The organism is Kitasatospora sp. NPDC048296 (genome assembly GCF_043201815.1).
Lineage (GTDB): Bacteria > Actinomycetota > Actinomycetes > Streptomycetales > Streptomycetaceae > Kitasatospora.
On sequence record NZ_JBICZB010000040.1, the window covers coordinates 1 to 56,165 of the forward strand.

Here is a 56,165-nt window from a genome sequence, read left to right on the forward strand (position 1 = left end):
ACCCCCAGCACGGGTGGGGGCCGCAGCCCCCCGGCGGGCGCAAAACCGGGCCCCGCGGGGGGCTCACCCCCCCCCGGGTGGGGGGGGGCTGCGCCCCGGTCCCGCGCTCCCCCCGGGGGGCGCGCAACGGCGGCTCTTTTCCTGTCCGTGCGGCTGTCACGGCTCTCGCCGCGTCAATTCGCGGTGGTGTCACAAGCCTTGTTGTACTACTTGTCAGTACCTAGAATGTGAGACCTGCTCACCTTTCCTGCACCTCTCTTGCTCCGCGCCGCTCGGCGCCCCGGCCGGGCGGTCCCCCCCACCCCCCGCAAGGAGTCGCGTGTGATCAGGTTCCGCATCCCAGCGGCGCGGCGAACGCGAACGGGCGCATCCCGGTCCGCGGCGCTGCTCGCCACCGGCGTCCTCGTCGCCGCCCTCGGCCTGGCCGGCGCCCCCGCCGCCCTCGCCGACACCACCCCGGCCCCGGCGCCCGACGCCGTCCGCCCGGCCGCGATCGTCGCCCTCGGCGACAGCGCCATCTCCGGGGAGGGCGCCGGCACCGACACCAACGACGGCTACTTCCCGGAGACCGACAGCCCCACCAACTACTGCCACCGCCATCCCCAGTCGGAGATCTTCACCACCGACATCCCCGGGGTCACCCCGATCGACCTCGCCTGCTCCGGCGCCCAGACCGGTGACCTGGTGAGCGACCCCGAACTGGCCAAGATCACCGGCCCGGGCTTCGGCGACTTCGGCGAGCCCAAGCAGGACGTCAAACTCGCCGACGTGGCGGGCAAGTACGACGTCAAGCTGGTCGTCGTCACGATCGGCGCCAACGACGACTTCGACTTCAGCGGCATCATGATGCACTGCCTCGCGCAGTACTTCCCGATCCCCAAGGACCAGGGCTGCCGGGACACCATCGGCAGCGACGAGATCCGCCGGCGGGCCAAGGCGGTCCAGCCCAAGGTCGTGGCCGCGCTGCAGAACATCCGGCAGACCATGCGCAAGGCAGGGTACGCCGACTCCTCGTACCAACTGGTCTACCAGTCGTACTTCAACCCGATCACCCCGGACATCCGGCGCAACGACTACCTGGGCAAGATCGCCGACGGCTGCCCGGCCTTCCCGGAGGACCTCGCCTGGGGCCACGACTGGGTGGTGCCGACGTTCAGCGACGCGCTCCGCGGGGCGGCCGAACAGGTGCCCGGCGTACGGTACTTGGACCAGCGGCGGGTCGCCTTCGGGCACGAGGTGTGCGCGGAGTGGACCAGCTCGCCGTACGAGTACAGCAACGGGGACGTCATCAACCTCTCCGAGTGGGCGCGCAACGGCTGCGACTCGCAGATCGGCATCCCCGGGCTGTGCATGAACATGGTCCGCCAGTCGTACCACCTGCGGGTGGCCGGCTACCGCGGTGAGGGCGTCTGCCTCGGCCAGTTCTTCGCCAAGCCCGACCAGCCGGAGGCGTACTGCACCCTCAACCAGCAGAACACCACGTCCATTCAGCCGCTCACCCCCGGCAAGCCCTTCGGCGACGTCCCCGAGGACGGCTCCTGGTACCAGCTCACCAACGCGGCCACCGGCAACGCCCTCGACCTCACCGGTGGCGGCACCTACGGCGACTCCACCAACGGCCGGGCCGCCATCAGCTACCCGGCTACCGGCGGGCTGAACCAGTCCTTCGTCCTGGAGGCCAAGGCCGCCGGCAGCTACGAGCTGGACTTCAGCGGCAACCGCGGCATGTGCCTGGACGCCAACGCCGCCTCCACCGCCGTCGGCACCCGGATCCAGCAGTGGGGCTGCAACGGCGGCGCCAACCAGCACTGGATCTTCAAGCCGGCCGGCAACGGCACCTACGAGATCGCCGACTCCGCCGACCCCACCAAGGTCCTCGCCACCGGCGCCGACCTCGACGCCAAGGGCAACCCCTACGTCGAACTCGCCCAGGAGACCGGCGCCTCGGCCCAGCTCTGGCAACTCACCAAGCTCGGCGTCGTCTACGTCCACAGCTGACGCGCCACGTGCCCGGTCCGCCGCCGCCCCGCCAGGGCGGCGGCGGATCCGTTCTCCGGTAAGGGAGCTACGGGTGCGCCGGGCCCGGCGGGGCGTGCCGTAGGCTCACGGGAAAATCGTTGCGCCGGAGCCGCGCGCACCTTGAGCGGGGCGGGGAGTACCCAGACCAGATGAGCACGGCATCGAGCACCGAGTCGTCCAGTACCGAGCCCGAGTCGCCGGTGGCGTCGGCCGAGGAGCGGACCGAGGAGCGGGCGGGCCGGGTGCCCGGTCGGTTCGGGGCGCTGGTGGACCGCTTCGCACCCGCGCTGGGCGCGTACGCGGTGGTCAAGGCGATCGGCCTGACCGTCTTCCTGGTGCTGCTGGAGCACACCGGGGACTACCTGAAGAAGCAGGTCGGCCGCGGCGGCGGCGCCCACGCGTGGGACGTGCTGGGCACCTGGGACGGCGTCTGGTACCAGCGGATCGCCGAGAACGGCTACGACCCGCAGCTGATCCCGCTGCACGGCTGGCCACTGGCCACCTACTACGAGAACTCGGCCGCCTTCTTCCCGCTCTACCCCTGGCTGATGCGGCTGGTGGGCGCGGTCACCGGGCTCGGCCCGTACGGCTCCGGGATCGTGGTCTCGGTGGTCGCCTCGCTGGTCGCCGCGGCCGGGATCTTCGCGATCGCCGAGCGGCTCGGCGGTTTCCGGGCGGGTGTCATCGCCGCGGTGATCTGGGGCCTGTTCCCGGGCTCGGGCGTGGAGTGGGCGATCTACTCGGACTCGCTGTTCGTGGCGCTGTCCGCCTGGGCCTGCTACTGCGTGATGACCCGCCGCTGGCTGGCCGCCGGCCTGCTCGCACTGGTGGCGGGCCTGAACCGGCCGACCGCCGCGGCGCTGATAGCGGCCGTGTCGATCGCCGCGCTGGTCGCGCTGATCCGCCGTACCGACGGGGTGGCCCGCCCGCTGACCGCGATGCTGATCACCCCGTGGGGCCTGATCGGCTACGTGGCCTGGGTCGGCTGGCGAATGGGCGACTGGGGCGGCTACTTCAAGCTCCAGCGCGGCGCCTGGAACCGCTACTTCGACTTCGGCGCCTCCACCCTCCGCACGATCATGGACGTGATCACCGGGCACTGGGACTTCTGGCAGTCCAACCCCGTCCCGGACCTGATCGCGATCGCCCTGCTGATCGCCCTGCCCGGTCTGCTGGTGCTGCTCTGGCGGGTCCGCCCGCCGCTGGTCCTGTGGGTGTACACCGCGATGACCATCTTCACCGCGCTGAGCAGCAACCAGATCTTCGGCAACATCTCCCGCTACCTGCTGCCCGCCTTCCCGCTGTTCATCGGCCTGGCGGTGGCGCTGCGCCGGGTGCGGACCCCCTCGTTGATCGGCCTGTTCGCGATGCCGGCCATCGCGGCGGGCTGGTACGCGGGGTATGCGCTGTTCGAGTTGGGTATCCCGTAAACCCGGTGTTGGTTGGCAACGGGATCATCCGGCAGCGGACGGGCCGTTGCTAATCTCGGACGTATGACGACGACCCCGCCCGTGCGCCAGATTCGCGACATCTCCGGCTTGATGGACCACGCGAGCCACGTGCTGGCGACCCGGATGGCGGCCGCCTTCACCGAGCTCGGCATCACGCCCCGCGCGTACTGCGTGCTGTTCCACGCGCAGGAGGCCGAGCGCACCCAGATCCAGCTGGCCGAGCTGGCGGACCTGGACAAGACCACCATGGTGGTCACCGTCGACGAGCTGGAGAAGGCGGGCCTGGCCGAGCGCCGCCCGTCCGCCACCGACCGCCGGGCCCGAATCATCTCGGTCACCGAGGAGGGTGCCCGCGCCGTGGTGAAGGGCACCGCGATCGCCGACCGGGTGCACCGCGAACTCCTGGAGTCGCTGCCGCAGCCCGAACAGGACGCCTTCGTCTCCGCCCTCACCCGCCTGGTGGACGGGCACCTCGCGGAGCCGGTCGAGAGCGACCGCACCGTTCGCCGCGCCCGCCGCCCCCGGGGGCAGTGATCCGGTACCGCACTCCCGGGATCTGCTCCCGAGATAGATAGTCTCGAACAAAACAATCTGATAGCGTCCTTCCCGGTACTCGACGAACCGGGAGACCCGCCATGACCACGCACGCCCCGGCCGCGCCCGACGCGGCGTCCGCGACCCCCGTCCGCTCCCGCGCACTGGCCCTCGCGGTGCTCTGCGCGGGGATGTTGATGATCATCCTGGACGGCTCGATCGTCACCGTGGCGCTGCCCGCGATCCAGAACGACCTGCACTTCTCGCCCGCCGACCTCACCTGGACGGTCAACGCCTACCTGATCGCCTTCGGCGGGCTGCTCCTGCTGGCCGGCCGGCTCGGCGACCTGATCGGCCGCAAGCGGGTCTTCGTCGCCGGACTCGCCCTCTTCACCGCGGCCTCGCTGCTCTGCGCCCTCGCCACCGGGCAGGGGATGCTGATCGCCGCCCGCTTCCTGCAGGGCGTCGGCGGCGCGATGGCCTCCTCGGTCAGCCTCGGGATGATCGTCACGCTCTTCCCCGAGCCGGGCGAACGCGGCCGCGCGATCGGCGCGTTCAGCTTCGTCGGCGCGGCCGGCGCCTCGATCGGCCAGGTCCTCGGCGGCGTGCTCACCCAGGCCCTCAGCTGGCACTGGATCTTCCTGATCAACCTGCCGCTCGGCCTCGCCGCCGCCCTGCTCGCCGTCCGGGTGCTGGAGTCCGAGCGCGGCCCGGGCCTGCGGGCCGGTGCCGACGCGCTGGGCGCCGCGCTGATCACCGCGGCCCTGATGCTCGGCATCTACACCATCGTCGGCACCGGCGCGCACGGCTGGGCCTGCGCCCGCACCCTGGGGCTCGGCGCGCTCTCGCTCGCCCTGCTGGCCGCCTTCCTGCTCCGCCAGGCCCGGGCCGCCCAGCCCCTGCTCCCGCTGCGGATGTTCCGCTCCCGCAGCGTCTCCGGGGCCAACGCCGTGCAGATCCTGACCATCTCCGGGATGTTCGCCTTCCAGATCCTGGTCGCCCTCTACATGCAGCAGGTCCTCGGTTACGGCGCGGCCGCCACCGGTCTGGCCATGCTGCCGGCCGCGGTCGCCATCGGTGCGGTGTCGCTGCTGCTCTCGGCCCGGCTGAGCGCCCGGTTCGGTGAGCGCGCGGTGCTGCTGGCGGGCCTGGCCGCGCTGGTGGTCGCGCTCGGCCTGCTGACCCGGCTGCCGCCCGACGCCGACTACGCCGCCCACCTGCTGCCGACCATGCTGCTGATCGGCGGTGGCGGGCTGGTGCTCTCGACGCTCGCCGTGCTCGGCATGTCGGGCGCCGGTCCGGAGGACGCGGGGACCGCCTCCGGCCTGTTCAACACCAGCCAGCAGGTCGGCGGCGCGCTCGGGGTGGCGGTGCTGACCACCCTCGCCGACGGCCGCACCGGCACCCTGCTCGCCGCCGGGCACTCCACGCCGGACGCGCTCACCGGCGGCTTCCGGCTCGCCTTCGCGGTGGCCGCCGGGCTGCTCGCGGTGGCGCTGGTGCTGGCGGCGGTGGTGCTCCGACCGACCGCCAGGAACTGACGGCAGGCAAGTGAGGTCTGACGGAACGTCAGTCGACGGAGCCCCGGCCCGCGTTCAGCGGGTCGGGGCTCGGCGCTACGGCCAGACCAGGCAGTACAGCTGGTGCCCGGCGTCGTGCAGCCGGTTGGCGAAGTCCTGCCACTCGTGCAGCATGCTGTAGATCACGAAGGCGTCGCGCGGCCCGCGCCGGTCCGGGACGGTGGACCAGATGAAGGCGGCCGCGCCGAGCTCGGTGACGTCGGCCTTGCGGAGCGGTTCGACCACGTTGTGCGGGAGCTGGACGACGGCGTAGTCGGGGTGGAGCACGACGAGTTCCAGCGGCGGGACCTGGTGCAGCGGGACGCCCTGGATTCCGGTGAGGACCATGGCGCTCATGGTCTCCGGCTTGATCTTGGTGGAGAGGTGGCCGGTGGGGGAGCCGCTGGTCTCCATCAGGTCGCCGAGCCGCCCCAGCGCACCGAGTTCGCCGGCGTCCAGGCCGAGGCCGCCCGGGCCGAGGGCGGTGGGGACTCTGGCGGCGGTGGCGCGGTCCGGTGCGCCGAAGTACTTGTACGTCACCCCCACGCGTCCCTCACCCCGCCTCTCGCCGCCGCGGCGACCACGACCCGTACCCGCTCCCGTACCCCCGCGTGCGGCTTCGGCGGGCCTGCGGGAGCCCCCCGCGGCCTCGTCGTAGCCGTCCTGCGCCTCGGACACTCGGACCATCCTCACCGGAATTCGCCGGAATCGACAGACCCCCGCACGCCCGGCGTCCCTCCGGACGTGCTCCTTACCCGTCATGCGCCGCCGTACCCACTCGCGGGCCCTACCCACTCGCGGCAGACAGCAGTCCTCTCCACACCCCTGCGCACAGCCGGAGCGCTCGCGCACTCTGTGTGCACAGTCTGACTGGTCCGTGCTCCGGGGCAGCCAGCGGCCCCGTCCGTACGGACAATCCGTCACGGACAACCCGTCACGGACAACCGTACAGACAATGGTGCCCGGATCATCGTTCCAGATGATCGGGCCGGACATGCAGAGCTCAAGGACACGATTTGAGACCATGTCTCCCGTGAGCTACCCCTACGAAGCCCCCCAGTCCCAGTCGCTCTTCGATCGCGCCTCCGTGGTCACGCCCGGCGGCGTCAACTCCCCGGTGCGCGCCTTCCGCGCGGTCGGCGGCACGCCGCGCTTCATGGTGTCCGGCACCGGCCCCTACCTCACCGACGCCGACGGCCGTGAGTACGTCGACCTGGTGTGCTCGTGGGGTCCGATGATCCTCGGCCACGCGAACCCCGCCGTGATCGACGCCGTCCAGCGGGCGGTCGCCAACGGCACCTCCTTCGGCACGCCCGGCCAGGGCGAGGTGGAGCTGGCCGAGGAGATCGTCTCCCGGGTCGCCCCGGTCGAGCAGGTCCGGCTGGTCTCCTCCGGCACCGAGGCCACCATGTCCGCGATCCGGCTCGCCCGCGGCTTCACCGGCCGGGCGAAGGTGGTCAAGTTCGCCGGCTGCTACCACGGTCACGTGGACGCGCTGCTGGCCGCCGCCGGTTCCGGTGTGGCCACCTTCGGCCTGCCGGACACCCCGGGTGTCACCGGTGCCCAGGCCGGCGACACCATCGTGCTGCCGTACAACGACCTGGCCGCCGTCGAGCAGGCCTTCGCCGCCCACCCGGGCGAGATCGCCTGTGTGATCACCGAGGCCTCGCCCGGCAACATGGGCGTCGTCCCGCCGCTGCCCGGCTTCAACGCGGGCCTGGCCCGGCTCTGCCGGGACAACGGCGCGCTGTTCGTCTCCGACGAGGTGATGACCGGCTTCCGCGTCTCCAAGGCCGGCTGGTACGGCCTGGAGGCGGCGAACGAGGGCTGGGCGCCGGACCTGCTGACCTTCGGCAAGGTCATGGGCGGCGGCTTCCCCGCCGCGGCCTTCGGCGGTCGCGCCGACGTGATGGCGCACCTGGCCCCGGCCGGCCCGGTCTACCAGGCGGGCACCCTGTCCGGGAACCCGGTCGCCACCGCGGCGGGCCTGGCCCAGCTGCGCGGCTGCACCGACGAGGTGTACGCGACGGTGGACAAGGTCGCCGCCGAGGTCTCCGGCCTGGTCTCCGAGGCGCTCACCAAGGAGGGCGTGGCGCACCGTCTGCAGACCGCCGGGAACATGTTCTCGGTGTTCTTCACCGAGGCCCCGGTCACCAACTACGACGAGGCCCGGACCCAGGAGGCGTACCGTTTCACCGCCTTCTTCCACGCGATGCTGGCCGAGGGCGTCTACCTGCCGCCGTCCGCCTTCGAGTCCTGGTTCGTCTCGGCGACCCACGACGCGCGGGCGATCGAGCGGATCGCCGCCGCCCTGCCGGCCGCCGCGCGCGCCGCTGCCGCCGCCACGGCCCAGCCCACCCCGAGCCCCAGGAGCAGTTGAGAAGTGAGCGCCAAAGAGATCACCGTCGTCCACCTGATGCGCCACGGCGAGGTGCACAACCCGGAGGGCGTCCTGTACGGGCGGCTGCCCGGCTACCACCTGTCCGAGCTGGGCCGGGAGATGGCCGAGCGGGTCGCCGAGGACCTGGCCGGCCGGGACATCACCCACGTGGTGGCCTCCCCGCTGGAGCGCGCCCAGGAGACCGCCGCGCCGATCGCCAAGTCGCACGGTCTGGACGTCGCGGTGGACGAGCGGCTGATCGAGGCGGAGAACGTCTTCGAGGGCAAGACCTTCGGCGTCGGCGACGGCTCGCTGCGCAACCCCGGTTACTGGAAGTACCTCACCAACCCGTTCAAGCCCTCCTGGGGCGAGCCGTACCTCGACCAGGTGGTGCGGATGATGGGCGCGCTCGGCGCGGCCCGGGACGCCGCCCGCGGGCACGAGGCGGTCTGCGTCAGCCACCAGCTGCCGGTCTGGATCGTCCGCTCCTTCGTGGAGCGCCGTCGGCTCTGGCACGACCCGCGCCGTCGGCAGTGCTCGCTGGCCTCGCTGACCAGCTTCACCTTCGAGGGCGACCGGATCGTCTCGGTCGGCTACCGCGAGCCGGCCCGCGACCTGCTGCCGGCGCACCTGGTCGGCAAGGGCGGCAAGGGCAAGCCGGTGGGCAAGAGCTTCGGAGCCTGAGCCCGCGGCACCTCCCGCACACCGGGGGAAGCTCAGGCGCGCGTAAGCCCTGGGTAAGTATGACTTCGGGCCACCCGGCAACCGCCGGGTGGCCCGGTTCCGTTGCAGGTCAGAGCGGGTACGGCGCGCAAGGCAGGACCCCGGCGAACCTGCCCGGAACTCCATGCGAAACTTTTCACATGTCTGCCATGGCGCGCCCCCGTCCCCGTGTCGCCGCAGCCGCTGCCACCGTGGCCGCCGCTGCGCTCGTCCTCACCGGCTGCTCCTCCTCGGGCTCGTCGAGCAGTGGCGAAGGCCAGGTGGGATTCGTCACCGTCAAGGGCACCAACCTGTCGAAGGCGGACGCCGGCAAGCGCGGGGACGCGCCGGACATCACCGGGGAGACCCTGGACGGCAACCAGGCCAAGCTCTCCGACTACCGCGGCAAGGTCGTGGTGCTGAACGTCTGGGGCTCCTGGTGCGGGCCGTGCCGCGGCGAGGCGAAGGACCTGCAGGCCGTCTCGGAGAAGTACAAGGACCAGGGCGTCCAGTTCCTCGGCATCAACACCCGGGACACCGACAGGACCAACGCCGTCCGCTTCGAGCAGGAGCAGGGCGTCACCTTCCCGAGCATCTTCGACCCGGCCGGGACCCAGCTGCTCAAGTTCCCCAAGGGCAGCCTCAACCCGCAGTCCATCCCGACCACCCTGATCGTCGACCGCGACGGCAAGCTGGCCGCCCGCGCCGTCGGCGGTACGACCGACGACGCGCTGGAGTCGATCCTCCAGCCGGTGGTCGCGGAGCAGAAGCAGTGACTGGGGCACTGCGGCTGGCCGGACTCCAGCTGGCCGACACCACCACGACCATGCAGAGCGGGGCGCTGCTGGTCGCGGCGCCGATCGCGCTCGCGGCCGGGCTGCTGTCGTTCTTCTCGCCCTGCGTGCTGCCGCTGGTGCCGGGCTACCTGTCGTACGTGACCGGCTTCTCCGCCGCCGACCTCGCGGACGCCCGCGGCTCGAAGCGCGGCCGGATGCTGCTCGGCGTGGTGCTGTTCATCCTCGGCTTCACCGCGGTCTTCGTCTCCACCGGCGCGCTGTTCGGCTTCTTCGGCCAGGAGCTGCAGGACTACAAGCGGCCGATCAGCATCGTGCTGGGCTCGCTCACCGTCGTGATGGGCCTGGCCTTCATGGGCCTGATCCCCGGCCTGAACATGCTGGAGGTGCGCTCGCACCGCCGCCCCGCCGTCGGCCTGCTCGGCGCCCCGATGCTGGGCGTGGTCTTCGGCGTCGGCTGGACCCCCTGCATGGGCCCGACCCTGACCGCGGTGCAGAACCTGGCCCTCAACCAGGCCGACGCCCAGCGCGGCGCGCTGCTGACGACCTTCTACTGCCTGGGCCTCGGCGTACCGTTCATCCTGGCCGCGATCGCGTTCCGCCGGGCGCTGGGCGCCTTCGGGTGGGTCAAGCGGCACTACCCGCTCGTCATGCGGATCGGCGGCGGCATGCTCGTCGCGGTCGGCGTGCTGCTCGTCACCGGGATCTGGGACTCGATGATGAGCGAACTGCAGTCCTGGACCTCCGACTTCCGGATCGGAATCTGACCGTGAGCAAGACCACGACCGAGACCGAGCTGCCCCCGGCGCCGGACGACACCGCCGCCGAGCGGCTCAGCACCGCGCCGGTCGAGTCCGAAGGACCCACCGGCATAGGGGTGTTCGGCTGGGCGCGCTGGATGTGGCGCCAGCTGACCTCGATGCGGGTCGCCCTGATCCTGCTGTTCCTGCTGTCGCTGGCCGCCATCCCGGGCTCGCTGATCCCGCAGAACGGCCAGAACCAGTTCAAGGTGCAGACCTGGAAGGCGCAGCACACCACGGTCGCGCCGATCTACGAGAAGCTCCAGCTGTTCGACGTCTACAGCTCGGTCTGGTTCTCCGCGATCTACATCCTGCTGTTCATCTCGCTGGCCGGCTGCATCGTCCCGCGCACCTGGCAGTTCGTCGGCGTGCTGCGGTCCCAGCCGCCGGCCGCGCCGCGCAACCTGACCCGGATGCCGGTCCACGCGGCCTGGCGCACCGAGGCGGACGCCGAGAAGGTGAACGCCGCCGCCCACCGGCTGCTGCGCAAGCGCGGCTTCCGGGCCAACCTGTCCGGCGGCGCGGTGGCGGCCGAGAAGGGCTACCTGCGCGAGGTCGGCAACCTGCTGTTCCACCTGTCGCTGTTCGCGCTGCTCGGCGGCTTCGCCTGGGCGAGCCTGGCCTCCGGCACCGGCGGCAAGCTGATGGTCGAGGGCCAGGGTTACTCCAACACCATCACCCAGCTCGACGACTTCACCGGCACGCGGTTCTACAACAACCAGGACCTCGACCCCTTCTACCTGAAGCTCGACGACTTCACCTCGAAGTTCCAGAACCAGGGTGACCAGATCGGCGCCGCCCGGCAGTTCACCGCGAACGTGGAGTACTACCAGGGCAGCGACGAGTCGAAGCTCAAGAAGGGCACGATCGAGGTCAACCACCCGCTGGAGATCGGCGGCAGCAAGGTCTACCTGATCGGCCACGGCTACGCCCCGGTCATCACCGTCCGCAACGGCAAGGGCGACGTGGTCTACCACGACGTCGTGCCGTTCCTGCCGCAGGACGCCAACCTGACCTCGACCGGTGTCGTGAAGGTCTCCGACTACGGCATCGGGCCGGACGGCAACAAGACCCAGCTGGGCTTCTCCGGCTTCTTCCTGCCGACGGCGCCGGTGAGCTTCGCGGGGACCGGCCCGGTCTCGCTGTTCCCCGGCGACGCCGAGCCCGAGCTGGTGCTGAACGCCTTCTCCGGCGACCTCGGCACCGACTCCGGCCTGCCGCAGAACATCTACCAGCTGAACACCCGCAACCTCACCCAGATGAAGCAGGACGACCAGCTGGCCAAGGCCCGGCTCAAGCCCGGCCAGGGCTGGACCCTGCCGGACGGCTACGGCAGCGTCACCTTCGAGGGCTACAAGCAGTGGGCGAGCTTCAACGTCTCGCACCGCCCGGGCAACGCGATCGCGCTGACCGGCGCCGTCCTGGCGATCCTCGGCCTGATCGGCTCGCTGTTCATCCAGCGCCGCCGGATCTGGGTGCGGGCGGTGGCCCTGCCGGGCGGCGGCACCCAGGTGGAGCTGGCCGGTCTGGGCCGCAGCGAGTCGGCGAAGATCGCCGAGGAGCTGGCCGAACTGGCGGTCGACCTCCAGGACGACGCCCCGGCATCCGAGGACGACGCCCCGGTGGCCGAGGGGGAGACCCCGGCGGCCGAGGACGAGAGCGGATCCGCCCCCGGGGAAGACGACCGGGCACCAGAAGATCACGCAGCAGAAGACCCCACAGCCCCTGCCGAGCAGAACTCCAAGGAGTAGACGGTGCATCTCGCCTCGGGGGTCGACCCACAGCTGGCCGACCTCTCCAACAAGCTGATCTATTCGGCGATGGCGGTCTACACGATCGCCATGTTCGCCCACATGTTCGAGTGGACGTTCGGTAGCAAGGGCGCGGTCGCCGTTCGCTCCAAGGAACAGTCGGGCAACCTGGCCGAGACCGTCGCCGCCGCGGAGCCCAAGGCCGCCAAGCAGGTGACCGTCACCGTGGCCGGGGCGAAGGGCGGCACCACCACGCTCACCCGCACCGTCCTGGCGGGCGAGGGCGCGACCGTTGTCACCGGCGGTCGCGGCGACGAGGACGTGGACGGTCCGGGCGCGGCCGGCACCAGCGAGAAGGCCGACCTGGCCGGCCGCATCGCGGTCTCGCTGACCGTCCTGGCGCTGCTGCTGCACGGCGGCGGCATCGTCGCCCGCGGCCTGTCGGTGTCCCGCTGGCCGTGGGGCAACATGTACGAGTTCTCCTGCGCCTTCGCCTTCTCGATGACGGCCGCGTACCTGGTCCTGCTGGCCGCGAGGAAGAACGTCCGCTGGCTCGGCCTGCCGGTCACCGTCGCGGTGCTGCTGACGCTCGGCATCGCGACGCAGGTGCTGTACACCGACTCCGAGCAGCTCGTCCCGGCGCTGCACTCGTACTGGCTGGCGATCCACGTCTCCACCGCGATCTTCTGCGGCGGCGCCTTCTACGCGGCGTTCATCGCCACGCTGCTGTACCTCGGCAAGGACTCCTTCGACCGGCGCATGGCGGCCGGCCTGACCACCGGCCCGCTGGGCACCTCGCCCTCGATCTGGCGCCGGCTGCCCGCCGCCTCCACCTTCGACAAGCTGTCCTACCGGATCAACGCCCTGGTCTTCCCGCTCTGGACGTTCACCATCATCGCGGGCGCGATCTGGGCCGAGGCGGCCTGGGGCAAGTACTGGGAGTGGGACCCGAAGGAGACCTGGTCGTTCATCACCTGGGTCGCCTACGCCTGCTACCTGCACGCCCGTGCGACGGCCGGCTGGAAGGGCCGCAAGGCCGCGTACCTGGCCCTGGCGGCCTTCGCCTGCTGGCTCTTCAACTACTACGGCGTGAACATCTTCGTCACCGGCAAGCACTCCTACGCGGGGATCTGACCGGGGGCACCCACCCACCGGCCCGGCTTTCCGCAGGAGGTAGCCGGGCCGAGGTGCAACAGGGGTAGTTCGTGCCGGCCGTCCGTGCCGGTACGGGGAGGAACGAGGAGGAAATCGCGCAATGGAGTGCGACGAGGTCATGCTGACCGTCCGAATCACCGCCGCCGAGCAACTGCTGCTCCGCCGGCTCGCCCAGGGACACCGAAGCGACGTCTCCGAAGTGGCGGCCGACGCTCTGCTGGACATCATCCCCACGCTCAGCGCGCCGGGGGACGCCTACCGACTGCTGAGCGCCATCGCCACGCCCGCGCCGTGCGCCCTGACGGTCTGGCTGCCGACCGCCCTGGCCGACCTGCTGGTACCCGGCGCGGCCCGGATCGCCCAGATCACCGACGTCCGGATCGAGTCGGCCAGCGCGGCACTGGGCGCGGCGCTGCGGCTCTGGCTGGCCCAGGACCCGGTCCGGCTGGCGGCCAACCTCAGCGTGATGCACGCCGGGCGGCGGCCGGCCGCGCTGGTGGCGGCGTAACGGGGGAGTGCCCGCCCGTCGGGCTTCGGCGGGCCCGGCAAGGACCCGAGGGGCAGGCCCTGGTCAACTCGCCAGCGGCAGCCGGGTGCTGCCGAGGCCCGGTCCGGCGGGGCGGCCGTCGAAGGCGTCCTGCCGGACCGGCACCCGCGGGCCGTCGACCGGTTCGGTGAGCAGTCGGCACTCGGCCGCCGTCCGCCCGTCCTGGACCAGCCGGACCAGTACGGGCGTGCGCCGGCCGTCCGGCGACTGCTCGCGCACCGCCCGGACGAAGCAGGGCCGGTCCAGCTCGATGTAGTGGTCGAAGGAGGTCACCAGCTCGACCGGTACCACCGGCTCGGGATGGTGCAGCCGTTGGGCGGCCTGCCGGGCGGCCTCCAGCACCAGCATCCCGGGGACGTGGTCCAGCTGGTGGTCGAACAGCACCGGGTGCCCGGTGTCGGCCCGCAGCAGCCAGGTGTCCGGCCGCAGGGTCGGGCTGAGCACCACGTCCGCAGGCTGGGCCCGGCCGACGAGTTCGGGCGCGGCGGGCTCCGGCGGCCGCGGCGGGATGACGGCCTGCCGCCCGGGCCCGCGCAGCCGCTCGTACGAGGCAGGGGTCATCACCCGCAGCTGACCGGAGCCGTGGCCGATCCGCAGGCCGTCCCGGGTGATCTCGGCGTGCACCCGCAGCGAGGCCAGCCGGCCGTGCCGCATCCGGACGTCCTCGCAGCCGACGGTCAGCATCAGCGAGGCCGGCCCGGCGGTGACGGCGAGGCCCGGCAGGCCCGCCTCGTCGAGCGCGTAGCCCAGCTCCTCCATGACGAAGTGGTGTCCGCGCGGCACCCCGAAGCCGGCGTGGCCGATCAGCAGTCCGGCCTGCCGGACGGTCTCGGCCACCAGCACCGGGTCGTGGTAGCGGTCCCCGGGCAGCCGGTAGAAGCCGTGCAGCCGGGGCCACTGGGCGCCGAGGAGGAAGTCGTACGGGCCGGTGGCCTGCCAGCCGGTGAGGAAGACCTCGGACACCGAGGCGCGGTGCACCAGGTGCCGGGAGACGGTCCGGTCGTGGAAGTCGTAACCCGGGTTGGGGAGGGCGGCGGAGCCGGGGTGGGCGTACGGGCCGTCGGCGTCCGGCTCTACGATCAATGGCATGACTGGCCCCGCTCCAGGGTGTCGGTCGAGCGGCCGCTACGGACGCCCCACAGCAAAACATACATACCACCCGGTTTGTGTTCTGTGGCCGGGGTCACCCCGGCCGCAACGCCCGGCCCGATCACGCTACCCGGCCTCTGGGCTGCGGGAATGCCCGAAACGGGGAGGGCAGACCTTGGACGGGGTGTGGTCCCCGCTGGACGGCGGGGTCGACAGGGGCGCTAGATTAGATACCAACCATGCGGTTTCGGCCGAGGTCGTCCGCATGCGAGGCGCCGCCCCCACCGAGGGCGCGCCGACAGCAGCCGGACGGGGCGGGGGAGCGCGTCCGGCCGAGTCCGGAGGGGCCAGTGGTCAAGCAGGAACGCGCGGGGCGGACCAGGCAGGCCGTCCTGCTCGCCGCGGCGGACGCCTTCGCCCGAGTCGGCTTCGAGGCCGCCGGCCTCGTCGACATCAGCCGCCGGGCCGGGGTGAGCAAGGGCGCCCTCTACTTCCACTTCGTCTCCAAGCAGGCCCTGGCCGACGGCGTACGGGCCGCCGCCGGGCGGGAGATCGGCTCGGCCGCGCTGCGCGCCCTGCGTGCGGAGGGCCCCGCCGTCCAGGGGCTGATCGACCTCTCGCACGAGCTGGCCCGACTGCTGCGCGAGAACGTCGTGGTCCGGGCGGGCGTCCGGCTCGGCCGCCCGGCCGGCGCCCCGGACGCCCAGCCCGCCGACGCCACCTGGCGCAGCCTCACCGCCGTCGTCCACCGACTGCTGGACCGCGCCGCCCAGGCCGGCGAACTGCGCCCGGGGGTGGACCGGCGGGCCTGCGCCGAACTGCTCAGCTCGGTGGTGGCGGGCCAGGTGCTGCTGGCCGCCGAGGAGCTCGGCCGGCCCACCCCGGAGGCCGTCCGCCGGCTCTGGACGGCCGCGCTGCCCGCCCTGGTGGCGGCGGAGCGCTGCCCGGGCTACCGGGTCTGATCCGCCGGACTCGGGCTCGCTCGGCCCTGCCGGGCCGGCCCCGGCGACGCTCAGGCGCGCTCGGCGACGCTCAGCCGGGCGAGCGCGTGCGGCTGCACCAGCCCCGGCAACAGCAGTGTCCACAGGTCGGCCATCCGCTGGATCAGGTCCCGTCGGTCGGCCAGCACCTGGGAGCTCAGCTGGATTCCGGTGACCGCCCCGGTGATCACCCCGGAGGCCGCCGCCAGGTCGACCCCCGGGTGGAGGTCCCCGGCGTCCCGGGCGCGCTCCAGCAGCTCGCGGACCAGGTCCATCCAGCCCTGGTAGGCGGCGATCTGCGGCTGGGTGAAGCTGCCGTGCTCGATCGTCAGCCGGATGCTCCCGCGCACCAGCGGATCCTCCTGGAGCGCGTGCGCGAAGGCGTACCCGAGGTCGATCAGGGTCTGCACCGGGTTGTCCGAGGAGGGCTCCCAGGAGGCGATCCAGGCGCCCTGGCCCTCGATCACGGCGAGCGCCAGCTCCTCCTTGGAGTGGAAGTGGAAGTACAGCGCGCCCTTGGTGACGCCGGCCCGGTCCAGGATCTCGGACATCGTGGCGGCGGCGTAGCCCCGTTCGTCGAACACCTCGGCGGCCGCGAGGAGTACCGCCTGGCGGGTCGCCAGCGCGCGGGCCTGCCTGGCCATCGCAGCCTCCCTGGAAAGTTCTCTACCTCGGCAGCGGCCGATCCTATGGGGGCCGACGGGGCGACGGGCGCATACCGTCCAGTAGGTATCCTACCGAGCCGCTTCGCACCCGACCGGCCGGGCGGTTACCGCTTGCGCACGGCCTCGCGCACGGCTCGGACATGCCCCGACGGCCGGCCACCCGGGTGGGGTGACCGGCCGTCGGAAGGGCTCCGGACCGTCAGGCGGCCTGCTGCCAGCTGACCGGCGAGTAGTAGGCCGGGCGGCGCTCCAGCCGCTGCCAGCTGGCGATCGGCTCGATCGGCGCGATGGCGGCGACCTGCTGCGCGGCGGCCGCGCGGGCCATCAGCACTGCGGTGAGGGCGGCGAGTTCCTCGTCGGAGAGGCTGCCGCGGACGATGTGGACGAGGGGTTCGGCGGAAGCGGTCATGTTCTGGTTTCTCCCCCGGTGAAAGTGGTGTGGTGTCGCTCGGAAGGCCTGCTGCGTGCTGCGTCGTACGGGTGGTACGTCGTGCAGGTGCTACATCGGCGGGTTGCCGTGCTTGCGGCTGGGCAGGTCGGCGTGCTTGGTGCGGAGCATCGCGAGGGCGGCGGCGATCACCTGGCGGGTCTCGGCCGGGTCGATGACGTCGTCCACGAGGCCGCGTTCGGCCGCGTAGTACGGGTGCATCAGCTCGTTCTTGTATTCCTTGATCTTCTGGGCGCGCATGGCGTCCGGGTCCTCGGCGCCGTTGATCTCGCGGCGGAAGATGACGTTGGCGGCGCCCTCGGCACCCATCACCGCGATCTCGTTGGTCGGCCAGGCGTAGGACAGGTCCGCACCGATGGAGCGGGAGTCCATGACGATGTAGGCGCCGCCGTAGGCCTTGCGCAGGATCAGCGAGATGCGCGGCACGGTGGCGTTGCAGTACGCGTACAGCAGCTTGGCGCCGTGCCGGATGATGCCGCCGTGCTCCTGGTCGACGCCGGGCAGGAAGCCGGGCACGTCCAGCAGGGTGAGCAGCGGGATGTTGAAGGCGTCGCACATCTGGACGAAGCGCGCGGCCTTCTCGCTGGCGTTGATGTCCAGCACGCCGGCCAGCGACTGCGGCTGGTTGGCGATGATGCCGGTCACGTGGCCGTCGACCCGGGCCAGCACGCACAGCACGTTGGTCGCCCAGCGCTCGTGGATCTCCAGGTACTCGCCGTGGTCGACGATCTCCTCGATCACCTTGCGCATGTCGTACGGCCGGTTGCCGTCGGCGGGCACCAGGTCCAGCAGGCTGTCGTTGCGCCGCTCGACCGGGTCCTCGGTCGCGACGGACGGCGGCATCTCGCGGTTGTTCTGCGGCAGCAGCGACAGGAGGTAGCGGACCTCCTCGATGCAGGACTGCTCGTCGTCGTAGACGAAGTGCGACACGCCCGAGACCCCGGCGTGCACGTCCGCGCCGCCCAGGCCGTTCTGGCTGATCTTCTCGCCGGTCACCGCCTGGACCACGTCCGGGCCGGTGATGAACATCTGCGAGGTCTCGCGGACCATGAAGACGAAGTCGGTCAGCGCCGGGGAGTACGCGGCGCCACCGGCGCACGGGCCCAGCATCACCGAGATCTGCGGGATGACGCCCGAGGCCTTGGTGTTGCGCTGGAAGATGCCGCCGTAGCCGGCCAGGGCGGTGACGCCCTCCTGGATGCGGGCGCCGGCGCCGTCGTTCAGCGACACCAGCGGGGCACCGGCCGCGATGGCCATGTCCATGATCTTGTGGATCTTCTGCGCGTGGGCCTCGCCCAGCGCGCCGCCGAAGATCCGGAAGTCGTGTGCGTAGGTGAACACGGTGCGCCCGTGCACGGTGCCCCAGCCGACGATCACACCGTCGGTGTGCGGCTTCTTGGCCTCCAGGCCGAAGCCCTGGGCGCGGTGCCGGCGCAGCGGCTCGACCTCGTGGAAGGAGCCCTCGTCCAGCAGCAGCTCGATGCGCTCGCGGGCGGTCAGCTTGCCCTTCGCGTGCTGGGCCTCGGTGGCCTTCTCGCTGGGGCCGCGCCGCACCTTCTCGCGGAGCTCGTGCAGCTCGGCGACCCGCCCGCGGGCGTCGGCCGGGACCTCGGGGACCTCGTCACCGACCGGCGCCTCATGCACAACCGTCATCTCGAACCACTCCAAGGGTGAGGGAACTGTCCGACAGCCGACGTCTGCTATGCCCCCAGCTGCGAATCACTTTCTTCACTTATGACTGTACGAGGGGCCGTGCGCTGGTTTCGGCGTCGATTCCGTACAAGGTCGAGTTCGTTTAGCTGTCAGGGCTGCACAGAAGCGGTCGGGTCGACGTCTCAGCGCTCGGTATCTGTTCGAATACTGGGAGTTGTCGGGCGGATGATGGTCCGATGATCTGAGCATGAAGAAAAGTGCAGGTCAGGGCCATCTCTCACCAATGTAGGGGCGGTATCTCGTGCGCCGGTCAAGCGCCGCTCAAGTCCGGCGTCCCGATGGGGCCGACTCGTGCTAGAGGGCCCGCAGTCGTAGGGAAGCGCCAAAAACGTCGAAGCCCACCCGAGAGGCCCCGGGTGGGCTGTCCGAGCGAATGCTCCAACCGCTCCGATCAGCTCTTTCGGCCGTCCTCCGGCTCGTCCTTGCCGCGCAGCTCCTCCTCGCGGCGGCGCAGATCGGCCTCCCACTGCTTGAGCATGTCCTCGTGCTCCTTGTCGCTCCCCTTCAAGGAGTCGCCCTTCGAGGAGTCGCCCTTCGGGGAGTCGACCCTTGTGGAGTCGCCGGGGGCGCTTTTCAGGGAGGCGAGGAACTCCGGGTCGTCGTCCGGTGCCGGCGGACGCCCGCGGCGCGCGGCGCCGGACGGCTGCCCCGGGTAGCCGCCGGGCGCGCCGGTCCGCAGGAACCCGCGCTGCTTGCCGGCCACCAGCCAGGCGATCGGGCCCAGCGGCGGGAAGAGCAGCACGATGATCAGCCAGATCGGCTTCGGCAGGTGCTTCACCTCGCCCTCGGGCGTGACCAGGCAGTCGATGAACGCCCACACCCACAGCGCGAGCGGAAGGACGATGGTCAGAAGAATCCTCAGCACGGCTGCGATCTCCCCCCGGCGACGGCGGTAGTGGTGGGCGCCTTCCCGGGGCCCTTGACGCAAGCCAGGCTATCGGGTGGCGGATACTGACAGGCATGGCATACGACGATCTCCGCTCGTTCCTCCGGGCCCTCGACCGCGAGGGCGACCTCAAGCGCATCAAGGCGGAGGTGGACCCCCACCTGGAGATCGGCGAGATCGTCGATCGCGTGCAGAAGGCCAAGGGTCCGGCGCTGTTGTTCGAGAACGTCAAGGGCTCGTCGATGCCGCTGGCGATGAACGTCTTCGGTACCGAACGCCGACTGGCGAAGGCGCTCGGCCTCAAGGGCCCGGACGACATCTCCGAGAAGATCGCCGGCCTGCTCAAGCCCGAGCTGCCGCAGGGCTTCACCGGCTTCCGGGACGCCTTCGGCAAGCTCGCCTCGATGGCGCACGTCCCGCCCCGGCACGTGAAGTCCGGTGACGCCCCGGTCCAGGAGGTCGTGCTCACCGGCGACGACGTCAACCTGGACGAGCTGCCCGCCCTCTTCACCTGGCCGCTGGACGGCGGCTCCTTCTTCAACCTGGGCCTCACCCACACCAAGGACCCGGACTCCGGCATCCGCAACCTCGGCCTCTACCGGCTCCAGCGGCACGACCGCCGGACCATCGGGATGCACTGGCAGATCCACAAGGACAGCCGCAACCACGCCGCCGTGGCGGCCAAGCGCGGTGAGCGCCTCCCGGTCGCGATCGCCTTCGGCTGCCCGCCCGCCGTCACCTACGCGGCCACCGCCCCGCTGCCCGGGGACATCGACGAGTACCTCTTCGCCGGCTTCGTCGCGGGCGAGCGGGTGCGGATGGTCGACTGCAAGACCGTCCCGCTCCAGGTCCCGGCCGACGCCGAAGTGGTGCTGGAGGGCTGGCTGGAGCCCGGGGAGATGCTCCCCGAGGGCCCGTTCGGCGACCACACCGGCTTCTACACCCCGCAGGAGCCCTTCCCGGCGCTCAAGATCGACTGCGTGACGATGCGCCGCCGTCCGATCCTGCAGTCGATCGTGGTCGGCCGGCCGCCGACGGAGGACGGTCCGCTCGGCAAGTTCACCGAGCGCTTCTTCCTGCCACTGCTGAAGATCATCATTCCGGACATCGTCGACTACGACCTGCCCGAGGCCGGTGGCTTCCACAACTGTGTGATCGTCTCGATCGACAAGAAGTACCCCAAGCACGCCCAGAAGACGATGCACGCCATCTGGGGCGCCCACATGATGTCGCTGACCAAGCTGATCATCGTGGTGGACGCCGACTGCGACGTGCACGACTACCAGGAAGTCGCCTGGCGGGCCTTCGGCAACGTCGACTACAGCCGGGACCTCACCGTCGTGGAGGGCCCGGTCGACCACCTCGACCACGCCTCCTACCAGCAGTTCTGGGGCGGCAAGGTGGGCATCGACGCAACCCGCAAGCTGCCCGAGGAGGGCTACACCCGGGACGGTGGCTGGCCGGAGATGGTCTCCTCGGACCCGGCGACGGCCGCGCTGGTTTCGCGCCGCTGGAAGGAGTACGGGCTGTGAGCACGGCCGCAGTCGAGACCCCGGGGCGCACGAAGGCGTTCCTTCGCCTGGTGATGATCGAGCACTCGGTCTTCGCCCTGCCCTTCGCCTACATCGCCGCGCTGACGGCCATGTTCCTCGCCGACAAGCGGGTGCACTGGGGCGAGCTGTTCGTCGTCACGGTGTGCATGGTCGGCCTGCGCACCTTCGCCATGGCGGCCAACCGGATCATCGACCGCGAGCTCGACGCCCGGAACCCGCGTACGGCGGGGCGCGAACTCGTCACCGGGGCCGTCTCGTTGAAGACGGCGTACGTCGGCTCGGCCCTGGCGCTGGTGGTGTTCCTCGGCGCGGCGGCGATGCTGAACCCGCTGTGCCTGGCGCTGGCGCCGGTCGCCGTGGTGCCGATGGTGGTCTACCCGTACGGCAAGCGGTTCACCAACTTCCCGCAGGCGATCCTGGGTGTCGCCCAGGCGATGGGCCCGGTGGGCGCCTGGCTCGCGGTGACGGGCAGCTGGTCCTGGGAGGCCGTGGTCCTGGGCGTGGCGGTCGGCATCTGGATCGGCGGCTTCGACCTCATCTACGCCTGCCAGGACGTCGAGTCCGACCGCGAGAACGGCGTCGGCTCGCCGCCGGCCCGCTTCGGCGTGCCGGCGGCGATCTGGGGCGCGCGGGTGTGCCACGTCCTGACGACGCTTCTGCTGGGCTGGTTCGCGGTGCTCACCGACGCCGGTGTGGCGTTCTGGACCGGCGTCGTGATCGTTGCGGGCGCTTTCGTGTACGAGCACACCATCGTGAAGCCGAACGACCTGTCGAAGCTCAACCGAGCGTTCTTCCAGACGAACAGCTTCGTCGGCGTTTCGCTGTTCTTCTTCGCGCTGGTGGACCTGGTCATTCGCGGCCTCGGAATCTGATTCCTACAAGGTCACTGTTTGTGTCGACTCCGTCGCCATGAGTGCTTATCGTCGATCCCGACAACGGTCTCGTTGAAGGGGAGTTGCACTCATGGCGAAGGCTCTCGACCCGACGGACGCGCCGCGCCGGTTCTACGGCGAGGAGCTGAAGCGGCTCCGCGAGGCGGCCGGGCTGACCCAGGAGGCGCTGGGGAAGCTGGTGTTCTGCTCGGCCGGCTACATCGGGCAGATCGAGGCGGCCATTCGCAATCCGCAGAAGGACATGTCGGAGTACCTGGACACGGTGCTCAAGACGGACGGGCACTTCCAGCGCATCTACGAGATGGTGCGTAAGGCTTCGCGCTACGAGGACTACTTCGTTGATGCGGCCGAACTTCAGGAGATTGCGGCGACGATCAGCGAGTTCTCGCCGCTTCTGGTGCCCGGCCTGATGCAGACGCCTGGCTACGCGCGCGCCCTGTTCGAGGCGACCCACCCGCTCCGGAAGCCTGCGGAGATCGAGCCGATGGTCGCGCTCCGAGTGAGCCGATCCGAACTGCTCGACAAGAGCACCCTGCAGTACTGGGCAGTTCTGGACGAGGCAGTCCTGCGGCGACCGGTCGGAGGGGGCTCCGTGATGTGTGGCCAGTTGGCACATCTGGCCGAGCTCATTCGCGGTCGCAGGGTGATCATCCAAGTGGTCCCGTTCTTCGCGGGCGGTCACCCGCTCATGAACGGGTCTCTCTGCCTCATGGCGTTCGAAGACGCGCCGCCGACGGCCTACTTCGAAGGGCCGAACACCGGCCGCCTGGTGGACGATCCGGCGCTGGTCGCCCGGTCCTCGCTGTCCTACGATCTGGTCAGGGCCGCCGCGTTGTCGCCGGAGGCGTCCCTGGCCCTGATCGAATCGGCGGCGGAGGACCACGCGAATGCACCGAGAGCAGTGGCGTAAGAGCAGCTACAGCGGCGGCAACAACGACAACTGCATCGAAGTTGACGACGCCAGCCCCGGTTCGGTCCGCGACTCCAAGGACCCCGAAGGCCCGCGTCTGCGCTTCGCCCCGGCGGCCTGGCAGTCCTTCGTCACCGCCGTCCGTGACGGCGAGTTCGGTTCGTGACGACCGACTGGCGGGCCGACCGCATCGGCACGGCACTGCGCGGTGAGAACCCCACCGTGCTGCGGCAGTTGGATGCCGGCTTCGCCGTCATCGGGGATGTCCAGTTCCTGCCCGGCTACTCGGTTCTGCTGACCGACACGCCGGGCGTGGAACGGCTCACCGACCTGCCCCGCCCGCGTCGCCTCGCGTACCTCTCCGACCTCGACCGTCTCGGCGAGGCCGTCGAACTGGCCTGCCGTGCCGCGGACCCGGCCTTCCGCCGGGTCAACATCGAGATCCTCGGCAACAAGGACCCGTTCCTGCACGTCCACATCTGGCCCCGCTTCGACTGGGAGCCCGAGCACTTGGTGGAGAAGCCCGTCTGGCTTTACCCGCCCACCAACTGGCAGGACCCCCAGCACGCCCTCGGCCCCGCCCACGACGCCCTCCGCGCCGCCATCACCGCCGAACTCGGTTTGCTGGTCCAGCCGTTCACTGCCGCGAAGGCGGACCGGTAGATCGCGGAGGCCCCAGTGGCGTGTTGACGGCACTCCTCGGCGGTAGCCGCGTGGTTGGCCAGGTAGTTCGTGTGGTGGTAGGCCCGTGCCGTGGTCAAGGTCAAGCCCGGTCCACCGAAATCTCGATGACACTCACCGCTTCCGACGCGTTACGTTCCGTCAAGCAATGGGGCAAAGAGAGTTGTTGGCCACGGTAGGTCATCGCGTCCCCCGAATGGGTGATGAGGCGAGCGATCGAACCTGGCGGGCGGTGGGGCGTGTGAGGGTTGGTGGTTGACGGGCTGTTGAGGGGAGGGCCGCAACCGTGGGCGGGCGCAGCGCGAAGAGGGGGGAGTTGCGGGCGATCGCTGCGCCTTTCACCGTGGCTGTGCCCGCTGGTGCGCGGATTCGGGATCGGCTGCGTGTCACGGCTGAGGAGGCCGCGGTGGTGCGGCTGGTCGGCCGCCATCTCGGTAGCCATCAGCGGGCCGATCTGGCTGAGCGGGTCGGGATCGGGCAGGTCGCGGCGAAGGACAATGGGCGGGCGGGCCGGAAGAAGCGGCTCACTGCTGTGTCCTCCTCCCGGTGGGCCGGGGCGATGACCCGCGTCAGCGAGGACCAGTACCAGCTCGGCTTGCGTTGCCTGTGTGACGAGCGGGCCGGTCTGCGTAGGGCGATTCGCGTGATCGAGAGCCGTCTGGCGGTGCCGTGTGGCAGGCGTGAGGGTGGGGTCCGCGGTTACGCCGGCCAGGATGAGCGGTTCCAGAAGCAGTGCCGGCTCCAACGGCTCACCGCCCGCCTCGCGGCCGTTCAGGAGCGCATCGACGCCGGACGGCCCTCGATCACAGCCGGCGGCCGTCGGCTGCTCAAGGCCCGGCACAACCTGGAGGCGGCCCAGCTCACACCCGAGCAGTGGCGCACCCGATGGGAAGCGGCCCGGCTGTTCCTGACCGCCGACGGCGAGTCCGGCGCCCCGCACGGGAACTACACCATCACCGTCGACCCTGCAACCGGCGAGGTCACCCTCGTGCTGCCCGAGCCGCTGCGTCACCTCGCGAATGCGCCCCGGGGACGGTACCGCCTCGCCCACGCTGTCGCGTTTTCGCACCGCCGCGACGAGTGGCTGGACCGTGTGAGCGCGAACCGGGCCGTGCGGTACGACATCGTCCACGACCCCGACCGCAACAGGTGGTACCTGGACGCCTCCTGGTCCACCTCTGCCGACCCCCTCCCGACCCCGGAGGAGGTCCGGGCACGGGGCCGGCGCCTGCTGGGGGTCGACCTGAACGCCGACCACCTCGCCGCCTACGTTCTCGACCCGCACGGCAACCCGACCGGCGAACCCATCACCGTCCCCCTCGACCTCACCGGACCAACCTCACAACGGGACGGCAGGCTGCGCGCCGCCATCAGCAACCTGATCCGCATCGCCGGCGAAAACCGCTGCGCCGGGATCGCGATCGAGAACCTGGGCTTCGACGACGCCCGCGCCACCGGCCGCGAGACGATGGGCCGAGGTCGGCGCGGCAAGACGTTCCGCAAGACGGTCGCGGGCATCCCGACTGCCCGCTTCCGGGAACGCCTGCGCGGCATGGCCTTCCATGCCGGTCTCCTCGTGATCGCCGTCGACCCGGCCTACACCTCCCGCTGGGGCGAGAAGTACTGGAAGGCCCCGCTCCAGCCCCAGACCGCCCCCCGCACGGTCACCCGGCACCACAGTGCCGCGGTGGCCATCGGACGACGCGCCCTCGGACACCGGATCCGGCGTCGGCCAGGTGTGACCCGCACACGACCGGAGGATCGTGTCGGGAGAGCTACCGGCCAGGCCCCATCCATCCCGAGAGCACGTGGGACCGCGAGCCCACCCAGGACAGCGAGCACACCCCGCCGGGGCGACAAGACTCGACCGCGCCACGGTGACCAACTCGCGCTGCTCCCCGACCTCGAAGACCGTTCGCGAGGTCACCGGGCCGTCACCGGCCCGGTTTGCGGCAGTTCGGCCAACACTGGCCAACAACGCTAAGAACGGTAGTGCCCGCTGCCGCCCCGAATGACGTCGGCGGTCAGGGCGAGGTCGTGCTCGCCGACGATCACCTTGACCGGGACGGGGTTCCCGCTGATCCGCTCCGACAGGTCGGCCGTCGTCCAGTCCCGGACGTAGCCGTCGAAGGCCTCGGTGGTCGACAGCCGCAGAGACTGGTCGACCATCCGGTCGAGCCAGACCCGGCCCGCCCGCTGGCCGGTGACCAGGTCGAGGATCGCGTAGCGCTTCTCCCGGTCCTCGGCGGCACCGTAGAACAGCGACTCGCCGGCCTCGTCCAGCGGGTACGACCCGGCCGGCACCGGGGCCAGGCCGACCAGCTTGCGCACCCGCAGCGGCGCCTCGGCGAGCACCTGCTGGACGGCCTTGCCGCCCATCGAGTGGCCGATCAAGGAGAAGCGCTCCCAACCGAGTTGGTCGGCGAGGGCGAGCGCGTCGGAGGCGATCTCGGCGAGCGTGTACGCGCCGGGGACGTCCTTGCGCTCGCCGTAGCCGCGATAGTCCAGGAAGGCGTAGCTGAAGGCGCTGCCGTCGAGGTAGTCGAGGAAGGGGCCCCAGCCCGCGCTGGTGCCGAACCAGTCGTGCAGGACCAGGACGTGGTGGTCGCCGGTGCCGGTCATGCGGTGGGGAATCGTCATGCCATCGGTCGTTCCCCGGAAGCCGCCCGTCCGAACGGCCGGTTCGTGGCCGGTGGCCCGCCCCTCAGGTTGGCCGTTCCTCAGGTGGCCAGTCCCTCAGGCGGCCGGCCGCCGGGCGAAGTCCGGCGCGTGCTCCGGCCGCGGCCCGAGCGCGATCAGCCGTGAGATGCCCAGCCGCACGGCCGGGACGTAGCGGGCGAGCAGGGCGAACTGGAGGGGCGGGCCGACCCGGCGCCCGCTGAGCACCGGGGTGAACATCAGGCCGTGCAGCATCCGCTGCATCCGCTGCATGATCACGGTCGGGCGTTGGCGCCGCCGCTGCACCCGGGCCAGCGCCGCGACGGTCGGCCGGCCGCGCCGCAGCGGCTCGGCGAGCAGGGTGGCGGCGGCGACGGCGTCCTGGATGGCGAGGTTGATGCCCACCCCGCCGGCCGGGGACATCGCGTGGGCGGCGTCGCCGATCAGCAGCAGTCCGTCGGTGTACCAGCGGTCCAGCCGGTTGAGCTTGACGTCGAGCAGGTGGGCGTCGTCCAGGCTCGCCAACTGGTCGACCCGGTCGGCGTACTGGGGCATCAGCCGGGCGATCCGGTCGCGGAAGCGCTCGATGCCCTCGGCGCGGCGCTGCGCGTCGGCCCCCTTGGGCAGGAAGTAGGCGATCTGGAAGTAGTCGTCGCGGGTCAGGCTGAGCGCCATCTCGCCGTGTCCGAAGCCGGGGACGAGGTTGGGCGGCGCGGCCTGCTCGTGGGCGTGCCGGGGCAGCCGGAACCACCAGACGTCGAAGGGCACCGGGTACTCCTCGGGTACCAGCCCGGCCTCCCGGCGCAGGGTGGAGTGCCGGCCGTCGGCGGCGACGGTGAGCTCGGCCCGGATCTCGCCCTCCTCGCCGTCCCGGGTGCGGTAGCGCACGCCGGCCACCCGGCCGCCCTCCCGGATCAGCCCGGTCGCCTCGGTGTTCATCCGGACGGTGAAGGTGGGTTCCCGTTCGGCCTGCGCCACCAGGAAGTCGAGCAGGTCCCACTGCGGGATCATCGCGATGTAGTTGTACGGCGCGGGCAGCTTGTCGAAGGCGCTCAGCGCGACCTGCCCGACGCCGGGCACCGGCACCACCAGGTTGCCGAGCCGGCTCTGCGGCAGTGCGGCGAACTCCCGGCCCAGGCCGAGTTCGTCCATCAGCCGCACGGTGGAGGCGTGGACGGTGTCGCCGCGGAAGTCGCGCAGGAAGTCGCCGTGCTTCTCCAGCACGGTCACTTCGACGCCGGCCCGGGCCAGCACCAGGCCCAGCACCATTCCGGCGGGCCCGCCCCCGGAGATGACGACGCTCATGGCTCTCTCCCCTCGATCCGTGAATCCCTGGTCCTCTTGCGGCCCCTGTGTGGAACTCGCATATACAGACTCTCTGGAACCGTCTCAGGTGTCAAGTAGTACGATGCTCCACATGAAGGATCTGGTGTCGGCCGCGCTCACGGCGGCGAAGGAGCGGGGCCAGGACGTCGCGGACGTCCCGCTGACGGCGATCGCGGCGGCGGCCGGCGTCTCGCGCAGCACCCTGCTGCGCCGGCTCGGCGGCTCCCGGGCGCCCCTGGACGAGGCGGTCCGGCGGACCGGCGTCGACCCGGGCGGACGGCCGCCGGTACGGGAGCGCGCGATCGCGGCGGCGGCCCACCTGGTGGCCGAACGCGGCCTCGGCGGGGTCACCCTGGACGCGGTCGCGGACCGGGCCGAGTGCTCGCTGCCCAGCCTGCACACCGTCTTCGAGGGGCGGGACGGCCTGCTCGCCGCCGTCTTCCTGCAGTACGGCCCGCTGCCGGACCTCCAGGCGCTGGCTGCCGACCCGCCCGAGCGTCTGGAGGACACCGTCCGGGCGCTCCACCGCACCTTCCTCGCCTCCCTGGCCAACGAGCCGCGGATCATCCCGGCGGTCTTCGCCGACCTGTTCGGCCGCCCGGACGGGCCCGCCGCCCGGATGATGGCCGCCAACATGCCGCAGATCGTCGACGGCCTCGGCCGCCTGCTGCTGCCGCACGTCGAGGCCGGGCGGATCCGGCCGCTGCCGCTCCCGGTGCTGGTGCAACTGCTGATCGGCCCGTTGCTCAGCCACGTCCTGGTGCGGCCGGTGCTCGAACCCGTCCTCGGCGACGGGCTGCCCTCGCTGGACGAGTCCTTCGAGTTCTTCGCCGACGCCTACCTCCGGGCGGTCGCCCCGTCCGGACCGGACCAGGAAGCACCCTGAGGAGAACCGTGATCGGCAAACTGCAGTGCCTGGTCCTCGACTGCCCGGACCCGGCCGTACTCGCCCGCTTCTACGCCGCCCTGCTCGGCGGTGAGGTCGACCGACCGGACCCGCGCTGGTCGCTCGGCGCCGGCTGGTCCACCCTGCACCTCGACGACGGCACGGTGCTCTGCTTCCAGGCGGTCGCCGACCACTGCCCGCCCCGCTGGCCCGACCCCGGGCACCCGCAGCAGGCGCACCTGGACATCGACGTCCCGGAGCTGGACGCCGCCGAACCCCAGGTGCTCGCCCTCGGCGCCGTCCGCCTGCGCGACGTCGGCCGGTGGCGGATCTACGCGGACCCGGCCGGCCACCCCTTCTGCCTGATCCGCGGCTGAACGGCTTGCGGAAGCGGCCCCCCGCTCAGCCCAGCACCAGCCGGTCGCCCAGCCGCAGCCACCCCGGGGCGGCCACCTCGGCGAGCGCGTCGAGGCGGCCGTCGTGGGCGTGCACGATCGCCTTGAGGATCTCGGGGGCGTGCGGCAGCCCGGGCTGCGGGGCCGCGGTCATCGCGCAGCGCTCGCTGGAGGTGACGAAGGCGAGCCGGGCGCTGTCCGGGGCCTCGCCGCGGGCCTGGCGGCCGAACCAGTCGTCCTCGACGAACGGCGGGGTGCCGGGCGGGGTGCGCAGCACGATGTTGGGGCGGAACCGGCGCTCGTCCACCACGGCGAACGGGACGGCCTCGCGGACCCAGTCCAGGGTGGCGGTGGTGAGCACGCTGACCGGTAGCCGGTCGAAGTGCGGGACGGCGTCCTCGCGGGCGAGTGCGACGTCCTCGCGCTGAAGGTAGGCGCACAGGAACGCGGTGGGGTGGTCGACCGGGCGGCCGAGCGGGTCGAACAGCTCCGGGCCGTCGAGCCGGTGGCCGAGGCGGGCGGACAGCCGCAGCAGGCCGTCCATCCGGCGGAAGCGGCGGGTGGTCTTGCCCGAGCCGAGCCTGCCGGAGGAGTCGCGGACGGCGTAGAGGCGGTCGCCGGCCAGGCCGCGCACGTCCACCTCGACGGAGTCGAGCCGCTCGCCGCCGGTGGATTTCACGGGGTAGCGCCAGAGTCGCTCGATCACTCCGATGATCTCAGCCATGGCCTGACAGCGTACTGGCGCCACCGGGGGATGGTCTAGACCAAGTCCCGGGCCGGGGCGGGCCGGTGGGCTCAGCCCAGCCGGGCCACCACCCGGACCGGGGCGCCGTCCGCCGCCACCAGCCGCAGCGGGAACAGCGAGACCTCCACCGGCCGACCGGCCTCCTGCGCCTCCAGCAGCGCCCGCAGGTCGGTCAGGTTCTCGGCGATCACCCCACCGCCGCTCGCCCCCAGCAGCACCCGGTGGGCGGCCAGGGTCGGCTCCTCGACGGGCTGGTCGTGCTCGTCGGTGAGGTCGGCGAGCAGCGCGGCCACCGCCGGGTCGCCCGGGCCCGGGTCGGGGGTGGGGTCGACGCTCAGCGCGTCCACCCCGACCGTGCGCACTCCGGCGGCGACGATCGCCTCGGCCGCCTCGGTGGTCAGGCCGGGGTGGGCGAGGTAGGCGTCGGTGCCCCAGTGCCGGGCCCAGCCGGTGGCCAGCAGCAGGACGGAACCCTCCCCGCAGCGCTCCAGCGCGGGCGCCAGCAGCTCGGGGGTGACGGCCGCCCGGGGCTCCAGCCCCCGCAGGTCGGCCACCACGGCGGGCCCGGTGAACCGCTCCAGCGGCAGCCCGTCCAGCGTCGGCCAGGTGACGTCCACGTGGTACGGCGCGTCCACATGGGTCCCGGACTGCGAGCCGAGGTGCAGGGCCAGCACGTTCACCCCGGCCGTCGCGGTGGTGAGCGCGGGCTCCAACAGCACGGCCGGATCGCCGGGGTAGACCGGCATCGCGGTGGTCACCTGATGGGTGAGGTCGACGAGGGTCGCTGCCATGCCCCCCATCCTCCCAGGGGGCGCGCGCTCCCGGACCCGTTCCGCCCGGCCGGGCGGAACGGGTCCGGGGCACGCCCCGGCCGAAGCCCCGGGTGAAGCCGGGATAGAAATGCCCCATGGGAATCGCGAAGCGTCAGCCGTGGGTGGTCGGGGTCTCGGGGGCGTCGGGGACGCCGTACGCGGCTTCGGTGATCCGGGCGCTGCTGGCCGCCGGTGAGGCGGTGGACCTGATCGTCAGCCGGGCCGCCCGGCTCACCATCCTGGACGAGACCGGCATCTCCTTCCGGGACGCCCACTGGCGCACCGACCTCGCCGCCTGGCTGGGGACCGACCAGGGCCTGGAGGACGTCCGCTACTGGTCCGCGGGGGACTTCGCGGCCGGCCCGTCCAGCGGCTCGTACCCCGCCAAGGGCATGCTGGTGGTGCCCGCGACCACCGGCGCGGTGGCCGGGATCGCGCTCGGCCTGAGCAAGGACCTGCTGCAGCGGGTCGCCAGTGTCACCCTGAAGGAGCGTCGACCACTCGTCGTCTGCGTGCGCGAGACGCCACTCAACGGGGTGACGTTGAAGCACCTGGTGGAACTCGACGCGCAGGGCGCGGTGGTCCTGCCCGCATCGCCCGGCTTCTACGCCGGCGGCTCCACCGTGCGCGAACTCGTGGATTTCGTGGCCGGCCGGGTGCTGGACGCCGTCGGCGTGCCGCATTCCCTGTACCTGCGCTGGGAAGGGGAGTTGGGCGCGGCGGCCCGCCAGAGCGGGAGCGGCGGGGGCGCTTCGGCTGAGGGGGAGTAAGGAGAGCGAGGGCGGGAGAGTATCTTCTCTGCGATATCCGGGTCGGTCGGCGCACGGCGCCTTTGAATCCGGATAATGATCTGTGGGTCTGGTGAGGTTCGGAAGGACGCGGACGGTATATGGACACGGTGGACAGACAGCTCATCCAGGCGCTCCGGGAGAACGGCCGCGCGTCCTACGCCGAGCTGGGCCGGCTGGTCGGACTCTCCGGCCCGAGCGTCACGGACCGCATCAACCGCCTGGAGCAGGCCGGGGTCATCACCGGCTACCGCGCGACGGTCAACCCGGCCTCGCTCGGCTTCGGCGTCACGGCCCTGATCGGCCTTCAGCTCACCGACGCGGCCGACCACGAGGACGTCGCGTTCCGGCTGAAGGACCTCAACGAGGTCGAGGACTGCTGGTTCATCGCGGGTGACGACTCCTACATGCTCAAGGTCCGGGTGGCCGACGTGGCCGGCCTGGAGTCGGTGGTGAAGCGGATCTCGGGCACGAAAGGCGTGGCCAGGACCCGCACCACCGTCGTACTCTCCACGAAGTGGGAGAACCGGGTGAGTGAGCTTCCTCCTGTAGGAGAGTGACGTATGGCACTGGTCGGTCTGGAGGAGCTGCGCGCTGCTCGGCAGCGGATCGCGGGGGTCGCCGTGCGCACCCCGCTGGTTCCCGCCCCCTGGGCGGCCGAGGGGGAGCGGCGGCTCTGGCTCAAGCCCGAGAACCTCCAGCCGACCGGGGCCTTCAAGACCCGCGGTGCCTACAACCGGTTGGCCGCGCTCACCGCGGAGGAGCGCTCCCGCGGCGTGGTCGCCCAGTCCAGCGGCAACCACGCGCAGGCGGTGGCGTACGCGGCGCAGTTGCTCGGCGTCAAGGCCGTGATCGTGATGCCGGACACCTCGCCCGCGGTGAAGGTGGAGGCCACCCGCTCGTACGGCGCCGAGGTGATCCTGGTACCGCCGGGGGAGCGGGACGCTCTGCCCGGCGAGCTGGCCGAAAGGCACGGCTACGTCTGGGTGCCCCCGTACGACGACCCGTTCATCATCGCGGGCCAGGGCACGGTCGGGCTGGAGATCGCCGAGGACGCCCCGGCCGAGCTGGACACCGTCCTGGTGCCGGTCAGCGGCGGCGGCCTGATCGGCGGGACGGCAGCCGCGCTCAAGCTCACCCGCCCGGGCATCCGGGTGATCGGCGTGGAACCGGAGCTGGCCGCCGACGCGCAGGCCGGCCTGCGCTCCGGGCGCCGGGTGGAGTGGCCCGTCGCCGACACCTACCGGACGATCGCGGACGGGCTGCGCACCCCCTCGGTCGGCGTGTTGCCGTACGAGCACATCACCACCTACGTGGACGACATCGTCACCGTCACCGAGGACGAGATCCGCGCCACCGTCGCCCTGCTGGCCCGCCGCGGCCGGCTGGTCGCCGAGCCCTCCGGTGCCGTCGCCCCGGCCGCGTACTTCCACCGCGCCGCCGAGACCGGGGGCCAGACGGTCGCGGCCGTGGTCAGCGGTGGGAACATCGACCCGGTCCTGCTCGCGGAGCTGCTCTGCGCATAGGCGTACGCTCAGTCCGGCAAGGAATCGAATGTCGGAGGAGGCGGGGCACCGCATGGACGCAGGGCTCAAGCGCGAGCTGGAGGCGAAGGTCTACGCGGGTGAGCGGCTGACCCGCGAGGACGGGATCGCGCTCTACGAGAGCGACGACCTGGCCTGGCTGGGCGGGCTGGCCCACCACGTGCGGACGCGGAAGAACGGCGACGTCGTCCACTTCAACGTCAACCGCCACCTCAACATGACCAACGTGTGCAACGCGTCCTGCGCGTACTGCTCGTTCCAGCGCAAGCCGGGCGAGAAGGACGCGTACACGATGCGCATCGAGGAGGCCGTCCGCCTCGCCAAGGCGATGGAGAGCGAGTCCCTCACCGAGCTGCACATCGTCAACGGCCTGCACCCGACCCTGCCGTGGCGCTACTACCCGCGCTCGCTGCGGGAGCTGAAGGCGGCCCTGCCGAACGTCTCGCTGAAGGCCTTCACCGCGACCGAGATCCACTGGTTCGAGAAGATCAGCGGCCTGTCCGCCGACGAGATCCTGGACGAGCTGATCGACGCCGGCCTGGAGTCGCTGACCGGCGGCGGCGCCGAGATCTTCGACTGGGAGGTCCGCCGGCACATCGTCGACCACGACACCCACTGGGAGGACTGGTCGCGGATCCACCGCCTCGCGCACAGCAAGGGCCTCAAGACGCCGTGCACCATGCTGTACGGCCACATCGAGGAGCCCCGCCACCGGGTGGACCACGTGCTGCGGCTGCGCGAGCTGCAGGACGAGACCGGCGGCTTCCAGGTCTTCATCCCGCTGCGCTACCAGCACGACTTCCACGACTCCAAGGACGGCGTCGTGCGCAACAAGCTGATGGCCCGTACCGAGATGGCCACCGGCGCCGAGGCGCTGAAGACCTTCGCCGTCTCCCGGCTGCTGTTCGACAACGTCCCGCACGTCAAGGTCTTCTGGGTGATGCACGGCGTCGCCACCGCGCAGCTGGCGCTCAGCCACGGCGCGGACGACATGGACGGCTCGGTGGTCGAGTACAAGATCACCCATGACGCGGACAACTTCGGCACGCCGAACAAGCTCGGCCGCGAGGACCTGCTCGGTCTGATCCGTGACGCCGGCTTCCGACCGGTCGAGCGCAACACCCGCTACGAGGTCATCCGCGAGTACGAGGGCCCGGACCCGATGCGTCGCGAGGCCCCGCAGGCGATGCGCCTCTGACCTGCGAACTTCCTGCCGTCCGGGCCGTAATCGGGCCCGGACGGCGGCGTCTTCACGGCTCCCGCACGCGACCCGGGTTTACCAACGGGTACGGCGTTTGGCAGGATCGACGGCATGTCCGGTTCTCATCGCGCCACCGAGTACCCGCCGTACGAGCCGATGCAGGAGCCGGTGTACGGGGTGCCGCAGCAGCCGCACGAGGCGCCGTACGACGCGTACGAGCCGTACCGGCAGCCGGTGCAGCAGGACTACTACTACGGCGAGTCCCAGGAGGCCCCGCAGGCCGCCGACGGGTACTTCGAGGCGTACGAGCAGCCGTTCCAGCCGTACCAGCCGTACCCGGCGGAGCCGGAGCCGGTGTACGGCCAGCCGGTGTACGAGCAGCCGGTCCACGAGGAGCCCGCACCGGTCGAGCCCCTCGCCCCGGTCGTCCCCGTCGCGGCCGCCGTGTCGGGTGGCAGGGCCGCCGCCCGGGGCCGACGGCGCAAGGCGAAGCAGAAACGTCACGGCAAGGCCGTGATGGCCGGCACCGCCCTGCTGGTCGCGGCCGCCGCCGGCTGGTACACCGTCGGCCAGGACGACGCCAAGCCCGGCATCACCGCCGCCGACGGCCCCGGCCCCGAGGGCGTCAGCAAGCCCGACCAGCCCGCGCCCGCCTCCGCCGCCGTCCAGGCCGCCGCCGACCGGCAGGCCGCGCCCCCGGCCGCCGGTCGCAGCGAGACCCGCCCGGACGGCTCGCTGGCCGCGATACCCGGCCTCGGCGCCACCTTCACCGCGAAGATCCCCGCCGAGACCACCCAGGTCGTGGTCGCCTCCGGCGCCGACAAGAACACCGACAAGAACACCGTCGTCCTCTGGACCCGCACCCCCGAGGGCCGCTGGCTGGCCGGCGAGACGTGGAACGGTCACAACGGCAAGAACGGCTGGACCGCCGACCACAACGAGGGCGACCTGCGCAGCCCGATCGGCGTCTTCTCGCTCACCGACGCGGGCGGCCGCAACGCCGACCCGGGCAGCAAGCTCCCGTACGACAAGGACCCGAGCTTCGTGGTCTCCGGCACCGGCTTCTTCGGCGACCAGCTGGCCGGCTCCTTCGACTACGTGGTCGCGATCAACTACAACCGGGTCCCCGGCAACTCCCCGCTCGACACGCGCCGCCCGATGGGCGCCAAGAAGGGCGGAGGCATCTGGCTCCACGTGGACCACGACGGGCCCACCCACGGCTGCGTGTCGATCCCCGAGGACAAGATGGCCCAGCTGGTCCGCACCCTGGACCCGAGCGCCCACCCCGTCATCGTGATGGGCGACGCCACCACGTTGGCGGCCTGACCTCGGCATACGCCCAAGCCAGGCGCCCCAAGAGGCCTTGTCGATCTCCTACAGATCACAGGTTCGGATCCTGTAGCCGGTCATGCCCTGCTGACCAGCGAGTAACCCGGTTCCATGGCACCATGAGCGGTTCGCGCATTGTGGCACTCGGCCACTACCAGCCCCCCAAGGTCCTCAGCAACGACGACCTGGCGGCGCTCGTCGACACCGATGACGAGTGGATCCGCACCCGGGTGGGCATCCGCACCCGGCACATCGCCGAGGGCGAGACCCTGGTCGACCTCGCCACCGAGGCCGCGCAGAAGGCGCTGGCCAACAGCGGTCGGACGCCCGAGGACATCGACCTGGTCGTGGTCGCCACCTGCACTGCCATCGAGCGCAGCCCCAACACCGCCGCCGCCGTGGCCGCCCGGCTGGGCGTGCGCTCGCCCGCCGCGTACGACATCAACACGGTCTGCTCCGGCTTCTCCTACGCACTGGCCACCGCCGACCACGCGATCCGGGCCGGCGCGGCCCGCCGCGCGCTGGTGATCGGCGCCGAGCGGATGTCCGACACCCTCGACTGGACCGACCGCTCCACCTGCGTGATCTTCGGCGACGGCGCGGGCGCCGCGGTGGTCGAGGTCCAGGAGGAGGGCGCCGAGCCCGGCATCGGGCCGGTGGTCTGGGGCTCCGAGCCGGAGAAGGGCGACGCCGTGGTGATCACGGGCTGGGACCCGGTGATCAGCCAGCAGGGCCAGTCGGTGTTCCGCTGGGCCACCACCCAGCTCGCCCCGCTCGCCCGCGAAGCCTGTGAGCGGGCCGGGATCGACCCCTCGGAGCTCAAGGGATTCGTCCCGCACCAGGCCAACCTGCGGATCATCGACGCGATCGCCAGGAAGCTGGGCCTCGGCGACGCCGTGGTGGCCCGGGACGTGGTCGACTCCGGCAACACCTCGGCCGCCTCGATCCCGCTCGCCTTCTCCAAGCTGGTCGAACGCGGCGTGCTCTCCCCGGGCGACCCGGTGCTGCTCTTCGGCTTCGGCGGCGGCCTCGCCTACGCCGGCCAGGTCGTCCGCTGCCCGTAGCCCGCTCGCGACGGCCCGTCCGCCCCGAGCCGAAGGGGCGCGCCGGTGCCGAGAGGGAGCGCCGACCGTCGGTGTCGGGTCGGAGGGCTCTGGAGGTGGGTGGGCGACCCCCGCCCCGGAGGCGAGCGGGCGAGTCACAGCGAATAGCAGCATGCCGGTGGGCGGGCACCCTGTGTGAGGGGTGCTCGCCCACCGGCATGTCTGGCGCGCCTGCGGTACGTCGGCGGACCTCCCCCGAGGACACGGCCGCCGTCCGTCTTACCCCGGACAGGAGGCCGGGGCTGCGCGCGGAGCGGATGATGGATCGAACGGATGGTCTTACTTGGGCGCCTTCTTCCCGGTGACACCCAGGTACACCAGGGGAGCGAGGTTGGGCTTGAGGTCCTTGACCTTGACGCCCCAGGAGGTGAAGGCCTTCTGGTGCTCGGCCGCCGATGCGAGCAGCGAGACCAGAGCGCCGGAGACGGCGTTCGGGTCGAGCGACTTGTCGGCCTGACCCTTCGCCTGGAGTTCCTTGACGGCCTCCGCGAGCGGCTTGGCGACCGAGTTGAGGACGGTCATGCGGATCTTGAAGAACCGCTTGTCCCCTTCCGCGGCACCGAGCGTGACCACTCGCAGAATGGCGTCGTTCTTGCGCCAGAAGGCAAGGAATCCGTCGACCAGTTCTTCCGAAGTGGTCGGACCGGACTTCCCTGCCCAGGACTTTCCGGCCACCAGCTCTTTGAGGGTGTCGGCGTCCTTGGCCATTTCCTCGGCGATTTCGAGGACTGCGCCCTCGACATCTGGGAAGTACTGATAGAAGGTCGCGGGGGAGGTACCCGCCATACGGGCGACGTCGATGACCTTGACGTCCCGATAGGGCGACGTGCTGAGCATCTCGCGGAGGCAGTCGAGCAGCTTCTGCCGCGTCTCCTGTCCGCGTCGCCCGGCGACGCGACCGTCGACGGTGCGAACTTGTCCTGTCATGCCGTCAGCTTACCGTGGCACGATCTTGGCGCGATTCGGTGATGCGACTATTACTCCGCACGGGGGCTGGTTATAGCGGCATGAACCACTTCGGACGGATATTCACCGGGCTCCGAAGGGGCTGTTGAAGCCCCCCCGTGTGCTTTTGACCCCATAGCGTGACGGCGAGTCCGCTGAGGGGTGGTCTGGTGACAGAGCGTGACTGCCCTTGGGGGGTGGAAACCGACGGTCCGGGTCGGCTGACGCAAGGCGCAGCCGGAGCGGGCGTCATAATCCGGCCGTTCCGTCATCGCTGACCAGGCCACTGTCCGGCGGGCCCCTCCGGGCGGGGGAGGTTGGAGATGCGCCGGGCGGCATTGGAGAATCGGGACCGGCACCACGCGGCGGGTGCGGAAACGGGGAGGTGGCAGCGGAGTGGACCAGCTGACGGCGCACGATCCGAGGCGGATCGGGCCCTTCGAGGTGCTGGGGCGACTCGGCGCGGGTGGGATGGGGCTGGTCTACCTGGCGCGCTCCGCGGCCGGGCGCCGGGTGGCCATCAAGACCGTCCGGGGGGAACTGGCCGAGGACGAGCTGTTCCGGGTCCGCTTCGCGCGGGAGATCGCGGCCGCCAAGACGGTCGGCGGCTTCTACACCGCGGCCGTGGTGGACGCCGACGCGGACGCCAGGGTGCCCTGGCTGGCCACCGCGTACATCCCGGCGCCCTCGCTGGAGGACCTGGTCGAGGAGTGCGGCCCGCTGCCGGTGGAGGCCACCCGCTGGCTGGTCGCGGGCATCGCCGAGGCGCTGCAGTCCATCCACGGGGCCGGTCTGATCCACCGCGACCTCAAGCCCTCCAACGTCCTGGTGGTCGAGGACGGCCCCAAGGTGATCGACTTCGGCATCGCGTCCGGGGTCTCCAGCACCCGGCTCACCATGACCAACGTCGCGGTCGGCACCCCGGCCTACATGTCGCCCGAGCAGGCCCGGGACAGCCGGACCGTCCGGGGCGCCAGCGACGTCTTCTCGCTCGGCTCGCTGATGGTCTTCTGCGCCACCGGGCACCCGCCGTACCGCGGCTCCAACCCGGTCGAGACGGTGTTCCAGCTGCTGCGCGAGGAGCCGGACCTGTCCGGCATGCCGCCCGAGCTGATGGACCTGGTCCGGGCCTGCATGCAGCAGGCGGCCGAGCACCGGCCGACCCCGGCGCAGATCCAGGCCGAGCTGGCCCCGCACCTGTTCTCCCGGGACGACGCCTCCGGCGAGGCCGGCGACTGGCTGCCCGCCAACGCGCTGGAGCTGATCGAGCGCAAGCGCGGGCGCCGCCCGAGCGCGCCGCCGCCCCGCCCGTACGCCGGCCCGGTCGAGCCGCAGCCGTCGCACCCGCAGCCGTCGCACCCGCCGGCCCCGCAGCCGCAGATCCCGCCGCAGCACCCCGGCCTGGACGACCCGCGCACCCATCCGGGCGCCCGGCACGCGCCGCCGCCGGCCGGGCCGGTGCACAGCGTGCCGCGCCCCGGGCCGGGCTCGGAGGCCGAGATCCCGACCGCGAAGATCCCCTCCAAGAACAAGCACCGCGCGCCCACCGGCGGGGTCGGTGTCGAGGTGCAGCTGTCCGGCGCCTCGGTCCGGATAGGCCCGGGGCCGCGGGCCGAGCACGAGCAGCCCGGACCGACCACCGCCCCGGCCGAGACCGACTGGGTCCGCCGGACGGCGCCGGCCCCGACCCCGCCGGCACCCCCGGTGCCGGCCCCGACCCCCGCCCCGACCCCCGCCCCGGCCGCCCGCTGGCGCCCCTGGCGGTTCCGGATGTCCAATGACGTCTGGGGCACCCCGGTGGTCGCCGACGGCACGCTCTTCGTCTCCAGCTTCGAGGTGCACGCGCTGGACATCGCCTCCGGCGAGCGCCGCTACAAGACCCGGGACGTCGCCTGGGCGCTCGCGGTGGACGCCGGCCGGGTGCACGCCGCGGACGGCCCGCACCTGTACACCGTGGACGTCGCGGACGGCACCGAGCGCTGGCGCACCTCGCTGGACGGCTGGGTCTACTCGCTCTCCGCCGCCGACGGGGTGCTCTGCTGCGGCGTCCGCGGCGGCGGTGTCCAGCTGCGCGCGGCCGCCACCGGCGCCGAGCTGTGGCGTGCGGACGACGCCCAGCAGGACTACGAGAACCCGCAGTCCGGCCCGGTCCTGGTGGCCGGCGCCGCCTACTACTACGGCGCCGGGCGGCTGCGCTGCGTGGACCCGCGCGGCGCGGGCCTGCGCTGGTCCTTCCCGGTCGGTGAGGACGTGCCCTCGCACCCGGTCGAGCGCGGCGGCTTGCTGTACGTGACGGCCGGCACCCGGGTGTACGCGCTGGACGCGGCCAGCGGGGTCGAGCGCTGGCGTTTCGAGGCACCGGTGGTGCTGTTCACCCCGCCCGCCCTGGACGCCGACGCGGTCTACGTGGCCGACTACCTGGGCACGCTCTACGCGCTGGACGCGGCCACCGGCCTGGACCGCTGGCGCGGGGTCACCGGCAGCCGCCAGGGCGCCGAGCCGGTGGTGGTCGGGGACGGCATGGTGCTGGTGGGCAGCGGCGAGGTGCTGTACGCCTTCGAGGCGGCGACCGGCCGGGAGCGCTGGCGCTACACCGCGCGCGGCGAGATCGTCGGCTCCCCGGCGGTGGCCGACGGCCTGGTGCACCTGGGCAGCCGGGACCACTCGCTGCACACGCTGGACCTGGCGACCGGTCAGCTGCGCTGGGAGCTCGGCACCAAGGGCGAGCTCACCGGCTCCCCGGTGGCGGTCGGCGGGCGGGTCTTCGTCGGCTCCAAGGACCGCTGCGTGTACGCGCTGGACGCCTACTACGGCACGGCGGTGCCCGCCCGCTGAGCGGGGCGGACACCGCCGGTCCGGTGGTGGCCGAGGGCCAGGGCCCGGGCGCTCAGGCCCGGACGGTCAGGCCTGAGGCCTCAGACCTCAGGCCTTGCGGGCCTCGGGGTGGCGGCTGCACCAGCCCTCCCACGCGGAGGAGACCATCTCCGCCACGTCGTGGCTCGCGCTCCAGCCCAGCTCGCGCTGGATCAGGTCGGCGGAGGCCACCACCCGGGCCGGGTCGCCGGGGCGGCGCGGGGCCATCTCGGGGGTGGTGTCGTAACCGGTGACCTTGCCGATCGCCTCGATCATCTCCTTGACGCTGACGCCCTCGCCGCGGCCGATGTTGAGCACCAGCGAGGTCGCGCCGGCCGGGTCGGCGGCCAGCCGCTTGGCGGCCGCCACGTGGGCCGAGGCGATGTCGGAGACGTGGATGAAGTCGCGGACGCAGGTGCCGTCCGGGGTCTGGTAGTCGTCGCCGAAGACCAGCGGCGCCTTGCCGGCGGTGAGCCGCTCGAAGACCATCGGGATCAGGTTGAACACACCCGCGTCGGAGAGCTCGGGCGAGGCGGCGCCGGCCACGTTGAAGTAGCGCAGGGCCACGGTGGACATCCCGTGGGCCTTGCCCGCGGCGGCGACCAGCCACTCGCCGGCCAGCTTGGTCTCGCCGTACGGGCTCATCGGGGCGCACGGGGTGGACTCGGTGACCAGGTCGACGTCCGGCATGCCGTAGACGGCGGCGGAGGAGGAGAACAGGAAGCGCTTGACGCCGCCCTCGGCCGCGGCCTCCAGGACCGTCTGCAGGCCGATCATGTTCTCGCGGTAGTAGAGGAACGGCTGCTCGACCGACTCGCCGACCTGCTTCTTGGCGGCGAAGTGCAGGATGCCCTCGACGCCGTGCTCGCGGATCGCGGCGTCCAGGGCGGCGCGGTCCAGGGTGGAGCCCTGGATCAGCGGGACGCCGGCCGGCACCCGGGAGGCGTCGCCGGTGCTGAGGTCGTCCAGGACGGCGACGCGCTCGCCGGCGTCGAGCAGCTGACGGACGACGTGCCCGCCGATGTATCCGGCACCGCCGGTGATCAACCAAGTCATGCGGCAATCCTAGGCGTTCGCATGCGGGTCACCCCGGGCGGGCGAGTCCAGCCAGCAATTCGGACAAATCGGTGAAATCCTGACAAGGATTTCCGTGCTCTCACACCCGCGCCCTTCGGCGTGGTGACGAATCGGAGGCAGCCAGGTGAGCCGCAAGAAGGAACACAACCGCCCGCGGCCGGCCGGCCCCGGGCCGACCGGGCACAGGGCGGCCCACCGTCGCCTGTTCGCCCCGGGCGCGGTCGCGGCGCTGACGGCGCTGGCGCTGGCCGGCTGCAGCGGCTCGTCCTCCTCTTCGTCCTCCGCCTCCACCCCGGCGTCGACCGCCTCCCCGTCCGGCGCCACCAAGCAGGCCGCCTCCACCCCGACCAACCAGCCGGGCAGCGGCAACCAGCTCCAGGACGCCTACCAGAAGGTGATCGCCGACGTACTGCCCTCGGTGGTCCAGATCACCACCGGGGAGAGCCTCGGCTCCGGGATCGTCTACGACGACAAGGGCGACATCGTCACCAACGCCCACGTGGTCGGCACCGCGACCGCCTTCACCGTCACCCTCGCCAACACCACCAAGTCGCTGGACGCCACCCTGGTCGCCAGCTACCCCGACTCCGACCTCGCGGTGATCAAGCTCAGCAGTCCGCCGAGCGGCCTCAAACCGGCCGTCTTCGGCGATTCGAGCAAGGTCGAGCTCGGCCAGATCACCCTCGCCATGGGCAGCCCGCTCGGGCTCTCCAGCAGCGTCACCCAGGGCATCGTCTCGGCCACCGGGCGGACCGTCACCGAACCCCGGGGCGTCGGCTCGCCGGGCGCCACCATCGGCAACATGGTGCAGACCTCGGCCGCGATCAACCCGGGCAACAGCGGCGGCGCGCTGGTCAATCTGGACAGCCAGGTGATCGGGATCAACACCCTCGCCGCGACCGAGCCGCAGACCAACGGCGTGTCCGCCCCCGGCATCGGCTTCGCCATCCCGGCGTCCACCATCACCAGCATCACCGACCAGCTGATCAAGCAGGGCAAGGTCACCAACTCGGGCCGGGCCGCCCTCGGCATCACCGCCCGGACCAGCTTCAACCAGCAGTTCCAGCCGGCCGGCGCGGTCATCGTCGCGGTCGGCACGGGCGGCGCGGCCGCCGCGGCGGGGCTGCAGCCCGGCGACGTCATCACCAAGATCGACGACACTCCGGTCGACTCGCTGAACGCGCTCACCACCGCGCTCGCCTCGCTCACGCCGGGCAGCAAGGTCACCGTCACCTACACCCGGGACGGCAAGAGCCAGACCGCCGAGGTCACGCTCGGCACGCTGGCGACCGGCTCGTAGGGGTGACCTGAGCTCCGGTGCGCCGTCGGCCCGCACGCCGCGCAAGGGTTCCGCGGGCCGGGCGCCGCACCGGACCGGGTGCCGGGACCCCGTCCACTTCCTCGACCGGGTCCCGGCGCCTTTCGCCGCCTCCGGGCGCTCAGCGGCGGGCGGTGTGGGTGTGCCAGGGCAGCTCGACGGTGACCGTGGTCGGGCCGCCCGCCGGGCTGGCCACCAGGAACACCCCGTCCACCGCCCGGATCCGCTCGGCCAGCCCGGCCAGGCCGCTGCCCGGGTACGGGGCCGCCCCGCCCTTGCCGTCGTCCTGGACCAGCAGCATCAGCTGGTCGTCCGAACGCCAGACCTCGACCGAGGCGGTGCGGGCGCCCGCGTGCTTGGAGACATTGGTCAGCAGCTCGCTGACGGTGAAGTAGGCGATGCCCTCGACCGCCGAGTCCGGGCGCTCGGGTTCGCCGTCCGACCCGGCCAGGTCCACGTTCACCTTCACCCCGCCCGGGACGGTGCAACGGGCCGCGACCGCGGACAGCGCCGCGTCCAGGCCGCGGTCGGTGAGCACCGCCGGGTGGATGCCGCGGGCCAGGTCGCGCAGCTCCTGCAGGGCCAGCTTCACCTCGCCGTGCGCGTTGTCGACCATCCGGGTGGCGGCCGCCATGTCCTCCTCGGACTCCACCTCGCGCAGCCGCTCCTTGGCCATGCCGAGGTCCATCGCCAGCGCGACCAGCCGGGCCTGGGCGCCGTCGTGCAGGTCGCGCTCGATCCGGCGCAGGTCGGCGGCGGCGGTGTCGACCACGGTGCCGCGGTCGTCCTCCAGCTCGCGCACCCGCTCGGCCAGGGCGCCCGGGAAGAGCAGCGACTCGATCAGGATCCGGTCGATCGCCGCCATCGAACGCACCACCCAGGGCAGCACCGGCCACAGCACCACGACCGAGACCAGGGACAGCGTGAAGCTGAGGATGCCCCAGGGCAGCATCAGCACGTTGTAGAGCGCCGACCGCCAGTTCAGCAGGTCGGTGAGGTGGGCGATGGTGTAGCCGACCAGCCCCGGGCGGCGCGGCCGGACCGGCTCCGGGTCGTCGATCGCGGAGCCGTACGCCGAGCGCGCCCGGCGCCGGCCCAGCCCGCCCAGGGAGCGGGAGACGGCCAGCCCGCCGGCCAGCAGCGGCAGACCGATCACCGTGATCGACAGGCCCAGGCCGACCGAGAGCGTGGTGACCGCCAGGACGAAGCCGGCGATGCCGAGCGGCAGGTTGAGCATCAGCTGACCGACCTGCCGCCACATCCGTGCGCCGTACAGCGGCGGGCGCTCCATCCGAGCGTCCTGCTCCTTGACGGCGTCCACGGCTCGGCGGTGCAGCGGCTTCATCGGATCATCCGTTCCTGTCGGTCGAGCTGGTGGACTGGTGGACCAAGCTTCCCGAACCGGGGACGGGAGGTGCCATGGGGGTGATGCGTCTTCCCGGCCGGGGGTTATCCCCACCTCCCTGCCCCGCACCCCCCGCTCCGGCACCCGGGCACGTGCCCGGCCGTCCACGAGTCGTCTTGCCGATCGGGCACGGTTCGGGTGGAGCGGAGCCGTCCCCTTAGACTCACGCATTGGCCATCGTTAAGAGCGTGCGAGGAAACGTCGTAGAACTGTCTTGAGGGACGGATTCACGGCCGAGGTGGAGGCGAAGCATGAAGGGGCAGCAGGCGGCTGCCGTCGCGGCCGGCCCGGCGGTCGGCAGCGGCTACTTCGACGCGTACGCCGCGATGGGCCTGCTGGCCGTCGTCGGGGTGCTCTTCCTCACGGTGGCGTTCACCGCCAACCGCCTGCTGCGGCCGGTGGTCTACTCGCCCGAGAAGCTCCTCACCTACGAGTGCGGCGTGGACCCGGTGGGCGAGGACTGGGCGCACACCCAGATCCGCTACTACGTGTACGCGTTCCTGTACGTGATCTTCGCGGTCGACGCGATCTACCTGTTCCCGTGGGCGACCGTCTTCGCCAGCCCCGGGTACGGGGCCGGAACGCTGATCGAGATGTTCCTCTTCATCGGCTTCCTCGCGGTCGGGCTGCTCTACGCCTGGAAGAAGGGCGTTCTGGAATGGACGTGACGCACACCCACTCGCACGGCGCGCAGGGCGGTCCCGTCCCGCTCGGCCTGCCGGACCCGTCCCGCCCCGGCGCCGTCGAGCGCCGCGGCATCGGCCCGCTCGCGCGGCTCGCGCCCGACCCGGTCAAGGTCGTGCTCAACTGGGGCCGTCGCTACAGCCTCTGGTGCTTCAACTTCGGCCTGGCCTGCTGCGCGATCGAGTTCATCGCTGCGTCCATGGCCAAGCACGACTTCATCCGGATGGGTGTCATCCCCTTCGCGCCCGGGCCCCGTCAGGCGGACCTGATGATCGTCTCCGGCACGGTCACCGACAAGATGGCGCCCGCTGTCAAGCGGCTCTACGAGCAGATGCCCGAGCCGAAGTACGTCATCTCCTTCGGCGCCTGCTCCAACTCCGGCGGCCCGTACTGGGACTCCTACTCGGTGACCAAGGGCGTGGACCAGATCATCCCGGTCGACGTCTACGTGCCCGGCTGCCCGCCCCGGCCCGAGGCGCTGCTCCAGGGCATCCTCAAGCTGCAGGAGAAGATCGCCGCCGAGTCCCTGCCCGGCCGCTACACCGCGCCCGCGGCGGCGCTGCGCCGTCCGCTGGTGGCGGGGCCTTCCGCCGGTTCGTCGGCCGGTTCGTCGGCCGGTTCGTCTGAGGGAGGGGTCTCGTGACCACGCCTGAGCAGTGTGCGGCGTCGGTCGGGGAGTGGGCGACCGGCGCCGAGGCGTACGGACTGATCACCGTCGACGTCCCGGCCGAGCGCTGGATCGAGGCGCTCACCAACGCCCGGGACGTGCTGGGCCTGGCGTTCTTCGACTGGCTGAGCGCGGTCGACGAGCTCGCCGAGGGCTTCTCCGTGGTCGCGCACCTGGCCGCCGTCGAGGCGCCGGGCGTGCGCCACCTCGCGCTGCGCACCCGGGTGCCGCGCGGCGAGGCCGCGCTGCCGAGCGCCGTCGCGGTGTACGCGGGTGCCGCCTGGCACGAGCGCGAGACCCACGAGATGTTCGGCATCGACTTCCCCGGGCACCCCTACCTGGCCACCCTGCTGCTGCCGGAGGGCTTCGAGGGGCACCCGCTGCGCAAGGAGTTCGTGCTCGCGGCGCGGGTCGCCAAGGCCTGGCCGGGTGCCAAGGAGCCGGGCGAGTCGGACCACGGCGACGGGCCGGCCCGTCGCAAGATGCAGCCGGCCGGTGTGCCGGACCCGAACGAGTGGGGGCCGCTCAAGGGCACCCTGCCGCCGGTGGCCGAGCGGCCCGCGCGCGGTGCGCGGGCGGCGGGCGCGGCGGGGCGGACGCCCCGAGCGGCTGCGGCCGGTGCCGCCGGTGCCGCCGGTGCCGAGGGCGCGCCCTCGGTGCGGTCGGACCGGCCGCGGCGGACCCGCTCGGTGTCGGAGGGGTCGGCGAGCCAGACGGGTGCCGAGGCTCCGGCGGCCGCCGAGGCTGCGGCCACTGCGGCCACTCCCGCCGCTCCGGCCGATGGCGCCCCGCCCGTGCGGGCGGACCGGCCGCGGCGGACTCGGTCGGTGTCCGAGGGGTCGGTCAGCCAGACGGCCGACGAACCGGCCGACGAACCGGCCGTCGAGCCCAAGGCCCCCGCCCGGCCCCGGTCCTCCGACGCGCCCTGGCACAACCCGGTGCCCGCCCACGACGAGAAGCCGTCGGGTGAGCAGCAGGGCGAGCCGGGCGGGCAGCAGGACGAGAACCCGGCCGGCGCGGCCGACCAGGACGGAGACGGCGCATGAACCTGCTCGACACGCTGCTCCGCTGCGTCGCCACCCTCGTGGTCTTCCTGCTCTTCCCGCTGGTCATCGGCCAGACCGAGCACAAGGTCATGGCGCACATGCAGGGCAGGCTCGGCCCGATGTACGCGGGCGGCTTCCACGGCTGGGCGCAGCTCGTCGCGGACGGCGTGAAGTTCGCGCAGAAGGAGGACATCGTCCCGGCCGGGGCGGACCGCCGGATCTTCCAGCTGGCCCCCGCCGTCTCGCTGCTGCCGTACCTGTTCGTGCTGCTGGCCATCCCGGTCGGCCCGAACGGCTTCGTCGGCCAGGCGATCGACGCCGGCCTGTTCTTCGTGCTGGCCGTGATGGGCGTCGGTGTGATCGGCAAGCTGATGGCCGGATGGGCCTCGGCGAACAAGTTCTCGCTGCTCGGCGGTCTGCGCACGGCCGCGCAGCTGATGTCGTACGAGCTGCCGATGGTGCTGGCGGCGGCTTCGGTGGCGATGGCCGCCGGCACGCTGTCGCTGCCCGGGATCCTGGACGCCTGGCAGTGGTACTGGCTGCCCTGGCAGATCATCGGCGCCTTCGTCTTCTTCACGGCCGGTCTGGCCGAGCTCCAGCGGCCGCCGTTCGACATGCCGGTCGCCGACTCGGAGATCATCTTCGGCGCGTACACCGAGTACACCGGCCTGCGCTTCGCGCTGTTCCTGCTGTCCGAGTACGTGGGCATCCTGGTGGTGTCCGCGCTGACGGCGGTGCTCTACCTGGGCGGCTGGCACGGGCCGATGTCGGACCAGCTCGGCTGGCTCTGGATGCTCCTCAAGACCTTCGCGCTGGCCTTCGTGGTCATCTGGCTGCGGGTCACCTACCCGCGGCTGCGCGAGGACCAGCTGATGCGCTTCGCGTGGGTGGTGCTGATTCCGCTCGCGCTCGTCCAGCTGGCCCTCACCGGCATCATCAAGGTGGCGATCTCATGAGTTTTCCGGGTATCGGCCTTGCCAAGGGGCTGGCCGTGACGCTGCGGACGATGACGAAGAAGAGCGTCACCGCGCAGTACCCCGACGTGCAGCCGGTGCTGCCGCCGCGTTCGCGCGGCGTCATCGCGCTGCTGGAGGAGAACTGCACGGTGTGCATGCTCTGCGCGCGCGAGTGCCCGGACTGGTGCATCTACATCGACTCCCACAAGGAGACGCTGCCGGCCGCCGAGCCGAACGCGCGGGCCCGCACCCGCAATGTGCTGGACCGCTTCGCCATCGACTTCTCGCTCTGCATGTACTGCGGGATCTGCATCGAGGTGTGCCCCTTCGACGCGCTGTTCTGGTCGCCGGAGTTCGAGTACGCGGAGACGGACATCCACGAACTGACCCATGAGCGGGAGAAGCTCCGGGAGTGGATGTGGACCGTCCCGGCGCCGCCGGCCCTGGACCCGGCGGCCGAGGAGCCCAAGGAGATCGCCACCGCGCGCAAGGCGGCGGACAAGCTGGCGGCCGCGGCCGCTCTTGAGGAGAAGGGTGACGACGCATGACCGCCGCTGCCACGCTTCTCGCGGCGACCGGTTCGTTGGAGCCGGCCGCCCGTTCGTTCCTGTCCCCGACCGGCCAGGAGATCGTCTTCCTGCTGGTCGGCATCGCGGTGCTCGGCTCGGCGATCGTCGCCGTGACCACCAAGCAGCTGGTGCACGCCGCGCTCTGGCTGGTGGTCGCGCTCGGCGGGCTGGCGGTGGAGTTCCTGCTGCTCACGGCCGAGTTCATCGCCTGGGTGCAGGTGCTGATCTACCTGGGCTCGGTGATCGTCCTGGTGCTGTTCGGACTGATGCTCACCAAGGCGCCGATCGGGCGCTCGCCGGACGCCGACTCCAAGAATCGCTGGGTCGCCCTGGTCGTGGCGCTGGCCTCGGCCGGGACGCTCGTGACGCTGGTGGTCGACGCCTTCCGGAGCTCCTGGATCGACCTCGGCGCGGGCGGCGGCTCGGCCTCCGTCACCGGGGCCAGCCTGTTCCGGCACTGGGTGCTGCCCTTCGAGGCGCTGTCCGTGCTGCTGCTGGCGGCGCTGGTCGGCGCGATCGTGCTGTCGCGCGGCTCCGAGCGGCGGGTGCCGGCGCCCCGGGCGGGCAAGCTGCGCGCCGGGCGGCCGGTCGGGTCCAACGGGACGGTCGCCGCGACCGCGCCCAAGCCCTCCGCGCCCGCGTCGTCCGCGTCGTCCGCGTCGGAGGAGAGCTGATGCACCTCGCCTACCCCGTCGTCCTCGCCGCGCTGCTGTTCAGCGTCGGCGTGTACGGCGTGCTCGCCCGGCGCAACGCCGTCCTGGTGCTGATGTCCGTCGAGCTGATGCTCAACGCCGTCAACCTCAACCTGGTCGCCTTCGACGCCTGGCTGCGCGACTCGCTGCACGCCGGGCAGGCGCTCACCCTGTTCACCATCACCGTCGCCGCCGCCGAGATCGGGCTGGGGCTCGCCATCGTCCTGCTGCTGTTCCGGGCCCGGGGCACCGCGGACATCGACCGGGCCACCGCGCTCGGCGACCCGGCCGAGACGCTCCCCGTCGAGGAGGCGCCGAACGGAGCCGAGGCGCTGAAGGGCCAGGCCGCCGCATGAACCTCGCCCTGCCCGCCCTCGTCCCCGCGCTGCCTGCGCTCGGCGCCGCCGCGACCCTCGCCGTCGGCAAGAAGGCGCCCGGGCTGGCCCGGCCGCTGGCGATCGTCCCGGTCGCCGTCTCGGCCGTGCTCGCCCTGGTGGTCGCCCTCCAACTCGGCGCCGGCCAGGCCCTGGACGCCGCCACCCGGCTCACCCCGACCGGCGGCCCGGACATCGCGCTCGCCATCCACCTGGACGGCTTCAGCTCGCTGATCTCCGTGCTGGTCGGTGTGGTCGCCACCTGCGTCCAGGTCTACTCGACCGCGTACCTGAAGTCCGACCCCCGCTACCCCTCGTACGCGGCGCTGGTCTCGCTGTTCACCGCCGCGATGTTCCTGGTGGTCTACTCGGGCGACCTGATCGTGCTGCTGGTCGGCTGGGAGGTCATGGGCGTCTGCTCGTACTTCCTGATCGGCCACCACTGGGAGACCGCGGACGCCCGCTCGGCCTCGCTCAAGGCCTTCCTGGTCACCAAGCTCGGCGACGTGCCGTTCCTGTTCGGGATCTTCCTGCTCGGCGCGGACACCGGCAGCTTCCGGATCCCGGACGTGCTGGCGGCCGCGGGTGAGGGCAAGCTCGGCCACCCGACGCTGACCGCCCTGCTGCTGCTCGCCGGCGTGGCCGGCAAGAGCGCGCAGTTCCCGCTGCACACCTGGCTCCCGGACGCGATGGCCGGCCCGACGCCGGTCTCCGCGCTGATCCACGCGGCCACCATGGTCGCGGCGGGCATCTACCTGGTCGCCCGGCTGTTGCCGGTGTTCCTGCTGTCGGGTGCGGCGCTGGTCGTGCTCGCGGTGATGGCCGCCGTGACGATGATCGGCTCGGCGCTCTGCGCGCTCGCCCAGGACGACCTGAAACGGGTGCTCGCCTACTCCACCGTCGGCCAGCTCGGCTACATGGCCGGCGCGCTGGCCAGCGGTGACCGCGAGGCGTCCGTCTTCCACCTGGTCAGCCACGGCGCGTTCAAGGCGCTGCTGTTCCTGGCCGCCGGTGTGGTGATCCACGCCGCGCACACCAACTCGCTCTCCGCGATGTCCCGGATCCCGGGGCTGCGCCGACGGGTGCCGGACGCGTACTGGACGATGGGCATCGCCCTGTTCGCCCTGGCCGGCCTGCCGCCGTTCTCCGGCTTCTTCAGCAAGGAGGCGGTGCTCACCGCCGCCGAGCACGCCGCCAATGGCGAGGCGCTGACCAACGGGCTCGGACCGGCCTCGGCGGTGCCGCAGGCGGCCGGGTGGATCGTGCTGATCTCGGCGGCCCTCACCGCGCTGCTCACCGGCGCCTACGCGACCCGGCTGTTCCTGCTCGCCTTCCACAGCCCGGCCGGGGCCGCGGCGGTGGCACCCGAGGTGCTGCCCGCCGCCGACCGGGCCACCGCGGCGGCCGACCACGAGGCCGACGCGCCGTACTCGCCCGAGCTGGACGAGGCCGACCCGGCCACCGCCGAGCCGCCCGCGATGCGCTGGCCGCTCTGGGTGCTGGCCGTCCCGACCATGGCCTTCGGCATCGCCGGGCTGCGCTCGGACTGGCTGCCCGCGCTGCTGGACGGCGGCTCGCTGCGCCCCACCGGCGTCACCGCCGTGACCGGCACCGGGCTCGCCGTGGTCGGTGTGCTCGCCGCTTACGGCGCCTGGCGCTCGGCGACCGCGCGGGTGGCCACCGGACGTCCGGCCCCGGCCGCTGCCGGCCGGGTGCCCGAGCAGGCCGGTGCCCCGGCCGCCGAGGTGATCGTCGCCGACCCCGGGCGCACCCTGCTCGGCCCGCTGTTCGGCCCGGCCCGGCACGGCTTCGGCGTGGACCGGCTGTACCACGCGCTGTTCGTCCGGCCGGTGGCCGCCGCCGCCCAGCTGGTCCGCTTCCTCGACCGCGAGGTCGTCGAGGGTTACGTCCAGGGCAGCGGGATCGGTGCCAACCTGCTCGGCCGGGCCGTCCGGCTCGCGCAGACCGGCAACGCGCAGACCTACCTCAGCGCCCTGCTCGCCGCGGTCGTCCTGCTGGCCGTCCTGGTGGCGGTGTAGCCGGTGCTGTTCTCCTCCATCCCCGTCCTCTCCACCGCCGCCCCTAGGAGCCCCCGATGAACGCAGTCCTCATCGCCCTCCTGGTGCTGCCACTGCTCGGCGCCGCGCTCACCCTGGCGCCGGTGCTCGGGCCGGACCGGGCCGCCGCCGACCGGCGGGCCCTGCGGCTGAACTCCGTCGTCACCGGCGCGGTGTTCCTGCTCACCGTCGCCCTGGCGGCCGGCTTCGACCACGACCACCCCGCCCGGATGCAGGCCACCACCGACGTGTCCTGGATCCCGGCCCTGCACGTGCGCTTCCACCTCGGCGTGGACGGCGTCTCGCTGCCGCTGATCGTGCTGACCGCGCTGCTCACCTTCCTCTGCGCGCTCTACTCGGAGAAGCGCCTGCCGGACGGGGAGGGCGTCCCGTCGGCGCAGGCCTTCGTCGGGCTGTTCCTCCTCCTCGAAGTCGGCATGCTCGCCACCTTCGCGGTGCTGGACCTCCTGCTCTTCTTCGTGGCCTTCGAGATCGTGCTGATCCCGATGTACTTCCTGATCGCCCGCTGGGGGAGCGGCGCGAAGGCCCCGGCCGCCAACCGGTTCATCCTCTACACGCTGCTCGGCTCGGCCGTGATGCTGCTCGGCTTCCTGCTGATCGGTAGCAAGGCCGGCACCTTCGACATGCAGGCGCTGGCCGCCGGGCACGGCAACGGCCTGAGCCACACCACCCAGGTGATCGCCGCGCTGGCGATCATGGTCGGGCTCGCGGTCAAGGCCCCCGCCTGGCCGCTGCACAGCTGGCTCCCCGACGCGCACACCGCCGCGCCGACGGTGGGCTCGGTGCTGCTCGCCGGCGTGCTGCTGAAGATGGGGACGTACGGTCTGGTCCGCGTCCTGCTGCCGATCGTGCCGGACGGCACCGCGACGCTCGCCCCCTACCTGGGCGCGTTCGCCGCCGTCGGCATCGTCTACGGCTCGCTGGCCTGCCTGGCGCTCGCCCGCCCCGGATCCAAGGGCGACCTCAAGCGCCTGATCGCGTACTCCTCCGTCGGCCACATGGGCTTCGTGCTGCTCGGCATCGCCTCCCTCACCCCGGTGGGCGTCAACGGCGCCCTGTTCGCCAACATCGCCCACGGTCTGATCACCGGCCTGCTGTTCTTCCTGGTCGGTGCCATCAAGGACCGCTACGGCACGGCGGACCTCGACACCCTCTCCGGTGCCACCGGCGCCGCCCTGTACGGCCGGGCGCCCCGGATCGGCGCGCTGCTCGCCTTCGCCGCCGTCGCCAGCCTCGGCCTGCCCGGCCTGGCCGGCTTCTGGGGCGAGGTGCTCGCCATGTTCGGCGCCTTCCACCCGGCCGACGGCCTGTCGCGCCCCGCCTTCGTCACCTACATGGTCCTGGCCGGCCTCGGCGCCCTCCTCACCGCCGGCTACCTGCTGATCGTGGTCAGGCGCGTCTGCATGGGCGACCCCGAGCAGCCCGCGCCGGTGGCCGAGCTGGCCGACCTGCGCCCGTACGAGGCCGTCAGCTGGACGCCGCTGGCCGCGCTCACCCTGGTCGCCGGCCTCTGGCCCGCGCTCCTGCTCGGCCTCTCCGACCCCGCCGTCAAGCACCTCCTCGGGGGTGGCTGACCGTGCTCGCAGCCCACACCGCCGCACTCGGACCTCACTTCACGGGGCAGCACACTGTGATCTCCCTCGCCGTAGCCAACCCGGGCAGCCTGATCCAGTCCGTGGACTGGGTGGCGATCGCGCCCCCGCTGATCGCCGCGGTGGCCGCCCTCGCCGTCCTGGTCACCGACCTGTTCCTGCCCGAGCGGCACAAGAAGTGGCTCGGCCGCCTCACCGCGGCCGGACTCGCCCTCGCCCTCATCGCACTCCTTCCCCTCACCGGCGGGTCACCCCGAGCGACCTTCTGCGTGCAGAACGTAGCAGGGGCCACTGACAGCGCTGGGTGTTCGTACGTCGCCGACCACTTCGCCCTGGTGTTCCAGCTGCTCGCCCTCGGCGGCGCGCTGATCGCCGCGCTGCTGTCGGTGCACACGGTGGACCAGGAGAAGCTGCCGCGCGGCGAGTACTGGTTCCTGCTGCTCTCCAGCGCCACCGGCGCCGCCCTGCTGCCCGCCTCCCGCGACCTCGCCACCATGGTGATCGCCCTGGAGGTCGCCTCGCTGCCCGCCTTCGCCCTGGTCGCGCTGCGCCGGGACGGGCGGGGTGCGGAGGCCGCGCTCAAGTTCTTCGTCTCCTCGGTGACGGCGACCGCCGTGATGCTGCTCGGCATCGGCTTCGTCTACGCGGCCAGCGGCAGCCTGCACCTCGGTGCCGTCGCCCAGGGCCTGGAGCACGCACCCGGCCAGCTCAAGCCGCTGGCCGAGGCGGGGGCCGTGCTGACCCTGGTCGGCTTCGCCTTCAAGGTCGCCGCCGTCCCGTTCCACTTCTGGGTGCCCGACACCTACACCGGCGCCCCGCTGCCGGTGGCCGGCTACCTCTCGGTGGTCGGCAAGGCGGCCGGCCTGTCCGGCCTCGCGCTCGCCACCACCATCGCCTTCCGCCCGTACGCCCACACCTGGGGCCTGGCGCTCGCCGTCCTGGCCGCCGGCACCATGACGGTCGGCAACGTCGGCGCGCTGCGGCAGCGCTTCGACACCCGGTACAGCGCGGTGCGGCTGCTCGCCTGGTCCTCGGTCGGCCAGGCCGGGTACCTGCTGGTGCCGCTGGCCGCGGCCGGCTACGCGCCCACCGGGGTCGACCCGCTCGGCGCGACCGCCGCCTACGCGCTGATCTACGGCGTGGTGAACCTCGGCGCCTTCGGGGTGGTCGCCGCCGTCGGCCGCCGGGCCGGGACCAGCGTGGACGACTTCCGCGGCCTGTTCGCCCGCAACCGCTGGACGGCGCTGGCACTGGCCTTCTTCCTGCTCTGCCTGGCCGGGCTGCCGCCGGGCGTGGTCGGCCTGTTCGGCAAGGTGGTGGTGTTCCGCGCCGCGGTGGACGCCGGGCTGGGCTGGCTGGCCGTGGTGATGGCGGTCAACGTGGTCATCGCCCTGTACTACTACCTGCTCTGGACGGCCCGGCTGTTCGCCCCGGCGGACGCCGAGGCGGCGGTCGAGGGCGGCGGCGAGCGGCGGCTGCCGGTCAGCCTGACCGCCACGCTGGGCCTGACCGCCACCGCGGCGGTGGTGCTCTCGGTCGCGCCGCAGCTGGTCCTCCAGGTGGCGGGCGGCAGCCTGTTCTGAGCCGTCGGGCGGGGTGGGGGCGAGGCCCGGCCGGGGTGCGGGCGACGTCCGGGCGGGTGTCGCGTCGGTCACAAGGGAACAAGGCCCCCGGCCCCACCCGTTGACCGGGCAAGAGGGACGAGGCAGAAAGGGCTTCCCCACCGCATCACTGGAGGGCCTGACGTGCACAGCCGGCACAACGGACTGAGGACCGCCGTTCTGATCGGGGGCCTCTCGGCGCTGATCCTGGTCATCGGCAGTTTCTTCGGCCGGACCGGCTTCGTGATCGCCCTGCTGGTCGCGCTCGGGACGAACGCCTACGCCTACTGGAACAGCGACAAGATCGCGCTGAGGGCCATGCGGGCCCGGCCGGTCAGCGAGTTCGAGGCACCCGGGCTGTACCGGATCGTGCGCGAGCTCTCCACCTCGGCCCGCCAGCCGATGCCCCGCCTCTACATCTCCCCGACCCCGGCCCCGAACGCCTTCGCCACCGGCCGCAACCCGCGCAACGCGGCGGTCTGCTGCACCGAGGGCATCCTGCAGATCCTGGACGAGCGCGAGCTGCGGGGCGTGCTCGGGCACGAGCTGAGCCACGTGTACAACCGGGACATCCTGATCTCCTCGGTCGCCGGGGCGCTGGCCTCGGTGGTGATGTTCCTGGTGAACTTCGCCTGGCTGATCCCGTTCGGCCGGGACGAGGACGACGACGGCCCGGGCCTGTTCGGGATGCTCGCGATCATGATCCTCGGCCCGATCGCCGCCGGACTGATCCAGATGGCGGTCAGTCGCTCCCGCGAGTACCAGGCCGACACCGACGGCGCCCGGATCACCGGCGACCCGCTCGCCCTCGCCGGCGCCCTGCGCAAGCTCGACGCCGGCACCCGTCAGCTCCCTCTCCCGCCGGAGCCCCAGCTGCAGACCGCCAGCCACATGATGATCGCAAGCCCCTTCCGCCCCGGCGAGGCGGGCACCCGGCTGTTCTCGACCCACCCGCCGATGGCCGAGCGGATCGCCCGTCTGGAGCGGATGGCCGGGTACCGGCAGTAACGGCCGCTGCGCGGGGCGGGGCGGGGCGGAGCGGACGGCCGGGTACCGGCAGTAACGGCCGCGAGGACCTCCCCTCCCTCAGTCCGCCAGCTCCTCGTACGCCATCCGCAGCCGGTGGATCCCCTCCACCACCACCGCCGGGCTGTCCGCGGCGGCGTAGCTGAGGCGCAGGTGCGGGGCCGGGGGTTCGGCGGGGTGGTAGGGGCGGCCCGGGGTGACCTGGACGCCGGTGCGCAGAGCGGCGGCGGCGAGGGCGGTGTCGTCGATGCCGTCCGGGAAGCGCAGCCAGAGGTGGTAGCCGCCGGGGCGGTAGGCGTCGAGGACGCCGGGGAGCTCGCGGTGCAGGGCGGCGACGGCGGCGGTGCGACGGTCGCGCAGTTCGGCGCCGAGGGCGCGCAGGTGGCGGGCCCAGGCGGGGTCGGAGACCAGTTCGAGGGTCGCCTCCTGGAGCGGCCGGGGCACGAAGAAGCTGTCCACCACCTGGGTGGCCCGCAGCCGGGCGAGCGCCGGGCCGCGTGCGGTGAGGGCGCCGACCCGCAGGTTGGGGGAGGCGGCCTTGGTCAGTGAGCGCAGGTGCACCACGACCCCGTCCTGGTCGTCGGCGGCGAGCGGGCGCGGCAGCGCCGGGGCGTCCGCGTGGACCAGCAGCCGGGCGAAGTCGTCCTCGACCACGAAGGCGCCGGCCGCCCGGGCGATCCGCAGCACCTCCGCCCGCCGGGTGGGCGACAGCACGGCGCCGGTGGGGTTCTGGAACAGCGGCTGACAGACGAACACGCGCGCCCGGGTGGCCTCGAAGGCCTCGGCCAGCAGGTCCGTCCGGACGCCGTCCGCGTCGATCGGGACGGGCACCGGCCGCAGCCCGGCCGCCCGGACGACCGAGAGGATGCCCGAGTACGTCGGCGACTCGACCAGCACCGGCGAGCCCGGCGCGGCCAGCGACCGCATCGCGACCGTCAGCCCGCCCTGCCCGCCGGAGGTGATCAGGACGTCCCCGGCGCCGATC

Annotated in this window: 52 protein-coding genes and 1 pseudogene (1 of these 53 running past the window's edge); 39 read left to right on the top strand and 14 right to left on the bottom strand. The window is 72.2% G+C overall.

Features of this window, described 5'->3' with window-relative positions; genetic code table 11:
- Window positions 1-321 precede the first annotated feature (321 nt).
- The 4 genes from ACGF12_RS22900 to ACGF12_RS22915 all read left to right on the top strand — a co-directional run bounded on the left by ACGF12_RS22900 (window position 322) and on the right by ACGF12_RS22915 (window position 5,545).
- Window positions 322-1,998 (top strand): RICIN domain-containing protein, encoded by a 1,677-nt coding sequence (locus ACGF12_RS22900; RefSeq protein WP_393033024.1) that lies wholly within the window; start codon window positions 322-324, stop codon window positions 1,996-1,998.
- Between the two features lie 170 nt (window positions 1,999-2,168).
- The gene (locus tag ACGF12_RS22905; protein ID WP_393033027.1) at window positions 2,169-3,449 is read left to right on the top strand and encodes a glycosyltransferase family 39 protein; all 1,281 of its coding nucleotides are present in this window, start codon (window positions 2,169-2,171) and stop codon (window positions 3,447-3,449) included.
- A gap of 63 nt (window positions 3,450-3,512) precedes the next feature.
- The gene (locus ACGF12_RS22910) at window positions 3,513-4,004 is read left to right on the top strand and encodes a MarR family winged helix-turn-helix transcriptional regulator (RefSeq protein WP_387626987.1); all 492 of its coding nucleotides are present in this window, start codon (window positions 3,513-3,515) and stop codon (window positions 4,002-4,004) included.
- A 101-nt stretch (window positions 4,005-4,105) separates the two neighbouring features.
- Window positions 4,106-5,545, top strand: coding sequence for an MFS transporter (locus tag ACGF12_RS22915; RefSeq protein ID WP_393033031.1), 1,440 nt, complete (start codon window positions 4,106-4,108; stop codon window positions 5,543-5,545).
- A 75-nt stretch (window positions 5,546-5,620) separates the two neighbouring features.
- Here the strand turns inward: ACGF12_RS22915 and ACGF12_RS22920 are convergent, their stop codons facing one another.
- On the bottom strand, window positions 5,621-6,103 hold the full coding sequence (locus ACGF12_RS22920; RefSeq protein ID WP_380608401.1) for a hypothetical protein: 483 nt from the start codon (window positions 6,101-6,103) through the stop codon (window positions 5,621-5,623).
- A gap of 484 nt (window positions 6,104-6,587) precedes the next feature.
- Here ACGF12_RS22920 and hemL point away from each other — a divergent pair, with 484 nt between their 5' ends.
- The 7 genes from hemL (at window position 6,588) to ACGF12_RS22955 (ending at window position 13,653) form a co-directional block, all read left to right on the top strand.
- Complete coding sequence (gene hemL / locus ACGF12_RS22925; protein WP_393033034.1) at window positions 6,588-7,943, top strand: glutamate-1-semialdehyde 2,1-aminomutase; 1,356 nt, start codon at window positions 6,588-6,590, stop codon at window positions 7,941-7,943.
- A gap of 36 nt (window positions 7,944-7,979) precedes the next feature.
- Entirely contained in the window at window positions 7,980-8,627 is a 648-nt protein-coding gene (locus ACGF12_RS22930) for a histidine phosphatase family protein (RefSeq protein WP_393033187.1), read from the top strand.
- Between the two features lie 179 nt (window positions 8,628-8,806).
- Window positions 8,807-9,421, top strand: coding sequence for a TlpA family protein disulfide reductase (locus ACGF12_RS22935; protein WP_393033037.1), 615 nt, complete (start codon window positions 8,807-8,809; stop codon window positions 9,419-9,421).
- A gap of 50 nt (window positions 9,422-9,471) precedes the next feature.
- Window positions 9,472-10,206 (top strand): cytochrome c biogenesis CcdA family protein, encoded by a 735-nt coding sequence (locus ACGF12_RS22940; protein ID WP_387626993.1) that lies wholly within the window; start codon window positions 9,472-9,474, stop codon window positions 10,204-10,206.
- The gene (locus ACGF12_RS22945) at window positions 10,203-11,990 is read left to right on the top strand and encodes a cytochrome c biogenesis protein ResB (RefSeq protein WP_393033191.1); all 1,788 of its coding nucleotides are present in this window, start codon (window positions 10,203-10,205) and stop codon (window positions 11,988-11,990) included. The genes ACGF12_RS22940 and ACGF12_RS22945 overlap by 4 nt, the downstream gene beginning before the upstream one ends.
- 3 nt (window positions 11,991-11,993) lie before the next feature.
- A complete protein-coding gene (gene ccsB, locus ACGF12_RS22950) occupies window positions 11,994-13,124 on the top strand; it encodes a c-type cytochrome biogenesis protein CcsB (protein WP_393033040.1) in 1,131 nt (376 codons plus the stop codon).
- 121 nt (window positions 13,125-13,245) lie between these two features.
- The gene (locus ACGF12_RS22955; RefSeq protein WP_393033043.1) at window positions 13,246-13,653 is read left to right on the top strand and encodes a hypothetical protein; all 408 of its coding nucleotides are present in this window, start codon (window positions 13,246-13,248) and stop codon (window positions 13,651-13,653) included.
- 63 nt (window positions 13,654-13,716) lie between these two features.
- On the opposite strand, the gene ACGF12_RS22960 is transcribed toward ACGF12_RS22955, so the two are convergent.
- The gene (locus ACGF12_RS22960) at window positions 13,717-14,781 is read right to left on the bottom strand and encodes a ScbA/BarX family gamma-butyrolactone biosynthesis protein (protein WP_393033046.1); all 1,065 of its coding nucleotides are present in this window, start codon (window positions 14,779-14,781) and stop codon (window positions 13,717-13,719) included.
- A gap of 350 nt (window positions 14,782-15,131) precedes the next feature.
- On the opposite strand from ACGF12_RS22960, the gene ACGF12_RS22965 reads away from it, so the two are divergent.
- The gene (locus ACGF12_RS22965; RefSeq protein WP_393033049.1) at window positions 15,132-15,743 is read left to right on the top strand and encodes a ScbR family autoregulator-binding transcription factor; all 612 of its coding nucleotides are present in this window, start codon (window positions 15,132-15,134) and stop codon (window positions 15,741-15,743) included.
- Between the two features lie 50 nt (window positions 15,744-15,793).
- Here the strand turns inward: ACGF12_RS22965 and ACGF12_RS22970 are convergent, their stop codons facing one another.
- From ACGF12_RS22970 to ACGF12_RS22985, 4 genes are all read right to left on the bottom strand, one after another.
- The gene (locus tag ACGF12_RS22970; protein WP_393033052.1) at window positions 15,794-16,405 is read right to left on the bottom strand and encodes a ScbR family autoregulator-binding transcription factor; all 612 of its coding nucleotides are present in this window, start codon (window positions 16,403-16,405) and stop codon (window positions 15,794-15,796) included.
- A gap of 220 nt (window positions 16,406-16,625) precedes the next feature.
- Complete coding sequence (locus ACGF12_RS22975) at window positions 16,626-16,835, bottom strand: acyl-CoA carboxylase subunit epsilon (protein WP_393033055.1); 210 nt, start codon at window positions 16,833-16,835, stop codon at window positions 16,626-16,628.
- A 90-nt stretch (window positions 16,836-16,925) separates the two neighbouring features.
- Window positions 16,926-18,527, bottom strand: a complete 1,602-nt coding sequence (locus ACGF12_RS22980) for an acyl-CoA carboxylase subunit beta (protein WP_393033058.1) — start codon at window positions 18,525-18,527, stop codon at window positions 16,926-16,928.
- A 451-nt stretch (window positions 18,528-18,978) separates the two neighbouring features.
- Entirely contained in the window at window positions 18,979-19,452 is a 474-nt protein-coding gene (locus ACGF12_RS22985; protein WP_393033061.1) for a PLD nuclease N-terminal domain-containing protein, read from the bottom strand.
- Window positions 19,453-19,547: 95 nt separating this feature from the next.
- Between ACGF12_RS22985 and ACGF12_RS22990 the strand changes: the two genes are divergently transcribed.
- From ACGF12_RS22990 to ACGF12_RS23015, 6 genes and pseudogenes are all read left to right on the top strand, one after another.
- Window positions 19,548-21,005, top strand: a complete 1,458-nt coding sequence (locus ACGF12_RS22990) for a menaquinone biosynthesis decarboxylase (protein ID WP_393033064.1) — start codon at window positions 19,548-19,550, stop codon at window positions 21,003-21,005.
- Complete coding sequence (gene mqnP / locus ACGF12_RS22995; protein ID WP_393033067.1) at window positions 21,002-21,898, top strand: menaquinone biosynthesis prenyltransferase MqnP; 897 nt, start codon at window positions 21,002-21,004, stop codon at window positions 21,896-21,898. The genes ACGF12_RS22990 and mqnP overlap by 4 nt, the downstream gene beginning before the upstream one ends.
- A 91-nt stretch (window positions 21,899-21,989) precedes the next feature.
- Window positions 21,990-22,829, top strand: a complete 840-nt coding sequence (locus tag ACGF12_RS23000) for a Scr1 family TA system antitoxin-like transcriptional regulator (RefSeq protein ID WP_393033070.1) — start codon at window positions 21,990-21,992, stop codon at window positions 22,827-22,829.
- Entirely contained in the window at window positions 22,807-22,995 is a 189-nt protein-coding gene (locus ACGF12_RS23005; protein ID WP_393033073.1) for a DUF397 domain-containing protein, read from the top strand. The genes ACGF12_RS23000 and ACGF12_RS23005 overlap by 23 nt, the downstream gene beginning before the upstream one ends.
- Window positions 22,992-23,492: a diadenosine tetraphosphate hydrolase gene (locus ACGF12_RS23010; RefSeq protein WP_393033076.1), complete on the top strand. Its 501-nt coding sequence runs from the start codon at window positions 22,992-22,994 to the stop codon at window positions 23,490-23,492. Before ACGF12_RS23005 ends, ACGF12_RS23010 begins: the two co-directional genes overlap by 4 nt.
- An 886-nt stretch (window positions 23,493-24,378) precedes the next feature.
- A pseudogene (locus tag ACGF12_RS23015) lies at window positions 24,379-24,507 on the top strand (transposase); the annotation flags it as partial.
- Between the two features lie 983 nt (window positions 24,508-25,490).
- On the opposite strand, the gene ACGF12_RS23020 reads toward ACGF12_RS23015, so the two are convergent.
- Both ACGF12_RS23020 and ACGF12_RS23025 read right to left on the bottom strand, forming a co-directional pair.
- Window positions 25,491-26,150: an alpha/beta fold hydrolase gene (locus ACGF12_RS23020; protein ID WP_393033079.1), complete on the bottom strand. Its 660-nt coding sequence runs from the start codon at window positions 26,148-26,150 to the stop codon at window positions 25,491-25,493.
- 96 nt (window positions 26,151-26,246) lie between these two features.
- Entirely contained in the window at window positions 26,247-27,473 is a 1,227-nt protein-coding gene (locus ACGF12_RS23025) for an FAD-dependent oxidoreductase (RefSeq protein WP_393033082.1), read from the bottom strand.
- A gap of 112 nt (window positions 27,474-27,585) precedes the next feature.
- On the opposite strand from ACGF12_RS23025, the gene ACGF12_RS23030 reads away from it, so the two are divergent.
- Window positions 27,586-28,380 (top strand): TetR/AcrR family transcriptional regulator, encoded by a 795-nt coding sequence (locus ACGF12_RS23030; protein ID WP_393033085.1) that lies wholly within the window; start codon window positions 27,586-27,588, stop codon window positions 28,378-28,380.
- Window positions 28,381-28,388: 8 nt separating this feature from the next.
- Window positions 28,389-28,757 (top strand): VOC family protein, encoded by a 369-nt coding sequence (locus tag ACGF12_RS23035; RefSeq protein ID WP_393033088.1) that lies wholly within the window; start codon window positions 28,389-28,391, stop codon window positions 28,755-28,757.
- Window positions 28,758-28,782: 25 nt separating this feature from the next.
- Here the strand turns inward: ACGF12_RS23035 and ACGF12_RS23040 are convergent, their stop codons facing one another.
- On the bottom strand, window positions 28,783-29,499 hold the full coding sequence (locus tag ACGF12_RS23040; protein WP_393033091.1) for an MOSC domain-containing protein: 717 nt from the start codon (window positions 29,497-29,499) through the stop codon (window positions 28,783-28,785).
- Window positions 29,500-29,570: 71 nt separating this feature from the next.
- Complete coding sequence (locus ACGF12_RS23045) at window positions 29,571-30,311, bottom strand: cyclase family protein (protein ID WP_393033094.1); 741 nt, start codon at window positions 30,309-30,311, stop codon at window positions 29,571-29,573.
- Window positions 30,312-30,427: 116 nt separating this feature from the next.
- Here ACGF12_RS23045 and ACGF12_RS23050 point away from each other — a divergent pair, with 116 nt between their 5' ends.
- From ACGF12_RS23050 to ACGF12_RS23075, 6 genes are all read left to right on the top strand, one after another.
- A complete protein-coding gene (locus ACGF12_RS23050; protein ID WP_393033097.1) occupies window positions 30,428-31,102 on the top strand; it encodes a UbiX family flavin prenyltransferase in 675 nt (224 codons plus the stop codon).
- 119 nt (window positions 31,103-31,221) lie between these two features.
- Window positions 31,222-31,680 carry an Lrp/AsnC family transcriptional regulator gene (locus ACGF12_RS23055; protein ID WP_030055719.1) on the top strand — a complete coding sequence of 153 codons (459 nt, stop codon included), beginning with the start codon at window positions 31,222-31,224 and terminating at the stop codon, window positions 31,678-31,680.
- Between the two features lie 3 nt (window positions 31,681-31,683).
- Entirely contained in the window at window positions 31,684-32,646 is a 963-nt protein-coding gene (locus tag ACGF12_RS23060; RefSeq protein ID WP_393033100.1) for a threonine/serine dehydratase, read from the top strand.
- A gap of 52 nt (window positions 32,647-32,698) precedes the next feature.
- A complete protein-coding gene (gene mqnE, locus ACGF12_RS23065; RefSeq protein ID WP_393033103.1) occupies window positions 32,699-33,862 on the top strand; it encodes an aminofutalosine synthase MqnE in 1,164 nt (387 codons plus the stop codon).
- A gap of 114 nt (window positions 33,863-33,976) precedes the next feature.
- Window positions 33,977-35,191, top strand: a complete 1,215-nt coding sequence (locus tag ACGF12_RS23070) for a L,D-transpeptidase family protein (protein ID WP_393033106.1) — start codon at window positions 33,977-33,979, stop codon at window positions 35,189-35,191.
- Between the two features lie 122 nt (window positions 35,192-35,313).
- Complete coding sequence (locus tag ACGF12_RS23075) at window positions 35,314-36,258, top strand: beta-ketoacyl-ACP synthase III (RefSeq protein ID WP_393033110.1); 945 nt, start codon at window positions 35,314-35,316, stop codon at window positions 36,256-36,258.
- 318 nt (window positions 36,259-36,576) lie between these two features.
- On the opposite strand, the gene ACGF12_RS23080 is transcribed toward ACGF12_RS23075, so the two are convergent.
- The gene (locus tag ACGF12_RS23080; RefSeq protein WP_387626943.1) at window positions 36,577-37,224 is read right to left on the bottom strand and encodes a TetR family transcriptional regulator; all 648 of its coding nucleotides are present in this window, start codon (window positions 37,222-37,224) and stop codon (window positions 36,577-36,579) included.
- 414 nt (window positions 37,225-37,638) lie between these two features.
- Here ACGF12_RS23080 and ACGF12_RS23085 point away from each other — a divergent pair, with 414 nt between their 5' ends.
- Window positions 37,639-40,077, top strand: a complete 2,439-nt coding sequence (locus ACGF12_RS23085; protein ID WP_393033114.1) for a PQQ-binding-like beta-propeller repeat protein — start codon at window positions 37,639-37,641, stop codon at window positions 40,075-40,077.
- A gap of 87 nt (window positions 40,078-40,164) precedes the next feature.
- Here ACGF12_RS23085 and galE read toward each other — a convergent pair whose 3' ends face one another.
- Window positions 40,165-41,151: a UDP-glucose 4-epimerase GalE gene (gene galE, locus ACGF12_RS23090; protein WP_393033117.1), complete on the bottom strand. Its 987-nt coding sequence runs from the start codon at window positions 41,149-41,151 to the stop codon at window positions 40,165-40,167.
- A gap of 223 nt (window positions 41,152-41,374) precedes the next feature.
- Between galE and ACGF12_RS23095 the strand changes: the two genes are divergently transcribed.
- On the top strand, window positions 41,375-42,472 hold the full coding sequence (locus tag ACGF12_RS23095; RefSeq protein WP_393033194.1) for a S1C family serine protease: 1,098 nt from the start codon (window positions 41,375-41,377) through the stop codon (window positions 42,470-42,472).
- Window positions 42,473-42,611: 139 nt separating this feature from the next.
- Here ACGF12_RS23095 and ACGF12_RS23100 read toward each other — a convergent pair whose 3' ends face one another.
- Window positions 42,612-43,835: a sensor histidine kinase gene (locus tag ACGF12_RS23100; RefSeq protein WP_393033120.1), complete on the bottom strand. Its 1,224-nt coding sequence runs from the start codon at window positions 43,833-43,835 to the stop codon at window positions 42,612-42,614.
- Window positions 43,836-44,146: 311 nt separating this feature from the next.
- Between ACGF12_RS23100 and ACGF12_RS23105 the strand changes: the two genes are divergently transcribed.
- The 11 genes from ACGF12_RS23105 (at window position 44,147) to htpX (ending at window position 55,162) form a co-directional block, all read left to right on the top strand.
- Window positions 44,147-44,563: an NADH-quinone oxidoreductase subunit A gene (locus ACGF12_RS23105; protein ID WP_393033123.1), complete on the top strand. Its 417-nt coding sequence runs from the start codon at window positions 44,147-44,149 to the stop codon at window positions 44,561-44,563.
- Window positions 44,554-45,222 (top strand): NADH-quinone oxidoreductase subunit B, encoded by a 669-nt coding sequence (locus ACGF12_RS23110; RefSeq protein ID WP_393033126.1) that lies wholly within the window; start codon window positions 44,554-44,556, stop codon window positions 45,220-45,222. Before ACGF12_RS23105 ends, ACGF12_RS23110 begins: the two co-directional genes overlap by 10 nt.
- Window positions 45,219-46,292: an NADH-quinone oxidoreductase subunit C gene (locus ACGF12_RS23115; protein WP_393033129.1), complete on the top strand. Its 1,074-nt coding sequence runs from the start codon at window positions 45,219-45,221 to the stop codon at window positions 46,290-46,292. Before ACGF12_RS23110 ends, ACGF12_RS23115 begins: the two co-directional genes overlap by 4 nt.
- Window positions 46,289-47,248 carry an NADH-quinone oxidoreductase subunit NuoH gene (gene nuoH, locus ACGF12_RS23120; protein ID WP_393033132.1) on the top strand — a complete coding sequence of 320 codons (960 nt, stop codon included), beginning with the start codon at window positions 46,289-46,291 and terminating at the stop codon, window positions 47,246-47,248. Before ACGF12_RS23115 ends, nuoH begins: the two co-directional genes overlap by 4 nt.
- On the top strand, window positions 47,245-47,796 hold the full coding sequence (locus ACGF12_RS23125) for a NuoI/complex I 23 kDa subunit family protein (protein WP_387617086.1): 552 nt from the start codon (window positions 47,245-47,247) through the stop codon (window positions 47,794-47,796). The genes nuoH and ACGF12_RS23125 overlap by 4 nt, the downstream gene beginning before the upstream one ends.
- Window positions 47,793-48,491 carry an NADH-quinone oxidoreductase subunit J gene (locus tag ACGF12_RS23130; RefSeq protein WP_393033136.1) on the top strand — a complete coding sequence of 233 codons (699 nt, stop codon included), beginning with the start codon at window positions 47,793-47,795 and terminating at the stop codon, window positions 48,489-48,491. The genes ACGF12_RS23125 and ACGF12_RS23130 overlap by 4 nt, the downstream gene beginning before the upstream one ends.
- Window positions 48,491-48,865: an NADH-quinone oxidoreductase subunit NuoK gene (gene nuoK, locus ACGF12_RS23135; protein WP_387617082.1), complete on the top strand. Its 375-nt coding sequence runs from the start codon at window positions 48,491-48,493 to the stop codon at window positions 48,863-48,865. The genes ACGF12_RS23130 and nuoK overlap by 1 nt, the downstream gene beginning before the upstream one ends.
- Window positions 48,862-50,922, top strand: a complete 2,061-nt coding sequence (locus ACGF12_RS23140) for an NADH-quinone oxidoreductase subunit L (protein ID WP_393033140.1) — start codon at window positions 48,862-48,864, stop codon at window positions 50,920-50,922. The genes nuoK and ACGF12_RS23140 overlap by 4 nt, the downstream gene beginning before the upstream one ends.
- A 56-nt stretch (window positions 50,923-50,978) precedes the next feature.
- A complete protein-coding gene (locus ACGF12_RS23145) occupies window positions 50,979-52,535 on the top strand; it encodes a NuoM family protein (RefSeq protein WP_393033143.1) in 1,557 nt (518 codons plus the stop codon).
- Window positions 52,536-52,591: 56 nt separating this feature from the next.
- A complete protein-coding gene (locus ACGF12_RS23150; RefSeq protein WP_393033197.1) occupies window positions 52,592-54,136 on the top strand; it encodes an NADH-quinone oxidoreductase subunit N in 1,545 nt (514 codons plus the stop codon).
- Window positions 54,137-54,298: 162 nt separating this feature from the next.
- The gene (gene htpX, locus ACGF12_RS23155; protein ID WP_393033146.1) at window positions 54,299-55,162 is read left to right on the top strand and encodes a zinc metalloprotease HtpX; all 864 of its coding nucleotides are present in this window, start codon (window positions 54,299-54,301) and stop codon (window positions 55,160-55,162) included.
- A 78-nt stretch (window positions 55,163-55,240) separates the two neighbouring features.
- Here htpX and ACGF12_RS23160 read toward each other — a convergent pair whose 3' ends face one another.
- Window positions 55,241-56,165: the 3' portion of a PLP-dependent aminotransferase family protein gene (locus tag ACGF12_RS23160; protein ID WP_393033149.1), read on the bottom strand. The gene runs 530 nt beyond the window's last position; only the last 925 of its 1,455 coding nucleotides appear in the window; its start codon lies beyond the right edge, outside the window — the gene reads right to left on this strand; its stop codon occupies window positions 55,241-55,243.

Bases quoted from the DNA above. Each gene is read 5' to 3' on its own strand.
- ACGF12_RS22905 (WP_393033027.1), top strand. From the start codon at position 2,169: ATGAGCACGGCATCGAGCACCGAGTCGTCCAGTACCGAGCCCGAGTCG.
- ACGF12_RS22910 (WP_387626987.1), top strand. From the start codon at position 3,513: ATGACGACGACCCCGCCCGTGCGCCAGATTCGCGACATCTCCGGCTTG.
- ACGF12_RS22915 (WP_393033031.1), top strand. From the start codon at position 4,106: ATGACCACGCACGCCCCGGCCGCGCCCGACGCGGCGTCCGCGACCCCC.
- hemL (WP_393033034.1), top strand. From the start codon at position 6,588: ATGTCTCCCGTGAGCTACCCCTACGAAGCCCCCCAGTCCCAGTCGCTC.
- ACGF12_RS22930 (WP_393033187.1), top strand. From the start codon at position 7,980: ATGCGCCACGGCGAGGTGCACAACCCGGAGGGCGTCCTGTACGGGCGG.
- ACGF12_RS22935 (WP_393033037.1), top strand. From the start codon at position 8,807: ATGTCTGCCATGGCGCGCCCCCGTCCCCGTGTCGCCGCAGCCGCTGCC.
- ACGF12_RS22940 (WP_387626993.1), top strand. From the start codon at position 9,472: ATGCAGAGCGGGGCGCTGCTGGTCGCGGCGCCGATCGCGCTCGCGGCC.
- ACGF12_RS22955 (WP_393033043.1), top strand. From the start codon at position 13,246: ATGGAGTGCGACGAGGTCATGCTGACCGTCCGAATCACCGCCGCCGAG.
- ACGF12_RS22960 (WP_393033046.1), bottom strand. From the start codon at position 14,781: ATGCCATTGATCGTAGAGCCGGACGCCGACGGCCCGTACGCCCACCCC.
- ACGF12_RS22970 (WP_393033052.1), bottom strand. From the start codon at position 16,405: ATGGCCAGGCAGGCCCGCGCGCTGGCGACCCGCCAGGCGGTACTCCTC.
- ACGF12_RS22975 (WP_393033055.1), bottom strand. From the start codon at position 16,835: ATGACCGCTTCCGCCGAACCCCTCGTCCACATCGTCCGCGGCAGCCTC.
- ACGF12_RS22980 (WP_393033058.1), bottom strand. From the start codon at position 18,527: ATGACGGTTGTGCATGAGGCGCCGGTCGGTGACGAGGTCCCCGAGGTC.
- ACGF12_RS22990 (WP_393033064.1), top strand. From the start codon at position 19,548: ATGGCATACGACGATCTCCGCTCGTTCCTCCGGGCCCTCGACCGCGAG.
- ACGF12_RS23000 (WP_393033070.1), top strand. From the start codon at position 21,990: ATGGCGAAGGCTCTCGACCCGACGGACGCGCCGCGCCGGTTCTACGGC.
- ACGF12_RS23005 (WP_393033073.1), top strand. From the start codon at position 22,807: ATGCACCGAGAGCAGTGGCGTAAGAGCAGCTACAGCGGCGGCAACAAC.
- ACGF12_RS23020 (WP_393033079.1), bottom strand. From the start codon at position 26,150: ATGACGATTCCCCACCGCATGACCGGCACCGGCGACCACCACGTCCTG.
- ACGF12_RS23025 (WP_393033082.1), bottom strand. From the start codon at position 27,473: ATGAGCGTCGTCATCTCCGGGGGCGGGCCCGCCGGAATGGTGCTGGGC.
- ACGF12_RS23030 (WP_393033085.1), top strand. From the start codon at position 27,586: ATGAAGGATCTGGTGTCGGCCGCGCTCACGGCGGCGAAGGAGCGGGGC.
- ACGF12_RS23040 (WP_393033091.1), bottom strand. From the start codon at position 29,499: ATGGCTGAGATCATCGGAGTGATCGAGCGACTCTGGCGCTACCCCGTG.
- ACGF12_RS23045 (WP_393033094.1), bottom strand. From the start codon at position 30,311: ATGGCAGCGACCCTCGTCGACCTCACCCATCAGGTGACCACCGCGATG.
- ACGF12_RS23050 (WP_393033097.1), top strand. From the start codon at position 30,428: ATGGGAATCGCGAAGCGTCAGCCGTGGGTGGTCGGGGTCTCGGGGGCG.
- ACGF12_RS23055 (WP_030055719.1), top strand. From the start codon at position 31,222: ATGGACACGGTGGACAGACAGCTCATCCAGGCGCTCCGGGAGAACGGC.
- ACGF12_RS23060 (WP_393033100.1), top strand. From the start codon at position 31,684: ATGGCACTGGTCGGTCTGGAGGAGCTGCGCGCTGCTCGGCAGCGGATC.
- mqnE (WP_393033103.1), top strand. From the start codon at position 32,699: ATGGACGCAGGGCTCAAGCGCGAGCTGGAGGCGAAGGTCTACGCGGGT.
- ACGF12_RS23070 (WP_393033106.1), top strand. From the start codon at position 33,977: ATGTCCGGTTCTCATCGCGCCACCGAGTACCCGCCGTACGAGCCGATG.
- ACGF12_RS23075 (WP_393033110.1), top strand. From the start codon at position 35,314: ATGAGCGGTTCGCGCATTGTGGCACTCGGCCACTACCAGCCCCCCAAG.
- ACGF12_RS23080 (WP_387626943.1), bottom strand. From the start codon at position 37,224: ATGACAGGACAAGTTCGCACCGTCGACGGTCGCGTCGCCGGGCGACGC.
- galE (WP_393033117.1), bottom strand. From the start codon at position 41,151: ATGACTTGGTTGATCACCGGCGGTGCCGGATACATCGGCGGGCACGTC.
- ACGF12_RS23100 (WP_393033120.1), bottom strand. From the start codon at position 43,835: ATGAAGCCGCTGCACCGCCGAGCCGTGGACGCCGTCAAGGAGCAGGAC.
- ACGF12_RS23105 (WP_393033123.1), top strand. From the start codon at position 44,147: ATGAAGGGGCAGCAGGCGGCTGCCGTCGCGGCCGGCCCGGCGGTCGGC.
- ACGF12_RS23110 (WP_393033126.1), top strand. From the start codon at position 44,554: ATGGACGTGACGCACACCCACTCGCACGGCGCGCAGGGCGGTCCCGTC.
- nuoH (WP_393033132.1), top strand. From the start codon at position 46,289: ATGAACCTGCTCGACACGCTGCTCCGCTGCGTCGCCACCCTCGTGGTC.
- ACGF12_RS23125 (WP_387617086.1), top strand. From the start codon at position 47,245: ATGAGTTTTCCGGGTATCGGCCTTGCCAAGGGGCTGGCCGTGACGCTG.
- ACGF12_RS23130 (WP_393033136.1), top strand. From the start codon at position 47,793: ATGACCGCCGCTGCCACGCTTCTCGCGGCGACCGGTTCGTTGGAGCCG.
- nuoK (WP_387617082.1), top strand. From the start codon at position 48,491: ATGCACCTCGCCTACCCCGTCGTCCTCGCCGCGCTGCTGTTCAGCGTC.
- ACGF12_RS23140 (WP_393033140.1), top strand. From the start codon at position 48,862: ATGAACCTCGCCCTGCCCGCCCTCGTCCCCGCGCTGCCTGCGCTCGGC.
- ACGF12_RS23145 (WP_393033143.1), top strand. From the start codon at position 50,979: ATGAACGCAGTCCTCATCGCCCTCCTGGTGCTGCCACTGCTCGGCGCC.